The sequence below is a fragment of the Pontibacter russatus genome, from assembly GCF_009931655.1.
GTDB lineage: Bacteria > Bacteroidota > Bacteroidia > Cytophagales > Hymenobacteraceae > Pontibacter > Pontibacter russatus.
Window position 1 is genome coordinate 979,836 of the sequence record NZ_CP047984.1, and the last position, 56,804, is coordinate 1,036,639.

The window sequence follows — 56,804 nt, forward strand, 5'->3', positions numbered from 1 at the left end:
AAGAAAATCAAGCAGTCCATCACGGGCAACGGAAACGCCTCCAAAGAGCAGGTGGCCAGCATGCTCATGCAAATCCTGAAGATACAGGACGCGCCCAAGCTCCTCGACGCCACCGATGCCCTGGGCGTGGCGCTTTGCCACCACTACCAGAAAGGCAACAACGCCAAGCAGGGCGGCAAGTCCTGGAAAAGCTTCCTGCTGGACAACCCCGAGCGGCTGGCAGGCAAATAAGCTTTCCGTTCTGCTCCATATTCTAATCCATTTCGCCCGTTCCATATATAAATAAGCTTCCCCGGAGAGAGCAGTTATATATTCCTTATATATGTATACTGAACACGGAAGCTGCTCTGCCTGAGCTTTGAACCGACGCCAACCCATCCGGAATTTGCTGGCTCCGAAACTGGCACCGCGTTTCGGAGCCATATATCCGGTACCGCATCTTCAGGAGGCTAATGTGTCTTTCTCAGGGCCCAGCCTTGCAATCTGTTTCCGTTTCGGGCACTTCTTGCTTATATTTGCCGCCGCAGGACAGCAGTAGGGGCACTTCGGGCATTGCCATGCCCCTTCATCAGGAGTGGAAAGAGGCTGCGGCAGATGGTTTATATATAAAACAAGGTTTATATAGGGCTGTAGGCTGCCTGTCAGGGCTGATTTGCAAAGGATGGCCGGGATGCCTGCATATGCTCGAAGTTAATTTATACCTTTACATGTTTCGCTGGAATCTTTCTTAACCCTGTGCTTGGCTGAAGCCGTATGTGTGGGGGTAAGTCTTCTGACCGGCCGCCACGCGAGCCGGTGCATACAGGCTGGCTTACCCGTTTTCAACTGACAACGAATGGATCAAAGCAATAACCAGATACCTCCAACCAAGACGCGCAAATTCGTTTTCTCCAGAAGGATAGACCGCTTCTTCCTGGAGTTGTCCCGCATAAACTCATTTATCGCCCGCTTTTTCAGGGAAGTCTTCTTCCCTCCTTACGAATTCAAGGAGATCATCAAGCAATGCCATGAGGTGGGCGTCCGCTCGCTGCCCCTGATCTCCATCACCGGCTTTATCATCGGGATAGTGTTCACGAACCAGTCGCGGCCCTCGCTGCAGGACTTCGGCGCCACGTCGCTGCTGCCTGCCCTCATCTCGGTGGCCATCATCCGGGCCATCGGCCCGCTGGTAACGGCCATCATCGCTGCGGGCAGGGTGGGGTCGGGCATCGGCGCGGAGCTCGGCTCCATGCGCGTAACAGAGCAGATAGACGCCATGGAGGTGTCGGCCACCAACCCCTTCAAGTTTCTGGTGGTGAGCCGGGTGCTGGCCACCACGCTTATGATCCCGGCCCTCACCATATATACCACGCTGGTGTCGTTGCTGGGCGGCTACCTGAACGTACACCAGAACGAGCTGACAACCATCACCACCTTCTTCAACCAGGTGTTTGAAACCATCACGTTCCTGGACATCATCGCCTCTACCATCAAATCGGTGCTGTTCGGCTTCACGATAGGCATGGTGGGGTGCTACAAGGGATTTTACTCCTCCAAAGGCACGGAGGGTGTGGGCAAGGCAGCCAACTCGTCGGTGGTGACGGCCATGTTCCTGCTCTTTATAGAGGAGCTTTTGGTGATGCAGATAATCAACGCTATCCGCGCAGTGTAGGTTATGGAGGAGAAAAAACTAAACCCGAATATAGACAGGAGCAGGAAGGTTATCTTTATACGGGGGCTTCAGAAGGCTTTTGATGACAACGTGATACTGCGGGGAGTGGACCTGGACCTGTACCAGGGGGAGAACCTGGTGGTGCTGGGCCGCTCCGGTACAGGCAAGTCGGTGCTGATCAAGATCATCTCGGGGCTGTTGCGCGCCGATGCCGGGGTAGTGAACGTGCTGGGCCAGGACGTCAGCCGCATCACTCGCAAGGAATTGGACGCCCTGCGCCTCAAAATTGGCTTCTCGTTTCAGAACAGCGCCCTCTACGACAGCATGACGGTGAAAGAGAACCTGGAGTTCCCGCTGGTGCGGCACGCCAAGCACATGACGCAGCGCGACCGCGACCGGGTAATTGACGTGGTGCTGGAGGCGGTGGGCCTTGCAAAGGCCATCCACCAGATGCCATCGGAGCTGTCGGGTGGTCAGCGGAAGCGGATAGGCATTGCCCGGACGCTCATCCTGCGGCCCGAGATCATGCTCTACGACGAGCCCACTGCAGGGCTGGACCCCATCACCAGCATAGAGATAAACAAACTGATAAACGAGGTGCAGCGAAGGTTCAACACCTCCTCCATCATCATCACGCACGACCTGACCTGCGCCAGGGCCACCGGCGACCGGGTGGTGATGCTGCTGGACGGCCAGTTTCAGCGTCAAGGAACCTTCGAGGAAGTATTCGCGACCGATGACGAGCGCGTTAAAGCATTCTACAATTACAACTTTACAGATTAAATGAGCACTGCAGATAACAAACGTTTGGTGATTGTCGGGATCTTCGTTTTCCTGGCCATTATTATCCTGATTGCCGGTATTTTCACGCTGGGCGGCAAGCAGAAGCGCTTTACCAGCACCATTTCCATAAGTGCCGTTTTCGACGATGTGGCTGGGCTGAAGCCCGGCAACAATGTCTGGTTCTCGGGCGTGAAAATCGGCACTGTCCGGAATATCGGTTTTTTCGGCAAATCGCAGGTGGAGGTGACCATGTCGGTGGAGGAGAGCGCGCAGAAGTACATACGCGAGGATGCCGTGGCCCGCATCAGCTCCGAAAGCTTCATCGGCAACAAGAACATCGTAATAGAGGACGGCAGTCTGGAGGCATCGCCGGTAGAGGACGGTGACCGCATCCGGGGCATTAACCCGATAGACACCGACAAACTGATGGAGACGCTGCAGGTGAACAACAGCAACATCGCCGCCATCACCTCCGACATCAAGCAGATTACCTCAAGGCTTACAAAAGGCGAGGGCGTCATCGGCAAGCTCCTCACCGACTCCTCCATGGCGGGCGACCTGGAAGGGCTGATGGCCAACCTGCAGCAGACTTCTCAAAACGCCGTGCAGGCCTCCAGAGAGCTAAACCGCTTTACCGACAAGCTAGACTCGCCCGGCGGGCTGGCCAACCAGGTGCTGACTGACACGGTGGTATATAGCCAGCTTCGCTCCTCAATGGCGCAGCTGCAGGAGGCGACGGCCTCCGCGGCGGCCCTGACCGAAAACCTGCAGGAGACAAGCAGCAGGCTCAACAACGAGGGCAATGCCGTGGGGGTGCTGCTGAACGACGAGGAGTTTGCCCGCAACCTGAAGAGCACCATGCAAAACCTGGAAACCAGTTCCCAGAAGTTTGACCAGAACATGGAGGCGCTGCAGAGCAACATCCTGTTCAGGGGCTTTTTCAGGAAGCAAGCCAAAGAGGAGGAAGAACGGCTGGAGGAACTGCAGAAACAGCAATTACAGCAGCAGGGACAGCAATAACTTTGTGCCTATGAAGCTGTTTAGAGTTTTCAAAAAAATCGATGCATGATGCCCTTGCTGCGTGTTTTCACCAGCAAGAACTTGTTAGTGAAAGTATAGTTGTCGGTGAAAACACCAACAACGGCAGGTTTGGACACTAAAATCGGAAACGCTAAACAGCTTCTATATATAAAAGAAAAGGGGTTAGAAGAAAGCGAAAAGGCGCTGCTTCTAACCCCTTTTATATAGGTGGTTTGTTGCTTATATATAGCTGAAGGCTACCCGTTATAGGCGGCTTTTATTTTGGATGCCGTGTCTTCAAACTCCTCTTTGCTGAACTGCTTCTTATTGGCGAAGTTCATGTCCTGCATGCTGTTGAGCGGGATGAGGTGTACGTGGGTGTGCGGCACTTCGAGTCCCACCACGGCCAGGCCGATGCGCTTGCAGGGCACCGCCTTCTCCACGGCGGCGGCCACTTTCCTGGCGAACGCCATCAGGCCTATATATACTTCCTCGTCCAGGTCGAATATATAATCTACCTGCTGCTTGGGGATGACCAGGGTGTGGCCCTTAGTGGTCGGGAACGCATCCAAGAAGGCGAGGAAACGGTCATCCTCCGCCACTTTGTAGGCCGGAATCTCCCCGTTCACGATTTTTGTGAAGAGTGTCGTTTCCATGGTTTATCGGCTTATCTCCAGAATCTCGAACTGCAGTTTGCCGGCGGGCACCGTAATGTCGGCCACATCGCCCACCGACTTGCCCAGCAGCCCCTTCCCTATCGGCGATTTCACCGATATCTTGCCTGCCGCCAGGTTTGCCTCTTCTTCGGCCACCAGCGTGTAGTCCACCACCATGTTGTTCTTCAGGTTTTTGAGTTTCACCTTCGACAGGATCAGGGCTTTGCTGGCGTCCAGCCCCGACTCATCTATGAGGCGGGCGTTGCCTACAATCTCCTCCATCTTGGCAATCTTCAGCTCCAGGTGGCCTTGGGCATCCTTGGCCGCATCGTATTCCGCGTTCTCGCTCAGGTCGCCTTTGTCGCGGGCCTCTGCCAGCTGGCGCGCCACCTCGGCCCGGCCCTTCGTCTTGAGCTCAGCCAGTTCTTCCTTTAGCTTTTGTAAACCCTCCGCTGTGTAATAAGAAATCTTGCTCATATTCAGTTCTCTCGTTTAAGACACAAAAGCAAAGAGAACGGTTATGCAGTGCATAACCGTTCTCTTTGCCAAGTATGTATGATTTATATATTAATTCCGGTGCGGCGCCAGGCACATAAATTACATGCTGTCGCCAACGTATGGCATACGTTCTAAATTAATTATACTACAAAGCCATTGCCTTGTTGTTTAGCAAATATACAAAATTTGCCACACAAGTAGCAAGACTGTGGCTGATTGTTGGTTGCTGGTTGTTTGTTGTTGATTGTTATATGGCTAAATGGCTGAGATGCCTGTCCGATTCATATACAGATTCATATATAACAGTACCCTTCCATATCGCAAGTTACCGCTGCGCTCAAACTTGCGGCATAAAAAGGCAGTTTTTGATTGCTAATTGCTGTTTGTCAGGCTTGATTGTTTTATGGTTGAATGGATGTACGAATCATATATGGCTATGCCTCAAACCAACCATCTAACCGTTTAACAATTTAACAACCAGCAACCAACGATCAAAGCAACTGCCTAATCTTCCCGACCAGCACCTCGTTTATCTTCACGTAAGACTCATGCGTCCAGCCGGCGATGTGCGGCGTGAGGATGACATTGTCGGCGGCTGTGAGGTAGCCGAAGTTCTCCTGCTGGGCGGTGGTGAAGGTCTGCAGTTTCTCGTTTTCGAGCACATCCAGCGCAGCACCCTTTATTTTGCCCGACTTCAGGTGCCGCACCAGCGCCGCCTGGTCCACCACATCGCCGCGCGAGGTATTCAGAAACCATATGGGCTTCCGGAAGGCCTCAAAAAATGCATCGTTCGCCAGCCCCAGGTTCTCGGGGATATAGGGGATGTGGAGGCTTACCACCTCGGCTTGCGCCTGCAGTTCCTCCAGCGACACACGCTCGGCGGGTGGCTGTACCTTTTCCGGCGCAAAGCAGTCGTAAGCGAGTATACGGCAGTTAAAGCCGCCCAGCACCCTGGCGAAGTTCTGGCCCATATTGCCATACCCGATGATGCCGATCATTTTGCCGCTTATCTCCTCCCCCCGGTTGGGCTCCCGCACCCACAGCTTGTCCCGTACCTGCCTGTCGCCGCGGACAATATGACGCACCAGCGCCAGCAGCAGCCCGAGGGTAAACTCCCCCACCGCCTGCCGGTTGCCTTCGTTCGCGCCGAGCAGCGCAATGCTCCGGTCCTGCAGTGCCTGCACGTCAATGTTGTCCAAGCCCGCGCCTGCCCGCGCCACAAACTTCAGCCGCTCGGCCAGTTCCAGGGTAGAAGCCGTCACGCGCACCTTGCTCCGGAGAATCAACCCATCGAACCCGGCCAGCGCCTGCCGCACCTCAGCCGGTGGTATGTCGGGCCGGTAATCGGCCTCGGCTCCGATTTCATCCAGCATCGGGAAAAGGCTTGGGTGCATCTCGTCGATGATGAGAATGCGAATCGTTGATGTCGGCATTACTGGTGCTTTTAAAATATGTTTGAGGGCTTACCTTTATAATAGGTTTCTACTTTTATGCCTCTTACTATCAGTGCATCGAGTGTCATTCGAAGATTGTCCTGATGTTGTTTTGATTCAATGTGAAATGCGAATTTATAGTGTTTATTTTGGTACTTGAAATCTATGTAGTTGTTTATACCTCTTTTAATAGAAGAAGCATAAGCTGATATATATTCCTCTCCATCGTAATCTCCTACATCTATTCTTAATTTATCAATTTCTCTTTAAGGATAAAATTTACCTTCAATCAGAACACCCTCTTTTTGGAAAGTCAGATACCTGCCCAGATAGCCATGTAGCTTTTGTTTGCCGCTGTCAAGATAAAACCTTTGAAAGTATGTCATTGCTGCGGAAATCATCATAAATGGAACAGCATACCATTTGTCAGGTGCTATGACATATAAAATCAGGCCGACAAGTAGTGCAATTATAGAATAACCTGTTAGATCAGGTTTTTCCTCTCGATTAACATATACACACGTCTGAAACAGAACTGACATATATGCCTACAAATTATACAGCATATGCGCGATGCCAAAATAAATTGCCAGCCCCAGCAGGTCGTTGGCGGTGGTGATGAAGGGGCCTGCCGCCACAGCCGGGTTGATGCCGAACCAATCCAGGATCATGGGTGTGATGGTGCCCATCAGCGAGGCGAGTATCACCACGGAGAACAGCGCCACCGACACCACGATGGACAATTTCAGCTCGTGCCGGAAAAGGTATGAAAAGCCGAAAACCAGGATGGAGATGATCAGGGCGTTGAGCATGGCCACCAGCACCAGCTTCAGGATACGCTGGGCGAAATTCTCAAACACCACCGCGTTGGAAGAAAGCGTCTGGATGATGATGGACGAGGACTGGATGCCCACGTTGCCGCCAGTTGCCGTGATGAGCGGCACAAACAGCGCCACCGCCGGCAACACCGCGATATCGGCCTCAAACAAGCCCATAAACTGCGCCGCCAGCAAACCGCCTACCATGCCGATAATGAGCCAGGGCAATCGGGAGCGCGAAATTCGGAACACGCTGTCATCCTCCTCCACGTTCTCGGTGATACCCGTCATGAGCTGGCGGCTGAGTTCGGCCTGCTCCTGCATCACATCCACCACGTCGTCGATGGTGATACGCCCCAGCAGCCTGCCCTGTATATTCACCACCGGAATAGCCTCCAGATCGTAGCGCTGCATCACGCTCACCACCTCGTTCTCATCCCGGAACGACTCGATGGAGATCACGTCCGGGTTATATATCTCCTTCACGGGCGTGTCGTCCTTTGCCAGCAGCAGCCGCTTCACGCTCACGCGCCCCACCAGTATATCCTTGTTGTCAGTCACGTAGACGGTATAGATGCGCTCCACATCCTCGGCCTGACGGCGAATCTCCTCGATGCAATGGCGCACGCGCCAGTTCAGGTTTACCTTGATGAGCTCTTTCCCCATCAGACCGCCCGCGCAGTCTTCTTCGTAGTGCAACAGGTCGAGGATGTGCGCAGCCTTCTCCTCGTTGTCGAGCAGGGCAATCACCTCCTCGCGCGTCTGCACCGACAGCTCGTTCAGGATGTCCACGGCGTCGTCAGAGTCCATCAGGTTCACGTAGCGGGCAATCTCGGCGCTGGTGAAGTAGCCCAGGAAATCGGTGCGGATGTCGTAGTCGAGGTCGCTGAGAATCTGGGCGCCGGTGTCCGGCGGCAGCAGGTCCATCACGTACTTCGACTCGTTCGTGTCCAGTTCGTAGAGCACCGTCGTCACATCGGCGGGATGCATGTCGGCCATCGTGCTCAGGATGAAATCGCTGTCCTTCCGCCCGATGGCTTCCTCTACCTGCTCAATGTACTCGCGCGTTATCTCTACCTGCTGCATATAAACCTTATATATTCTGCTTCACTACGTTTGTCAAAGCCACAAAATCCTGCACCGACAGTTGCTCGGCCCGCTTGTCGAAAACGGGCTGCGCCGTTACCTCGGGCGGCAGGTTATAACTCCGGAGGCAGTTACGGAGCGTTTTGCGCCGGGTTCCGAAACTCAGCTTCACCACCTGCTTAAACAGTGTTTCGTCACAATCTAGTTGCCCCACCCCGTTGCGCGCCAGCCGGATGACGGCCGACTTCACCTTGGGCGGCGGATGGAACACGTGCTCGTCCACCGTGAACTTGTACTCTATTATATAATAGGCCTGCAGCAGCACGCTCAGGATGCCATATGCCTTCGAGCCCGGCAGGGAGGCCAGCCGCTCGGCCACCTCCTTCTGAATCATGCACACCACCTCCGGCACCACATCGCGGTGCTCCAGCACTTTAAAGAAAATCTGGCTCGATATGTTATATGGGAAGTTGCCGATGATGGCGAATTTGCCGGGGAACAGCGTGCCAAGGTCCGTTTTCAGGAAATCGGCGGAGATGATACGGTCGCCGAGCTGCGGGAAGTGCTGCTGCAGGTAGGCGATGGACTCGCGGTCGATGTCCAGCACGGTGGTGCGGTACTCCTTGTGCTGCAGCAGGTACTGCGTGAGCACGCCCATGCCTGGGCCAATCTCCAGCACGTCGGCTACCCCCCCGGGCAGCGTCAGTTGCTCCACAATCTTGCTGGCAATGTTCTGATCCACCAGAAAATGCTGGCCCAGGTTCTTCTTTGGTTTTACGTTGCTCACGTGGTGCTTTTTATGGTTTTGTGCCTTCCAGGTATACTTTTCGGCGCAAACCCGTTAAACGTTAAGGCGCAGGAACTGCAAAGCTGCGACAGCCGGCGGATTTTCGCATTCCGTTATATACTTACTATATTGCACACCAAAGATACAAACAAGAGATGCCAACACAACTCAAATACGACACAAGCTTAGGTAATAATAAGGACCTGGCTTTGATCGTCGCGCCCGACCAGGTGAACCAACTGACAGAACTGCAACCGGAGGAGCAGCAATACGTGCAGCAACAGGTGCAGCAGGAAGCCAAACTCATCTCCCTCAACCGCTACTCACATCGCCTATATATACTATTGTCCCCGGATGCCAAAACGGAAGCCCTGAAGAACGAGGCGCTGCGGCAGGCCGGGCATTCCCTGCTGAAGCAGCTGAAGACGGACAAAGTGGAAAGCATCACATTGCTCGATAAAACAGGCACGGACGCCAGTTTATATATAGCCGAGGGCCTCTGCCTGAGCAACTACCAGTTTCAGAAGCACAAGACAAAAGATGCCAAGCCGAGCCCGCTGCAAACCATCACCATCGCAGATGAAAACCTAAGTGGGCAGGAAGTGCAGGAGCTGGCGAATGTGCTGGAGGCCGTATATACAGTGCGCGACCTGGTGAACGAGCCGCACAGCCACCAGACGGCCACGCAACTGAGCGAGCAATTTGAGGAACTGGGCCGCCAGGCGGGATTCAAGACGGAAGTGCTGGACTTGATCAGGATACAGTCGCTGAAGATGGGCGGGCTGGCAGCCGTAAACCAGGGCAGCGAAGAACCGGCCACGTTCAGCATTATGGAATGGAAGCCTGAGAACGCTAAGAATACGAAACCCTATATACTGGTGGGCAAAGGCGTGGTATATGACACCGGCGGCCTCAGCCTGAAACCCACGCCACAGTCCATGGACTATATGAAATCGGATATGGCAGGCTCGGCCATCGTGGCGGGCGTGCTGTATGCGGCCGCCAAAAACAAGCTGCCGCTCCATGTCATCGGACTGGTGCCCGCCACCGACAACCGCCCCGGCCCCGGCGCCGTGGCCCCCGGCGACATCATCACCATGCACAACGGCCTGACGGTGGAGGTGCTGAACACCGACGCGGAAGGGCGCCTGATACTGGCCGATGCCTTGAGCTTCGCCAAAAAATATGATCCGGAGCTGGTGCTTGACTTCGCCACCCTCACTGGTTCGGCCATGCGCGCTGTGGGCAAAGAGGGTTTGGTGGTGATGGGCACAGCCGGTGAGGAAGTGATGGCCACCCTGAAGCAAGCCGGTGATAACGTGCATGAGCGCACCGTGGAGTTTCCGTTGTGGGATGAATATAAAAAGCAGCTGGAGTCAGATATTGCTGACCTGAAGAACATCGGCGGCACGGATGCGGGCCATATCACGGCGGGCAAGTTTCTGGAGGCCTTCACCAGCTACCCGTGGGTACACTTCGATATAGCGGGCACCGCCTACCTGCACAGCGAAGACAGCTACCGGGGCAAACTGGCCACAGGTTCCGGCGTCCGGCTTATATATAACTACCTCAGCACACTGGCCCGATAACCACATGGACAACAAGAGCAAACCCAAAATAGGCATCAGCATCGGCGACACCAACGGCATCGGGCCGGAGGTGGTGGTCAAAACCCTCGCTGACCAGCGCATCCTCAATTTCTGCACCCCCGTTATATATGCCTCAGCCAGTCTGCTGAAGCACGTTCGGAAAGCCCTGAAGGCGGAGCATTTCCAGTTCCAGGAGGTGGAGTCGGCACAGGGGCTGGCACCGCGCAAAGTCAACCTGGTGCCCTGCTGGGAGAATGAGCTGGAAATCACCCCCGGCCACCCCACCCCGGAGTCGGGCAAAGCCTCACTGGACTCGTTGCTGGCGGCCTGCCGCGACCTGAAAGCCGGGCTGCTGGACGGCCTCGTGACCGCCCCCATCAACAAAGACAACATACAGGCCGATGATTTCCGATTCCCGGGCCACACCGAGTTCCTGACATCCTATTTCGACGCGCCGGAGAGCCTGATGCTGCTGGTGAGCGGCGGGCTGCGCGTGGCCACCGTGACGGGGCATATGCCTGTAAAGGAGGTGTCCGCCAAAATTACGGAGGAACTCCTGATCCGGAAGATGACCATCCTGCTGGACTCGCTGCGCAGGGACTTTGGTATCCTAAAGCCGCGCATTGCCGTGATGGGCCTGAACCCGCACGCCGGAGAGCAGGGGCTGCTGGGGCGCGAGGAGGTGGAGATCATCCGTCCGGCCGTGGTGCATATGAAAGAGCGCGGGCACCTGGTGTTCGGCCCCTACCCGGCCGACGGCTTCTTCGGAATGCGCCAGTTCCAGCAGGTGGACGCGGTGCTGGCCATGTACCACGACCAGGGGCTGATTCCGTTTAAGACGCTGGCTTTCGAGAGCGGCGTGAATTATACCGCCGGGCTGCCCATCGTGCGCACCTCCCCCGACCACGGCACCGCCTACGACATCGCGTCCAAATACATCGCCAGCGAAACCTCTTTCCGGGAAGCGCTGTTTGTTGCCTGTGACGTGGTTAGGAAGCGATTTGAGGCCGAAATGCCTGCTGTTTAAATAAGACAGATAGTTTTATTTATCGGAATTATGTTCTAATTTTGCATCTTGCAAGAAAAAGTCGGTTGTGAAGAAGCTCAGAGACTATGAAATCGGCATTGCCAAACTCAGCAACAAGACGCACTTGTATGAGTTTGACATGAATGACTCCTTCTTCGACCTGTTCGGGAAAGAGATCATCCAGGGCGGAAGCCTCACAGCGCAGGTGGAACTGGACAAGACAGAGTCGCTGCTGACCTTCCGTATTAATATAAAGGGCCGCGTGCGCCTCATTTGCGACCGCAGCCTGGACGAGTTTGACTACCCGATTGACGTGCAGGGCAGTTTCCGCATCAAGTACGGTGAGGAGAACGCAGAACTGGACGACGACTTGTGGCAGATAACGCCGAACACGCAGTCCATCAACGTGGCGCAGCACCTGTACGACTATATAGGGTTGGCCGTGCCGATGAAGAAGCTGCACCCGCGCTTTGTGGAGGAAGACGATGAGGACGATGATCGGGATATCCTGATATACTCTTCGCGCATCAAAAACTCCGAGGACGAAGCGGAAGACGATGAGGACGACGATGAGGTGGACCCGCGCTGGGACGCCCTCCGGAACCTGAATTAGAGACAATCAGAAGTATAAAGCATAAACCAAAGTAAATTATTCTAAAAAATGGCACATCCTAAACGCAAGATTTCCAAGACCAGAAGAGATAAGAGAAGAACTCACCAGAAGCTCTCTGAGAAAGCCATTGCCATTTGCCCTACTACCGACACGCCGCACCTGTTCCACCACGCCTATGTGGTAGAAGGCGACCTGTTCCACAAGGGCAAACTGGCAATCAAGAATTATACAGCTAACGCGCAGTAGCACACCGCCTGCTTTAGCTTTAGTTCTGTATAATCCCAAATACCCCCTTAAATGAGAATTGCTTTAGACGCCATGGGCGGTGATTTTGCACCTGAGGCTGTTGTGAAGGGTGCAATGCTGGCTGCCCAGGAGCTTAAGAATGGTGAAGTCATCCTCCTCCTCGGGAAGGAGGAGGCCCTTCATGCACTGCTCAGCGAGTACGGTTACACAGGCAGCAACATCTCGGTGGTACATGCCCCGCAGGTAATTGAGATGGGCGAGCACCCCACCAAAGCACTCACGCAGAAACCCGACTCCAGCATTGCCCTTGGGTATGGCCTGTTAAAGGCGCAGAAAGCCGATGCCTTCTGCAGTGCCGGCAACACCGGCGCCATGCTGGTGGGCGCCATGTTCAGTGTGAAGGCGGTGGAAGGGGTACTGCGGCCGTCCATAGCCAGCTTTGTTCCGAAGTTGAGCGGCGGGCTGGGCGTTATTCTGGACGTAGGGGCTAATGCAGACTGCAAGCCGGAGGTGCTGGAGCAGTTCGGCGAGTTGGGTTCTATCTACGCCAAGTACGTGCTAGGCATCCAGAACCCGAAGGTGGGCCTCATGAACCTGGGCGAGGAAGAAGGCAAAGGCACCGTGAACACGCAGGCCGCGCACCAGCGCCTGAAGCAGAACAAGGACATTAACTTTATCGGCAACATCGAGGGGCGCGATATTTTCAATGATAAAGCCGATGTCATCGTTTGTGACGGCTATACCGGCAACATCATCGTGAAAATGGCCGAGTCGCTATATGATATCCTGCACGAAAAAGGCATTCACGACCCCTTCTTCGACAAGTTCAACTACGAGGCGGAAGGCGGCAGCCCCATCCTGGGCATCAACGGCAACGCCGTAATCGGCCATGGCGTGTCGAGCCCCCAGGCCATATGCAACATGGTGCTGCTGGCCCAGAAGATGGCGGCCTCCAGGATATCGGAACGTTTCAGGAAAAATTACAGCGCATAGCAGCCCACCCCGGCACGTGATGCGCCTTTCAGTTTTTGGCATAGTCTGCATCGGTTATTCTTTTATGGAACCGGACAGGTTATGCCAATTATTTTTTACTAAATTGCCCCCCTTGAAACCTAAACAACCTAAGAAGTATATAAAATGAGTAAAATTACTGCTGCCATAACGGGCGTGAGTGGCTATGTCCCGGAATATGTGCTCACCAACAAAGAGTTGGAGACAATGGTCGAGACAAACGATGAATGGATCACCTCCCGCACCGGCATCAAGGAAAGGCGTATTCTGAAAGGGGAGAACATGGGCACCTCCCACATAGCCGTTCCAGCAGTGAAAGAACTCCTGAAGAAAACGAATACCAGGCCCGAAGAGGTAGACCTGCTGATTTGCGCCACCACCACCCCGGATATGGTCTTCCCGGCGACGGCCAACCTCATCACGGCCGAGGTAGGCGCCGTGAACGCCTTCGGCTACGACCTGCAGGCCGCCTGCTCCGGCTTCCTGTTCGCTCTGGCCACGGGCGCGAAGTTCGTGGAGTCCGGGCAGTACAAGAAAGTTATCATTGTGGGGGCAGATAAAATGTCTTCCATCGTGGATTATACCGACCGCACTACCTGCATCATCTTCGGCGACGGCGGCGGCGCCGTGATGCTGGAGCCAAACACAGAAGGTTTGGGCATACAGGACGCTATCCTGAAGTCTGACGGCACCGGAGCACCGTTCCTGCACATGAAGGCCGGTGGCAGCCGCAAACCGGCCACCATCGAAACGGTGCAGGCGCGCGAGCATTACGCGTACCAGGAGGGCCAGCAGGTGTTTAAATTCGCTGTAAAGGGCATGGCCGACGTGTCGGCGGAGATTATTGAGCGCAACCACCTGACCGGCGACGATGTGGCCTGGCTGGTGCCGCACCAGGCAAACAAGCGCATCATTGAGGCTACTGCCAACCGCATGGGCCTCAGCAACGACAAGGTGATGCTCAACATCCACAAATACGGCAACACCACCAGCGGCACCATTCCGCTCTGCCTGTGGGAGTACGAGCGCCAGATGAAGAAAGGTGACAACATCATCCTGGCAGCCTTCGGCGGCGGCTTTACCTGGGGGGCCATCTACCTGAAGTGGGCCTACGACACAAAATAAGAACCCAAATCATATATAAGGCGGCTCCTGAAGAGCTACCTTATATATAGCTGCCGCAGAGAAGCGCTATGCCATATATAACCAAAAAGCCCACCGCTTATATATAGGCGGCGGGCTTTTTAGTTTATATATTACAGATTTGGCTATAACAGGGAGTACATCAGAACAGCTATTATGGTTAGAGCTATCGCTCTGCATATATGCCTCCCTCTTCTACTCTCGCTTCCAAAGTTGGAGACAATCTTTTTGTAACGTTCGTTACTTACGAAGGTAAAATAGTTTACCGCTTCAAGTATTATATAGGCAACAACGAATAAAACTACCGTTTGAGGCAACGTTAGGACATTTACCCCAAGAAGAGATATACATATCTTAAAAATCAGAAGGGCCTGAAATAAGCTTAAGAGATGACTCGCCCCAAAAGGCAAATCATAGTTACCTGTTGTGCATACCAGGTCATAGCATCTATAGTAGATATAGTGATATGGACTATTGGTTCTCAATTCAAAGACCTTCTATTTCACCCAACTACGGCATATAGGAAACATCCACCCTGAATTTTGGATCCACAGCGCCCAGCTTCTGGTAAGCTTTTTTAGAGATGCGCACAAGCACGTTCTCATTCTCCCCGGTTTGCGGCAGCTTGCCGATGACGCGCACGTACACCACCTGGCCGTTCATGGCGTTTTTCACCTGCATAATAGTGCCCACCGGCGCTGATTTATGCAGCGCGAGGTACTTATTCGTGTCTGCCTTCGGGTCAATCATCTCGGCCATGCCGCTCTCCATGATTTTTTTCACGCCAGACACCGTTTCCTCAACGGCTTCCTCCGCCTCGGCGACTGGCTCAGAAGCCGGACCGGCAGATGCCGGGCTCGTTGTTGCCGCAGTATTCGTGCCTGTGGCGGCTGTCGCTACGCTCTCCGTTGCCCGCGGTTTGGTCATCTCATCATCGGCCTCCGGCACATATACTGGCTTTTTGGTGGGCGCTGCGCCCCCTTTGCCCACCACCAGGCTCGTGCCGGTGCTGATGCTGTTGTCCGTCAGGTTGTTCCAGCGGCGGATGTCTTCCACGGACACGCCATACATCTTCGAGATGGAGTAGAGCGTTTGGCGCGCCTCCACGGTGTGCAGCTTGTTGCCGCTCGTGCTGACGGTGTAGGTACGGCTGCTGACCGCTGGCGCGGCAGGCACGGCCTTTGCCGTAGAGGCCACGGCATTGGCGGTAGCGGATTTGCGGGGAATCAACACAATCTCCCCTATTTTGATAGTAGTCTGTACACTGGGGTTTGCCTCCACAATCTGCGACACAGGCACATTGTACATCCGGGACAGGGCATACAGGGTTTCTTTCGGATCCACTTTGTGCTGCACATACAGCTTCCCGTTCTTACGCTCCACCCCCACCGAATCGCGGAAAGCCGTGACACCGGCGGCGCTGGCCGAAAAAGAAAGGACGGGTGCAACGACAAGCGTAATTAAAAATGATCGTACCATGGCTAAAAAATTACTATGCTAAAAGCCGGTATACCTCCAGGATGACCCTATCCCTCACGAAGTATAATCCGTCCATAAAGATAAAAAAAGTATCTGAACCGATTCCACTTAATCCGCCAGCGAGCTGCTCTTTTAAGCATAGCCTGCCTTCCGAGTTGAATACAGCCAGCATGTTTTGCAGGGTGTTGTCTGCGGCGCGCACGTAGTAGCTCACCACCAGCGCCGTGGCAGTCTCGGCGTACTCGATGGCCTGCGTGGCCCCGGCCATATGCTGCGCTTCCAGGAACTGCCGCACCTGGGCAAAGTACTCCTCCCCCTCCCTGTATAAGCTTGGGTAGACGGCCTGACTGTAACGCACGGGGTAATACTGCGCCACCGCCTCCGCTGCCTGCTGTTGCGGAATGCCGGTCTGCAGTTGCTTTCCCGTGCCGGGCTGAAGCAGACAGAAAGCAGCCTCCGGCGTAGCGGCCGTGTAGGCCAGCAGCCCATGCAACGCTAAGCCATAGTAAGCAAGTTCCTTTTCTTCCCAGGCTATTTCTGCGGTGGCCGCCTCCACGGCTGTGATGCCTTTGTGCTGCCCCATTTTGCAGTCGCCGTAGCCGTGAAGGTATATATAACCGGCGTGTGCGTCCTCCAGCCCCTGCCACCACGCCTGCCCCTGCTGCAAGGGCAGCTGCCTGATACCGAACTCTGCGATGTCGAAAGTGTAAAAATTCGCCAGCAGCAAATCGGGGTCGCGCACCTCCACGGCCAGGCGGCGTGCGGTAGTGTCGAGGCGGATGCGCCACACCGGCGCGCCAAAATCGTATATAAACTGTAGCGGAAGAATATGCGGTGGATTTTTAGTATCTTATTGCCAGCTAAAGCCTTCAACCAGCTCCCAAATTTATGAAAACCTATCCAAAGCAACAGTATGCGCCAGCGCTGTACCTGCTCCTCGTTTTCCTGCTGGCTCCTTTTATTTCATCAGCACAAAACAGGCCAAAGGTTTTTGTGATGGAGATAGAGTCTGAGATAGACCCGCGCACCAACCGCTACTCTGAGATAGCCTTCGACGCAGCCACGGCGGCCGGCGCAGACCATGTGCTGCTGGTGCTGGACACGTTTGGCGGCGCCCTGAACGATGCCGACGAGATACGGAAGCGCATCCTGAATTACCCGAAACCGGTTTACGTGTTCATCGACAACAACGCGGCCTCCGCGGGCGCGCTCATCTCCCTTGCCTGCGACAGCATCTATATGTCGCCGGGCTCCAACATTGGCGCTGCCACCGTGGTGGGAGCCGACGGGGCCGCCGCTCCGGGAAAATACCAGAGCTATATGCGCTCCATCATGCGCTCCACGGCAGAAGCGAACGGGCGTGACCCACATATGGCCGAGGCGATGGTGGAAGCCAGCGTGGACAGCACGCTCTCTGCCGGGCAGGTGCTGACGCTGACGACCTCAGAAGCCCTGAAATATGATTTTTGTGACGGCGTGGCCGAAGACGTGGAGGGAGTGCTGGCGGAACTGAACCTGCAGAATGCCGAGATCATTCGCTTCGAGCCCAGCGCCACCGACACCATCATCTCCTTTTTCCTGAACCCCTTCATCAGCGGCATCCTGCTGCTGATCATCATCGGCGGGCTCTATTTCGAGCTGCAGACGCCGGGCATCGGCTTCCCGTTGTTTGCCGCTGTGCTGGCGGGCATCCTCTACCTCGTGCCTTACTACCTGAGCGGGCTGGCGGAAAACTGGGAAATCCTTATGTTCGTGGCAGGTTTCATCCTGATCATGCTAGAGGTGTTCGTCATCCCCGGATTTGGCATTACGGGCATCAGCGGCATTCTGCTGGTGCTCTGCTCGCTGGTACTGATGATGGTGAACAACTACAACTTTGACTTCACGTTCGTGCCCTCCGACCAGCTCCTGAAAAGCCTTATCTCCGTCGTGGCGGGCGTGGCGGGTGCGGGCATGGCGATTGCCTTCGCCTGGAACCGCCTGGCGAACAGCAAAGCGATGGATGGTGTGGTGCTCCGGAACAGCTTCCACAGCAAGGAGGGGTATCGTTCGGCTAACTCTGCGGATCACCTGGTGGGCAAAACGGGGCTGGCGCACACCCGCATGACTCCCTCCGGCCGCGTGATGATAGATGACACAATTTACGACGCCCAGGCCCGCGACGGCTACATAGAGAAAGGCGAAGCCGTGCAGGTAATAGACCAGAGCACTTTTTCGCTGCGCGTAAAGAAGGTAAGCTAAAGGGCCATATATAAGTTACGCCCGGAAAGCATTAGGGAAGCCGGTACACAAGAGCAACGCCGCCCGCTCCCTCGAAATAGAAAGGCGTTATGCCCAACTGCTGCCTTTCCTTCAGGGCGCCAGCAATCTTGCGCTGCAAAAAGGGATATACCAGGTAAGCCACCTCAGCCGAGAGTATGCCTATGCCTGCCCCGGCCAGCACGTCGGAGAGCCAGTGCCGGTCGTTGAGAATGCGAAGGGCACCGGTAGCGGTAGCAAAAGAATAGCCTGCCACACTGTACCAGACACTCCTGCCCCCATACTCGTGGTGGAAAAAAGTGGCATAGGCAAACGCGGTGCTGGTATGGGCCGACGGAAAAGCATCGTCATTGTGGCCGTCAGGGCGGTTTACCCGAGTCAGGGTTTTGAGGTTGTTGGTCAGTGTCCTGTTCAGGAAGTAGGTCATCCCGAGCAGCACGGCCTGTTCCGTGAAATGGTGCCTGCCCTCTACTCCCGAAATATTAAGCCCTACTGCCAGCAGCACCGGCGCAAATGCAGTATGGTCATCCAGGGTAGTATTGAAATCGGGGAAATTGCGCTGCACCGCACTCCGGAGCCCCCGGCTTCCCTCAAAAAGGCCTTCATCGTCCATGTGGGTGACGCCCCACCCGATGAGAAGGCTTGGCACGATGGCTTTGCGCACAAGCGGCGGCACACTCCTGTACGCTCTGGTCACGAACGAACTGGAGTCGGCCTGTGGCAGCGGCACCGCCAGTGCAACACTATCGGCGGCCAGCGTTTTTTGTTGTTGCGCCCAGCCCTGAAACGCACATAACAAGAAGATAAGAGGGAGTATGGTTGCCTGCATATAAGTTGTCATTAGCTTATAATCATTTGCTTCTAAAGCAATCTTACCTCCTGATTTTGAAGAAAAGCTGTAGTAACCTATATGCCTGAAAGGCGCGGACTATTTCATTTTAATATAACCTGAAAACACTTTATATGTACAACCGCCTTCTGCTTGCCCCGCTGCTGTTTTTTGCTGCTTGCCAGTCCGCAGCCACACACGAAACCGGCCATGAAACGGCCACCGCCACCCTGCTCTGGACGGGCGAGGTAGCGGCAGACGGCTGCGGCTTTGAGGTGCTGATAGACGGGAAGAAATACCTGCCGGAAAACGAAGACGCCATCGATGCGGCCTACAAGCAACAGGACAGCACGCAGGTGCAACTGGAGTATGTACTGCTGCCGGAGCCCATCGACCGGCGGTGCGGCATGCTGCCACAGCCCAGGGTGATGGAGGCCATACGGATAGTGTCCATCGCGCAGCCATAAAGTAAGTGTCGCAGAGCAGGCGCATGCAACCTATTAGTCAGAACCAGCCTCTTCCATATATAACCTATACCAGATGCCAAGCCTGTCTCTCCTGCGCCTTTCAATGCTGTTGTCCCTGCTGCTGCTTGCCTCCTGCGGCAAGGACGGGGAAGAAACCTTCACCACAGAAATAGTAGAGGCCACCCTTGTGTGGACGGGCGACTATGCTGTGGACGGCTGCGGCTATATCCTGTATATAGGCGGCGTACAACACAAGCCCACCAATGAGCAGCACATCCCGGACAGTTACAAATCCGCCTCTTCCACGGAGGTAGAGGCACGCATCCTCATGTATGGCAAAAAAGTGAATGCGTGCATGTCGGGCGCCAGTATGAACAGCATCAAGGTAGTATCCCTGCGCGCGCTGTGAGGAATACATAGAAGTTAAAGGCCGCCCGCGTGTCAGGTATGCAGGCACAGGATTTTTGTGTTGCTCCCAGCGCATTGTCAATAATTCAGGAATGGAGATACTTCCAGGGATGGCGGGGATTGATTTCGTCTGGATATATGGTATATATAGCATCACCCCACACCTGCTATATATGGCGGAAGCCAGAGGGGTACTTTCATCTACAGCGATCAGTGCATTTCATTGCTACACTCGGAATTCGCAATTAGTAACGTATATTTGAGACAGCAGCCTGGAGGCGCTGCAGCAAACAGAAAGAATAACTATGGACGCTATAGGCATCATTCCGGCACGCTACGCCAGCACCCGCTTTCCCGGCAAACCCCTGACCAACATCCAGGGCAAGAGCATGATCCAGCGGGTATATGAGCAGGCAAAGCAGGCCGACCTGGCAGACGTGCTGGTAGCCACCGACGATGAGCGCATACGGGAGCATGTGGAAAGCTTTGGAGGAAAGGCGGTGATGACGGCCACGCACCACCAGAGCGGCACCGACCGCTGCTTCGAGGCCTATAAACTGCACGACGTGCCGTACGAGTATATCATCAACATCCAGGGAGACGAGCCCTTCATACGGCCGGAGCAGATAAACCTGGTGGCCTCCTGTTTCTCAAAACCGCAGACACAACTGGCAACGCTCATCAAGAAGATACATACCCCGGAAGAGCTTTTTAACGTGAACGCACCCAAGGTCGTCATCAACCAGGCCAGCGAAGCCCTTTACTTTAGCCGCCAGCCCATTCCCTACTGCCGCAATGTGCCGAACGATATATGGCCCCGGCAGCACACCTATTACAAGCACATCGGCATATATGGCTACCGGGCAGACATCCTGGAGCAGATTACGCAGTTGCCGCCATCCGCGCTGGAACTGGCGGAGTCGCTGGAGCAGCTGCGCTGGCTTGAAAACGGCTTCCGCATCACCACCGCCCTTACCGAGTTCGAGACTATCGGCATCGACACCCCCGAAGACCTGCTCAAAGTGCTGCCCCACCTTATATAATTACGACTTCCGAATTACGAATGAAAACAAATCCTATAATTCGGAATTCGTAATTAAATCATCCTCCCGCTTTTTTGGCTTTGTAGCCAGCGGCCTGCAACACCTGCAGGGCTTTGTCGCGGAAGTCGCCCTGTATCAGGATTTCCCCATCCTTGGCGGAGCCGCCTACGCCGCACTTGCTTTTCAGCATTTTACCCAGCTCTTTCAGGTCCTCGTCGGTGCCCACGAAGCCCGCGATAAGCGTCACCTGCTTGCCACCCCGTGCTTTCTTGTCGAGCATCACCTTCAGGTTCTGCTGCTGTGGCGGCAGGGTTTCGGCGGCGGGCTCCTGCTCGTACTCATAGTTAAAGTCAGAGCTAGTGGAGTATACCACTCCCTGCCGGCCCTTCTTGTTCTTGTCTTTCATACCAGGTTGATTTGAGGTGTAACTATTTTCAGCGACAGCGGCTGTATCTGCACGTCGAAGGCCGACGCTTTGCCCATATACTCGCCATCGGCATGAAACATCATCGGCTCCTCCGTCTCCACCTGTACGTGCGTGGTTTTGAAATACTCGGCGCTGTCGGCGTGGGCCAGTTGGTTGGTGAGCATGCTGTAGCTCAGGTTCAGGGCCTTGATGATGTCCAGTTTGCGCACCAGGCACACGTCCAGCAGACCATCCTGTATATCGGCCTCCGGGGCTATATAGGCGTTGTTGCCGTACTGGGCGGCGTTGGCAAAGGCCATCACGAAGCAATGGGTGTCTATCACTGCGCCGTTGATGCTTGCCTTCACGGGCAGGTGCCTGTAGTTGCGGACCTCCTTCATCACCAGTTCCACGTAGCTCTGCAGCCCCCGCTTTGTGCTGCCCGCAAACACCGAGCTGATATAGGCGTCGAAGCCGATGCCGGCCGTGGTGACGAACAGGTGCCCGTTGATGCTGCCGCTGTCGATGGTGGTGATGTGGCCCTGGTTAAGCACCCGCAGCGCCCCGTCGACCGCCATCGGCACTTGCAGGTGGCGCGCCAGTCCGTTGCCGGAGCCTCTGGGCAGAATGGCCAGTGCCGTTTCGGTGTGCAGCAGACCGCGCGCCACCTCATTCACAGTGCCGTCGCCCCCCACCGCCACTACCATGGCGCAGCCGCATCGGGCTGCCTCACCGGCCAGCTCAGGGGCGTGGCCGGCACGCTCGGTATAGACCACCTCATGGCTGAACTTCCCGTGGTCGAGGTGCGCCTGTATCTGCGCCGCCACGTCCTGTTTGTTTCTGGGGCCGGAGGTGGGGTTGATGATGAACCGGATATGGGGGCGTTTGCTCATAGTGCTCGGGTTGGGGCTATGCACAAAATTACCCATTCCGATGAAATAGTAAAGCACGAAGTGGCGTAGCACTTCGTGCTTTACTATTTCAAATTCCGAATTCCGAATTATATATGGGGATGAGCAAAAGCTATCAAAGATACCTGATAGCCAGAACCACTCCTCTTATATAGCTCCTGCCTCTGCGCTTACTTCAGTTGGAAAGTAAGCACGGGGATGGTGGTATGGTTCACCAGGTCTTCGGCGATGCTGCCGCTGAGCAGGTGCGCAAGGCCGGTCCGGCCGTGTGTCGCCATCATAATGAGGTCGGCGCGTATGTCCTGCGCAAACTGCAGAATGCCGTCTTCCTCAACAGTGTCGTTGTAGATGTTGATGCTGTAGTTCTGCAGGCCGTAACGCTTGGCCGCATCCTCCAGTTTCCGGTACAGGTTTCCGCTCGACTCAAAGGCGCCCGGGGTGTTAATATAGACGAGGTGAAGCCGCGCCCCGAACAGCTCCTGGAAAGTCTTGAAGCGCTGCATCGCCTGGCCCGCCTCCCGCTTAAAGTCGGAGGCCAGCACTATTTCCCGCACGTCAAATTCAGGCTGCCTGTTCTTCACCGTCAGCACGGGGCAATCGGCGGTACGCACCACTTTCTCGGTGTTAGATCCGATCAGAAACTCATCCAGGCCGCTGCTGCCCTTCGAGCCCATCACCACCAGGTCCACCGCGTCTTTCTGTATGGTGCGCTTTATCTTGTTGATAGGTTTGTCCACGTCCACTTCCTGCACCACCTCCACCCCATCGTGTGGCACTGCGCCAATCAGCTTTATCATCTGTTTCTTGGTTGCCTCCAGCAACTGCAGCACGTATACCTGCTGCATACCGTCCGGGGTATTAATGTCGCCTGTCGCGCTGAAGTCGGGAACATAGGGTGCTTCCACCACATGCAGCAGTTTGATGGCGGCGCCTGTGCGGCGGGCGATAGCCACGGCCACCTCAAAGGCATTACGTGCCTCCTCCGAAAAATCAGTGGGTACTAAAATTCTCTTCATCATAGTCGGTGCTTTAAAAGTTTTAGAAGCGTAATGTATACCGTTTTTCTTATATATGCGATGACATTAGTCAGTTAACATACGGCCTTCTCCACTATTTATATATAAAGCGAAAGCCCATCCTGTGCAGGGCGGGCTTTCGCTTTATATACAGGCAGATATGTGCTAAAGCCTTAGCTGATAAGAGCGATCAGGTCTGCGGCGCGGTTTGAGTAGCCAGCCTCGTTGTCGTACCAGCCGACAACTTTCACCAGTGTCCCGTTAGCCGACGTCATCTCAGCGTCGAAGATGCAGGAGTGTGTGTTGCCTACTATATCCACAGACACGATCGGCTCCTCAGTATACTCAAGGATACCCTTCATGCTGCTTTCAGAAGCCTCTTTCATGGCAGCGTTGATTTCCTCTTTCGTAACAGCCCTCTTTAGAACGCAGGTGAGGTCAGTCAGCGAGCCGGTTGGAATCGGAACGCGCATGGCCACACCATCCAGTTTGCCCTTCAGGTGAGGCAGCACCAGCCCCACCGCCTTGGCCGCGCCGGTAGAGGTAGGCACGATAGAAAGCGCGGCAGCACGGGCTCTGCGCAGGTCCTTGTGCGGGCCGTCCTGCAGGTTCTGGTCGGCAGTATAGGCGTGTACAGTAGTGATATAGCCTTTTTCGATGCCAAACTTGTCATCCAAAACCTTTGCCATGGGCGCGAGGCAGTTGGTAGTGCAAGAGGCGTTGGAAACTATTTTCTCCTCGCCGTTCAGTATATCCTGGTTCACGCCAAGCACCACTGTTTTCACGTCTCCCTTGGCAGGGGCTGAGATAACCACTTTGCGGGCACCCGCCTCCAGGTGAGCGCCGGCGCTGACATCATCCACGAAACGTCCCGTTGACTCCAGCACAACGTCTACGCCCAGCTTGCCCCAGGGCAGGTTCTTTGGGTCGCGCTCTGCCGTAATCTTTATTTCCTGGCCATTCACCACGATGCCTGAATCAGTGGCCTCTACGGTGCCATTGAACCTGCCGTGTGCAGAGTCATATTTGAGCAGGTGCGCCAGAGTTCTCGTGTCAGTAAGGTCGTTAATAGCCACTACCTCTACATTTTCCTTTTGAAGCAGCGCCCTAAATGTAAGTCTGCCGATACGGCCAAAACCGTTGATTGCAACTTTAATTTTAGACATGGTATCTTTTTTTATGTGTTTTGTTAATGCTGCGAAGTTACAATATACCCTATTGTAAAACCAGTATTTTTTTCTATACTGGTAGATAAGTGTTTACGTTTAAACTGAAAAAAAATACAGCCCAAAGTTTTGCAGCTTCTCAAAGAGCCGTATATTTGCACCGTCAATCAGGAAAACGAGCGACACAAACAAGGCCCGTTCGTCTAGGGGTTAGGACGCCAGATTTTCATTCTGGTAACAGGGGTTCGATTCCCCTACGGGCTACCAAGAGGGAAAAGTCAGTTTCAACACTGCTTTTCCCTCTCTCTTTTTGCCCCATTTTCTGTGAAATCTCGCTGGCAAGGCCGAAAAAAGAGTTGACGCGGGTGGTTCGATAAGCCTCTTTTTCACGGTCATACTGCACTCCTTCCGGGAACACCAACGCTTGCAGCCTTCTCCGCTTGGAAGCATCTGAGTTTCGCCATGACAATGAGAGGGTTAGCATCATTTTCAGGCCTTTTTCAAGCAGCATTTGATGGTTCGATAAGGGTCCCGATAACTTTTCGATACTTGCCTCTACTTCGCGCTCCTCTACCTTCAGCTCTCCGCCGAACTTCTGAAATATTTCCCGCTCAATCTCCCCGTAAGCATAGCGTCGCTCCAGCGTCTCATATCGCTTTTTCAATTCTGACAGCTGCAGCTTCAGCCTTTTCTCCTCCTGCTCGTGGTCCTGGCTCAGGCGTTTGAACACCTGCGACATCATCTCCTGCACCTGCGGCAAGAGGATAGGGTCCACCTGGTACTCCTGCAGCAGGTCTTCATACAGCTCGTGCATCTTGCCCGCATTGCGGTTCAGGCAGCAGCCTTTGGTGTTGCACTTGTAGTAGTGGATGCCCTTCTTCTTCATCTCGTAGCCCGTGAGCGGCTTTTGGCAGCTGCCGCACCTGATGTGGTGGCGCAATGGCAGCTGTTCGTCCTCCTTCACCTGGGTGTAGCCGTGGGCGTTCTGCGCCTGCAGCCCGTTCACCCGCAGGAATGTATCCCTGGACACCAGCGGCTCGTGCCTGCCTTCTATTACCTCGCCCTCCTCCAGCAGGCCGTGGGTGATGAGGCCGCAGTAAAACGGGTTGCGGAAGATCTTGGTCAGCGTCTGGTTGTAGAGCGCGAGGCCCTGCGCCTTTAGCCGCTGGATGATGTCGGTGTTGGAGAGGCCCTGCTCCGCCTTCAGCTGAAAGGCCAGGCGTATCAGCTTGCCCTGTTTGTTGGCCTTTATCACCTGCTCGCCGTTCACCTTCAGCTGGTCATAGCCCATGGGGGCCTTGCCCACCAGGTAGCCTTTCCTCACTTTGGCCTCCATACCGGCCACGCACTTCTCCCGCCGCTGGTCGTTGTCGAACTGGGAGAAAAGGAACTGGATGTTCTGCTGCAGCTTGCCTGAGGCCGTCATCGTGTCCACCGGCTGGGTGACGGCCACCACCGCGATGCCCAGCTGCGAGAGCTGGTCTGTGATGTAGATGGCGTTGGAGCCCGAGCGGGAGAAGCGGTCGTGGGAGTAGACGATGATGTAGCCCACGCGCAGGCGGCTCTTCCTCACAAAGTCGAGCATGAGCTGGAAGTGCTTCCGCTCGTCGTTCTTGGCGCTCTCGTAGGTGCCCCCGAAGGTCTGCGCCACCTCGTAGCCGTGGCGCTCGGCGTAGAGGCGGCAGCGCTCCAGCTGCGTCTCCAGGCTCTGGTTGGTCTCGGCCTGCTCCTTGGTGGAGACGCGGGTGTAGATGACGGCCACCTTGCCCCGGGCAGCGGCCTTGCTTTTCTTTTTTCCGATCTGCTGCGGTCGTGCGAAGATGCTCAGCTCGTTGCCCGCTGTTGCTCCCGTGTTGCTGGCCGTTGCTCTCGTGTTGTCGCCTGTTGCTTTCTTGTTGCTGGCTGTTGCTCTCGTGTTGCTCATCGTTGCTTTTATGTTGCGCTGGCGTTGCGCTTTTGTTGCCGCGACGTTGCCCGGTGTTGCTCTCGTGTTGCTGGCTGTTGTGCTGCAATTGCCCTTTGCGCCTGCTTTGTCTTTTTTCATCGTCTTATGACCTGTTGCCACTGTTTATACTGCTTTTCACTCGTTCATCGCCTGGTTTACCCTCCCAGGACAGCATCTCGTACACCAGGCAGGAGAGGCGGAGCATCTGCTCCACCATGTCCCCCGCCTCCGTCTCAGTCAGGCCGGTGTAGCCCGGCGTGGCCAGGAGCTTTGCCACATGGTACAGCCGTAGTTGCTCATCCTGCTTTACTTTCTGGTAGAGCCCCTCTTCCTCCACTGGCGTTTGGGAGCCTTCTGCCTGTACTAACTGCTTTCGTGATGCTTGTTGCTTTTGATTTTGCTTTACATTTTGTCTTTGGGTTTTGTGATTTACATTCACGGAGATTATAAGAATATCCGCACTTGTCTGAGTTCTTCAGTTAGAATGCCAATTGAGTGAATGTCCTGAGTGCTTCAGTGACTTTTAATTGACCACTAAATGCAGAAGAGTGGGAATACAGCGTAGGGAGGATTAGAGCCTTGTTCGTTGGGCTTCCTCAAAGGTGAGCTGTGTTCCGTTCTGCGTTTTCATGGTGATGGTGCTGTAATCGCGGGTGCCTAGAATCTGGGCGATTTCTTTCTTCTGCTTGTCCGAGAGCTGCTTGTCTACTTTCGTGATCAAGTCAGCCCTGCGTTTGTTGCCCTTTTTGGAGAACTTAATGGTCAGTTCCTTTACATCGCCGTTGCGCATGGCCCTTAGCACCTCATTCTCTTCCCTTGTCAGGATAGGGATCTTTGCTATGAACTGCGCTTTTGTCTCATCGTTGAGGAACTGGAAGAAATAATGGCTGAGCGGGAGGGTGATGTGGGGCTCGCTCAGGTCAGGCTTGCTTTTGATCTCATACTCGCTCCAGACAACTACCCTGCTATCGGTAAAGATGTAGATATAGGTGTTGGAGCGATAAAGAAAATGTGCCAGCACGATCAGGGAGAAGCGATAGGGAATGAAAGTGTTTCCTCGCTTCATGTTCTCCAAGATTTCTGCAAACTCCCCATCCGTCAGGGGCCGTTGAGCTTCTTTTTCCACGTTTCTTCTCAGCTCCGCCTCATCACTATCGCTATATTCCACGCCCGCCATGAAGTCCTCCTCAAAGAGATAGTCCTTTACAGCGGCAATGGTCTCTAAGGGAAGGCCAAAGACCCGAAGGTCTTTCACGATCTGCAGCCAGAGGTACTGGATAAAATCAAAATACAGCTTCTTGCCGTCCTCTTCTGAATCGGGGACAATGCCCAGGCTGCGCCAGTTGTTGTGCACCCGTGAAGTAACGCCCGCGTCTTTGAGTGTGAACTGCCTGTAGCGCAGGTTCTCCAGCAGCTCCATGGCATAGTCGGAAGTACACTCTTCAACCGGGATGTCTAATGCAAGATATCTTTCTTCCATGTTAAATTAATTTTACTCAAATGTAAAGGAATTAAATATATTCTGTATACTTGCACCGTAATTAATTTTAACCTAACGTCAAATATGAACCCGGCAACCCTATGATATGAATAGGCCCGAGGTTCCCCCTTCAAAATGTATAAGTGACCATCCACAAAGATGCACAGGCCATGGGAATGGCCTTGCATGAACCCCGCTCCACCTCCAGGAGCGGAGGCAGTAAAACCAAAGGCTGCCCTGAATCATTTTTTCACCCTCAACCGGAGCTGCCAGGCGCAGACGATTTATTAACAGATTCTAACACCCTACAGGTGTTGCAGGAGTACTTCCCCCATTTCAGGAAGCTCCGCGCTGTTTTCCGGACCCAGCACTCCACGCGGGTAAACATCTACCCCTACAAAGGGATTTACCTGGTCAAGGACTTCACCGGAAAGGAATTCGGTGATGACACAGCCCGCAATGCGCTCCAGGTAATCCAGTTTTACCACAACTGCGATTTCAAGGAGGCGCTTGCTATTTTAGCCGCCAGGCTTGGCTATACCTCCACTGGGACACAGTCTCCACAACGAAGCCCAGTCCCGCGCCCGCCTGTCCCAGTTGGGACAGAGAAAGAGACAGAGGCGGCGCAGGTAAGCGCCGCGCTTTGGGACAGGGTAACACAGGATTTCAGATCAAACTTTCACCGCTTCGCCCTGTCCCAGGGCGTGACAGAAGCGCACCTGAAGAAATGGCACGTTGGCTCCTCCTCCGGAGGCAGCGCCATACTTACTGTCTTTGGCCACCGGGACACGGGCGGAGCCTATGTCAACCTGAAGCACTTTGCCTATACGCCCAGCGGCAGCAGAGACAAGGAAAGGAAGCCCTTCTACCTCAAGAACCCAGCCGGTAAAAAATACGGGCAGTGCCTCTACGGCATCCACCTCCTGCGGGAAGGCGTGCCGGTCGTGCTGGTGGAGTCAGAGAAGACGGCTGTACTGGCCAGCTTCTTTTACCCCCAGTTCGACTTTGTCTCCACTGGCGGGGCTTCTTCCTTAAGCAAAGAGAAGGCAGAGGCGCTGAAAGGCAAATCCGGCTACGTGTTGGTGGATGCAGACAGCACCGGCCGCTCGCTGGGCACCTACCGGATGCTGAAGAAGCACCAGCTTGACTTTACCCCGGTGGATCTGTTCCCTCTTCGCGCGGATGGCTACGACCTGGCGGATGCGTTGCGGGACGGGCTGCGGCCAGATATCACAGAGTGGCGCTTCCAACTGAGGCCAGAAGCCAAAGGGCCTGACTACACGCTGCATGTGAACCGCTACATCGGGGAGCAGGCTGCATCGCTTGTCAATTACATTCAGCAGCACGGCAAGGTCTTGCTCAAAGCCAGAACGGGAACAGGCAAGACCACATTCGCCCTGGAAGAACTGGCACGTCGCGTTCGTGGCCGCGTCATCATCCTGGAGCCGCTGACTGTCATCGTGGATGCCATTGCCAGGAGCAGGTACGGGGAGATAGCCGTCATCAAGCAGGGAGCCACGCACGAGGATGTGCAAACGGCCCTGCACAGCAAGATAACCGTCTGCACCTATGACAGCTTTGCCAAAATGCCCCCTGCTGCGGATGATGATTTGATTATCTGTGACGAGGTGCATGAGCTTCTCTCCGGGTATGGCATGCCTGACAAGCGCTCCAAGTACGAGTACCTCTTCAGGCAACTGCTGGCGGCAAGAAACGTGCTTTGCATCTCGGCTACGCCTCCGGAGTTTTTGCGGGAATACGGCTTCAAGTACGTGGAGGTAAAGGCGGGGCAGTCAAACAAGCTGCTGCTTACCCCCATCACCTACAAAGGCAAGATTCAGCACGAGCTTGCCAGGCTGCTTCCCACGCTGGACTTTGCTGGCTACCAGTATCTGATCCGGCTCAACAACCTAAAGCACATCGAGCAGATAGTTGGGAGTTTCAAAGGACTTGCAGCCGGGCAGATAGCGGTGCTGAGTTCTGGTTCGAAGGGCGTGGCCGGGAGCGTGTACCAGGCTATAACTGAAACGAAGCATATTCCGGAAAACGTCCGCCTCATCTTCACCACATCCCTCATCGACTGTGGCGTGGACATCTATAACCAGCACCTGCGGGTGATAGTGGCAGAGCATGAGAACGAGCACCTGAGCCTTTCCAACACCCTGCAGTTCATGGCCCGTGCCCGCAGGATTCCCCTGTTGCCGGTGACGGTGTACAAGCAGGAGCGAAAAGGAAGAGACTTTGACGGCGAGGCCGCCTATCGGGACATCCTGGAGTTTGCGCAACAGGAACGTCTCTTTCTGAACACTCTCAGCGACCGGTACCAGGAGCTGACCCCCTACCTTCCCACCGGCTCCTATGCCTACAGGGAGACGGCCAAGTACTGCAGATACGAGGCGGCAACGAAGCGCTATGAGGTAAACAGGCTGCTCATTCACTTTGAAGTGGAGCAGGCAGCCATCCGGAGCACGGCAACAGCCGGTTTCTTCAGCCAGCTGGCAGCGCAAGGGCATATCGTGATGCAGGATTCCCGGCAGGTGAAGGTGGAAAAGACACCGGAGTCAGAGGAGCTTGACAAGGCAGCCAACGCCGCCAGGCAACTAATCGAAGAAGAGGCCCTGGCGCTCCTGGAAAAAGGCTGTCCCACCACCACCTACACCGCGCTGCATCACGCCACCAGAGACCTGGAGCTGCGCAAGCAGATTGTGCGGCTAGGCTACGATGTGCGGGTAAACGAGGAGGCAAGCCAGCTGCAGGAAGCACACCAATACCTGTTTACCAGCAAACCAGCGCTGGTAGTCCTCAAAAACTACCTTAAGCTGCAGGAAAGGGGCACTGTCCCTGAAGAGATAGTGTCCCTGATGCGCGAGCACAAGGGAGCCCGCAAGTTCGGCGACCTGCTCAACAGGATGGACACCTATGGCAGGATAAAGCACTACGGGCGCCTTTCTCCTGCCGATAAACGGGACGTGGAGCGGATAATGCGACACAAGCAGGCAATAGCGGACAAGGTTACCGAATCAACTTCTATTAATAATAAAATAGGCAATCGGGTAACCGCCGGCACCATTACCGCCGTGGTGAACAGCGACCGCGCCCTTGCCATAAAGCTCTCCAAGGACAAGGCCATGCAGCTCTTTCACCTTCTCTTTGAAGCTGACACGGTCGTCGTCAAGGAAAACGGCAGGGCAGTGAAGTATTTCGGTGTTGTGGCCGATAAAACCAGGGCCATACTGGCTGACGGCATTGCTGCCGGGGCAGCTGTGGCCGCATGAACTTAAAACCAATTTCTAACCAACAATCAATTTTCAGCACCCATGAAACAAGAGAATTTATTTGCCCAAGTGCAGCAGCTGCACGAAAGAGGCTATTCCATCAGAAGTATTGCCGGGTTAACAGGCATCAGCAAGTCCAGCGTAGGCAGAATGGTAAAGGAAATACAGGGTTTAGGCCCTGGGACAGCAGCAGGGACGCGTCCCGCGCCTGTCCCGGATAGGGCTGGGGCTCCCGGTGGGACAGTTGCAGCGGCTGTCCCAAAGGCATCCAGGGACATCTACGGTACTTTAGAAAATGATGATTTCAACACTGTGGTACTTAAACGACTGCTGGAAAAGCAGGAAAACCCTTATATAAGGAATGTCTTGAGGAGTCAATATATGGTAAATCTATATGAAAGCTATCAAGATTTATTAAGCTGTATGCTCTATTTACTGACAGAGGGCTTCAAAAAGGAGGAGCTGGCGCACTCGCAAATAAAATGGATGCATCAGGAGGTAAAGCATTTTATGGATTGCAGCATACGTGTCTGCTCGTATTGCGGTGCAAGTTACAGGGAGCTTTTCATTGCCCATGTGTTGGAAAAAATCAGCAGTTTCCTGGAACAGCAGCCGGAATTTGAGTCTACTGTACGAGGGCTAAAGTTAAGTGCAACTGCTGATTTAGAGCTGTTTATAATGAAAGTTCAGTATCTTGACATCTGTACCCCCGGGATTATGAGATGCTATACATTAATGATTTGAATGAATTGCAACAATAATTTTGGCTGATTACTTTACAAACAGTAAAGTAGGCAACAGCAGGGGCTACCATATTGGTAGCCCCTGCTGTTTTAGCGTAATACAGCCCATAAACATTTCAAAATTTAAGCACAATGACCAGAAAGCAAGAAGAACTTTAGAATTTAGCTTAGATTTCTGAGGGATTCCGGCCTTGGGACAGCAGCTTGGACGCATCACGTGCCTGACCCAGATAATGTTGGGACACCGGGACAGCTTCAGCATGCGTCCCAGAGACAGGTCAGCATAATAGAAGCTTACTGCCGATTGAAAAGTTGAAAGCTGTGTCTGGCTCTGGTCCTGCAAACGTAGTGGCTACACATTCTTCATTAGGTGCGCCCGTGCTACTTACCACTTCTTTCTCAGCTTCGTGCACTACTTCTATTTGCTGCTTTGAAGCGCAATCAGTGAAAAGTAAGAAGAGAAGTAAGTACAAGTTCTTCATAATTCTAATTGCAGGTAAACGGCCGCGTGCTTAAGATGCCGAAGCGTTAGCGAGGTAACTTAAGCATTGTGTTGTACTTTGTAGTTCTTAATAAATACCTGTTGTTTTAGTACCCCAGCCTTTGTCAAGCTCTTTACAGAACTCAATAGAGTGAGGCTTTAACTTTCTTGTGAACCTTACTATTGGGAAGTTTCTTTCGCCATCACTATTGGTGATGTTTTCCAGAAATTCATACTTGACTGCCCAACGTACTTTATCATTTCCTTCTATCAGCATTTGTTCTGCAAAGTCAGCAAGCTTAGTTACATCTTCTTCTGTTCCGCTTTTTATTTTATCAAAGGCAAGTGAGGAGAATTGAGCCATTTCTAAACCAAATTCATACTCGTTGTCTCCCCAAAAACCCCTGTGTTTTTCAAGCTTGTCCTTGAACTCAGGAAAAAGCTTTAGCATAATCTTTATACTATCTTGTTCGCTTATCACTCCTGTTTTTCTATGATTTCTATAAAGTACAACGGTTTGGCTATGGCGCGTTTTATTGCGCTATAGCTTTTGTTGTGCGATCGTTTACTTTATTTCCACTGGCTTCATTTTATACGCTCTTTCGCTGTCCTCCAAATCCATTTGATAAACCCTAATACCCTTGGCTCTTGCGATTCTGATTAAAGATCGTTTGTTCTCATCAGATATTTTATGGCCCAAATAGATTTCTTTTGGTTTGATATTTGGGAAATGGGTATGGTCGGGTTTCTGTTCATCGAGATTATTGCCGGTTTGTCGGATTATTCTCCATTCCTTTTCATAAGCCCAATCATTTGATTTGAAAAGTAAAGATTTGTAATAAAACAGCTTATCGTAGAAAGGATATGGAAATTTTAAACCCAAATGACGAAAGAAGTCATCCATAAAATGAAATTCAACATAGTATGTAGCATCATACCTTTTGTCAGAATAGAGTACAGGAAATATCTTATTATCAACGAATAGGCTACCCATTGTTTTTCCTTGTCCTATGTCTATAATATACATTGATTTAAAATCATAATTCAAAGCGAATCCAGTATGATTTGCGCTGTAATGAGTCCACATTAGGGTTATGTCTACTTTTTCGCTGAAACAGGCAACTAAGGAGGCTTCTTTAATGCTCTTTTTTGCTAAGTCGGTTATTAAGTCAATCCGGTATTTATGATATCTGTTTTGAATTTCTATATGTTCAGGGGCTAAAAGGATGGGAGAGCCATTATGAGTTGCATTTTTGAGTATTCTATTAACGAAGTCTTGCCCAAACCACTCTTCCACTTGTTTTCTATATTTAGTGCTCTTCAACAGTTTTTCTATATGCTCAAAACTATATTCAGGACTTACACTTTTTAGTTTGTTTAAAATTTTTTTCTTATCAACAAACAGAAGCGAGTCATGAGGATCATTAAAGGTTAATGGTTTCGAAAGCCAAAGTTGATCATTTTCAAATGCAGAAATATGGTTTTCCGTACAACTCCTGTAGCGAAAGAGACTACTAGGGGTTATTTTTTTGCAATACCCAAAGAGATCAGAAACAATCTTGCATTCCGCTTTCTGTTCCATATCATCAGGAATTTCAATTCCCATGATATATTGTTCAAACTTGTTTCGGATATCTTTCATTTTATCAATGCTGCACAACGGTTGGGCTAAAGCACGCCTTGGTGAGCTTTAGCTTGGGTTAGGCTTTGTGGTTTTTGACTCTAAATATTTTTCGAAGTTGAACTGTCCAGAATTGACTGCCTCTACAAATTGCCTGAGGCTGTTGCTAAGTAGCTCAATTTCATAAGGGTCATGTATCAAGCCGAAGACTTTACCATCGCCGTCAATACAGAGATAGTTTCCATCTTCTAAATCCTTTATCTGGTAGTAGGCCTTTCCGTTCACTTCGATTTCGGAGAGGTCTTCGAGGTCAAGCTGCTCGGATTTTAGATTTCCTACAATTTTGGCCAGCTTATCATTTTGGATAAGTACTTCCTTCAGTTGTGACACATCAATCTGGTAGCCTTTTAACTTGGTGATGTCCTTCTCGAATGCAAACCCACAGAACAAACCATCAGACACTATAAAGCTAAAATCATAAGAGTTTCCACCTTCTGTAATCTTTATATTTTTTACCTCAAACCCAATCCCTTTTATCATTGAACGGTCTGCTTGTGCCGGGTCAAAGCCGATGGAATAATGGTTTGCTGGCATGGAGTAGTTGACAGAGTATCTTCTATATAATCCCTTAGTCAATCCCTCTAATAAGAAACCATATCGCTGTGGAAGTTGAGAAAACAGGTAATGGAAGAAAGCCAGTGATTTTCCTTCAATTTTCCAGCTTGTTTTCTTAAAGAGTCCAAACATTATAAATTTCTATAGAGCCTAACGGTTTGTACAGCCTAAGCCCGCAGCGTAGCAAGGGTTAAGGCTGTACAAACCGTTAGGCTTTGTTTTTTTACAATTCTATCAAATCATAAGATTCTGAAAAATAGAAGTCAATGTTTTTTTCTTCCCAAAAGAAACCATCCGTAAAATCTCTAAAACCAAACCAATTGTCAATGGCCGCAATTATTAGGTTCTTATCTTTAGTTTGAAGCCTAATTCCGACATCAACAACATTACCATATTCTTCCAAAAAGTGAATTCCATTTGAAAGGCTGGGTTTCACCATTATTTCCTCTTCAGTGGAAAATCCTGAAGAAATTAGATTCTCAATAGTTTTGTTAGTTGCTTCGCTACCAAAATTTACTGTTATATACTCCTTATCAATCTGGCCCCAATAAATAATAGTTTTTAGGATTTGAATTCTATCTATAGTAATGTAATCGGCAATAATTCTGTCGGAATCATTTAGTATTAACTTTTCACTGATTAGCTCTGGTCTGGTGAATTTAATTTCTTGGCTTCCTGACTTGCTAATTCCATTCTCCAATTCCATAGAAAACAAAATGTAGTAAGTCCCAAAGTCAAGGATATAATAAGTGAAATTATAAATTACTCTTTCTGCCGTTTTACCAATTAGTTGTTTTAAGATTTGCCTTTCAGCTTCGGAGTATTCTAATCTTTTCATTAATCATTTCTTAACTTTAAATTATGCCTAACGTACTGGGCTAAGGCACGCTTCAGTGTGCTTTAGGTGTGGTTGGTAGTAGGAATTATAATGTCAACCAGCAGTGGATATCTGATTACATTATAAATATTTTATCAATTGAGCCTTTACGGTTATTCCATCACCGGCTCCTTTGATGTCTTCTGTGGTTAAATCATAAAAGATTACAGCATCGGCTCCAACCGATTTAGCCTTTGTAATCATTTCTTTTTTTATAATTTCTGGATCATATTCTATAAACTTATCGTTTGTCATTCTCCCAATTACCTTGTATTCTTTCTTTACTTCTTTTACATCATAATAGAGATCAACTGAAGTTGAAGGCTGATAAGATTCGCCCAAATAATGGATGATAGGTCCGCTACATGAGGTATGTATCAAACAAATCAATATACCAATTGTAATTAAAAGCAAATTTCTATTCTTCATGGAAATTTTAATAATATTCTTATTACTACCAACGGCCTCGTGTAAAAAGCGTTGACATCCCAAAGGGTGGCAATGGTTTTTATACCTTGTTAGCAGTTGTTTTTATTCTGTTGTTTGTTTGTCTGTATTGCTTCATTTCGTTTCTTCATTTCCTCTTGCCATAGTTCACTTTGTATTTCTCCCCAAGTTTTTATATTTAAATGCCTTTTTACCGAAAACTCACATAAATTTCCAATCCAGTCGTTGTATATGTGAAAAGGTTTAGAGTCTTCTTTGTACTCTGAAAAATGATTCCAAAAATCATTTGGTAGCAGTTCTTTAGCAGTTAAAATAAGGACTGGATTTGTTGGCCGGTGCCCAATGCCAGTTCTAAAATGATTCACAACTTTTAGGATTTCTGCTTTTTCATACTCTGTTAACTCGTTATTTAGTGTTGCAAATGTCAAAATTGAATTAGGAAATTCAGTTCCTAATTCAATCATTCTGTCAGCATCGTTAGATGTGAAGTTTTTGTATGTTTTACATTCGCAAAAAATCAAATCAGGCGGAATACTGTCTCTGTGCTTTTCTTGAAGCATAACAGCAAGATCAACTTCTTTTATTTTTTTATTTTTTTCAAGTTCAAAACCAATAAGTGCAGACATATTTCCTGAAGTGTCGGCAAATTCATGGTTAAACAATTTAAGAGTTAAAAATACAGTTATAACACCACCAACTTTATTGTTCTTGCTGAAAGGCCCAATTCCACGGTAAGCCCATTTTATTTCGGTTGGTTGATGCATTGGCAGACTAAAGTTATTTCTGCAAATAGCACAAGTCATTGTTTCTGTTAACTCGGACGGAAGGTAAAAAGAGTGCTGATGGCAAACTTCACACTGTAGAATTGACCCAAATTCAATTATCTTATTTTCTATTATTCTTTTAATGTAAGAGTTGACTTGTTCATTATTATTAATCTTCAAACTTTTTTTTATTTCTCCAACTAATTGAGGATGATAAACGGTTTTACCGTCCTCAATCAACGCAAGTATATTAAGTGAAGCTTTGTTTTGTAAAAAATACGAACCTTGTATACCACCAATATTTTTTAATACTTCATTTGCTAAACGACCATTTGAGGTTTCGTTTAGTTTATTTCCGCTCTTGGAAAAATAGACTTTAAAAAAATCTTTAGCTTTTGGAATAAAGAAACGCACCTCATCATCCTCCCGTCTAGCATAGTGACTTAAACCTGTTTTAGATAATCGCCATTTATTTCGACCAAAAGAATGGGTCAATCTTATCCAGTCAATTGTTTCTATGCCATATATCAGCCCTGCATCGTTTAAATATTCATCAAAATAACTAAACGTGAGGTTTACTTTATGTGAAGCTATAAGATTATAATTGTATTTAAGTTTGAATGGTAAGTGGTCGGTTGCGAATTTCACATGATTTTCTTGGACTTCTACTTGCAAATAAGATGAATTAATTTGTGTTTTCCCGCAGAGAACTTTGTCAGCTTCTAATACAGACCTTTCCCCAGACCAAAATCTGGGAAACCAGCCTTGAAATGCAAAATTCAGATTACCCCCAATTTTTTTCTGTACTTCCTGAAGCTTTTGCTCAATCTTTTGTATTTGTTCAGGTGTTATTGTGGCGCTGAATTGATAATTTATCAGTGAGAAACTTTCGGAATTATTTAATTTAGACGCACTAAACCTTTCTATAAATCCACTAAAATATAGATTATCTAATTGGCTAAGCGGTATTGGAACAATACTCCAGCCTAGAGCTCTTAGATTCCAATAATTAATAAGGTCGTTTAACCTTGCTTCGTTTAGAAAATAAATACCTTCGCCCTTAAACCAATGTCTTTCAGGAAATGAGTTTATTTCTTCTATATTAATATCTAACGAGCTAATATTTTCATTTGGAAAATGGTCAGCAATGTTGTCAAAAGTTATTTCGGGCTGTTCGAAATATGAATAGGAGTTTAACTGATTACCTATTTCTTTTTGAAAGCTATCTACAAAACAACCAATAAAAGACTTTAAAAATAATCCCGAATTTTGTGTATCGGGAAGCAAAAGCTTTAAATTATCATTCCTTACAAACTTAAACTCTGTTTCAATGATGTGAGAAATTAGTTGAGGAACGATTATTCCATATTGAATTTCTCCTTTTTCTGTATTAGAAAGAAAGTCTTCAATTGTTAGTAAAGTTCTGTCACCAATTAATGTCTTAATGTATTCTACATCCAAAGAACTGTCATAAAGAATAAGATCGGGATCAAAATTTTCTATTGTGTTTTGGTAGTAATCTAAAGCATCATATTCTATTGCATATTCATTTTTAAATTCGTTCGGTAAAACTGAATGAAGTGGTAAAATTGGGCTGAAAATTCCTCCCCAATATGAAAATGCAATTTTGACTGCTCGTTCAAATTTGCTCTCAGAATTAGGCTCAATTAGAAAAAAAAATTTTATTGGTGATACTGTCTGATTTACGCCTATTGTCATTTCTTATTTTCGTATTGTTAATTGTGTTATTAGCTTGTGTTAAAATAGCTGCTAACGTGCTTGTACAGCCGAAGCCTGAAGCGTAGCGAGGGTTAGGGCTGTATCTTGTTACCTGCTTTTATTTTTCTTCCGAGTTTACTTTAATATGATTCAGCACTCTCTCATGGATTTGATGGATGATAAAATCACTCCAAGGTCGCCAATATAGTGCAGGCTTAATATTATGGTAGTACCAAGTTGTCCCTTCTAATTTTGTCTGTCCGTTGGGTAGTGCTGTCAGTTTGAACTGCCCCTGTTTAGATACAAAATAATCGTGCAAGTGAGGTGCGTTAATATCCCAGAAGCTAATCTCTTTCATTGGCTCAGGCTGTTCTACTACGTCAAATTTTAGTAGCCTTGGCTCATCCCATACCGTTACGGGTTCTACAAAGCTGCCTGTTGTAAAATTGCAATGGCGAACTGCGCCAACACCACTGCCTTCAATCCTTGCGTTGATAGGATAGGCTATACCTGTTTTAAAAATAAATTCAGTTGGCTCATCAAGTTCTGGAAACTCAATTACATTTTTCCAGACAGTCTCTGGAGAAGCATTGATTACAATTGAAGTAACGACAGAAGAAAGGTGAGGCTCTTGTTCCTTTTCTATGAAGGCCATAGTCGGAATTGAGGCCATGACTATTAGAATTATCGGTGCTGAGCTATTCGGAGCTTTAGAGATAATTTCATGCCCGAAAAAGCTACCCATCCATGTAAGTAGTACAGCTATTGGAGCCGCCATTGCAATGCAAATTAGACCTTCTATCGCGAAGGCCATTAGCCCTAAACTAAAGATTATAAGAGTCAGAAAGGCAATGTTTCGTGATTCCTTGTATGTTACAGTTCTGTTGTATCCGAATAATATTGTTGAAGCTAAACCTATGAGCAATGGAGTTAAAATGAAAAGAGCAATTCCATATTCCCCAATCCCATAGATTCCCCAAACAGTCAATGGTCCAGCCAACAGAATAGTTAAGGCTACAGAAAGCCACCTTCTCTTTTTTCTATCTGTTGACAATATCTTATTGAGAAAACTCATAATTGTAATTGCAGGTAACGGTTTACGGCTTTGCGATGTGGCGGCATTTTAGCACAAAAGTTCAATAGAATTACTGATGTTGAATCTTGCACAAATGTTTCATAGTAGCACTTCACCCGCCATATTGCAAAACCGATGTTATGCGGTCGGCTTTCGATTTCAGTCAGTTTTATCATTGTCTTTAACAGCAATTTGTCCCGGCTTGAATGGATGGACATTTCACTGTTCCATAGCTACAAAATACACAACAGTCGCCCTGTTTTGGCTTTAATACCTTTTTGCAGCTTTCGCACTCGTAAAAATATTGGCAAGCGTCTGTCGGCATAGTTTCTTCTTTCTTATGTCCACATTCAGGGCAAGTGATAGTTGATTGCAGGATTATGTTCATTTTATTTCTTTTTTGTCGGTTACGGAATAGCCTGTTTTAGTTATGGCTTTTTCTATCTCTTGAATGTCGGTTTGAGTTCTATCAAATTCTATGATTGCGTTGCCGTTGTCGTAAGAAACATTCGTCTTAATTATTCCTGTCAGTTTATTTACTTCGTGATTTACGTTTTCTTCACAACCTGCACAAGTCATTCCGTTAATTGTAAATTCTGCTGTTTTAATGTTTGATTGGTCGGTTATGATTGTTTGACTTTCTGTCTTTGGAAAGAATATGTGGACATAACTTGGAAACGCAAGCATCAGTCCTGCAAAAACTGTTACGAAACCCAAAAACTTTTTTGTCTGAATAAAGGGTGTTTTTTCAGTTGTGTCGCAGCAGTCAATTTGTTTTTGAGGTTTCAGTTTTTGATACCAAGCAAACGCAAGAACCAAAACTGTCAAGCCAATTAAATATGGTCTGAATGGGTCAAGCCAAGAGAAAGTAGAAGCAAGTCCACTTGTTCCAGCCAACAGAGCCAAAACAGGTGTAATGCAGCATAGTGATGCCGAAATTGCTGTCAAAAGTCCAAGTCCTGCAAGTTTATTATCTGATTTCATTTTCTTACTGTCAATGTCGTTGGTTGTTGTCTTTTAAGCTGCCGCATAACTATGGTATATACGGAAGTCTATTCGGCTTATCTGCACTATGTGTGGAGGTAGGTTTACCTGTTTGAGCAGGTTCCTTCCCACAATGCACACTTTAAAAAGGCCTCCCGTGTATACTGTATAGCTAATATAGTTCTTTCCTACAGATTGTCAAGCGGGCTCACGATTTTATCCAGCGCATGCATCGTCACGTGCGTGTAGACCTCGGTGGTCTTGCTGCTCCTGTGGCCGAGCAGCACCTGGATGTAACGCAGGTCCGTCCCCTGCTCGAGCAAATGGGTGGCAAACGAGTGGCGGAGCGTGTGAGGCGTTACTTTCGCCTTGATGCCGGCCCTTTCGACACAGGCCCTGAACACATTCCGCGTGCTGTCCACGGTGTACTGGCCCCCAAACTGCCCCTCAAAGAGCCACTCCTTCGGCTTGTAGGCTTTATAGTAGGACCTCAGGTTCTCCAAAAGCTTCTGCGAGAGCAGCGTCGTGCGGTCCTTTTTGCCCTTGCCTCCCCTGATAAACAGCAGGTTCCGTTCCGACTGCACGTCGCTGATCCGCAGGTTGACGACCTCTCCTATCCGCAATCCACCGGCGTAGAGCAGCTGCAGCAGGCAGCGGTGCTTGATATTGTCGGTGGCTGAGAGGATCCTGGCCACCTCCTGCTTGCTGAGCACAGTGGGCAGCCGCTCGGGTTTCTCGGGGCGCTCCACGTTGCGCAGCTGCACCTCGTGCCGCCCCAGCACGCGCTGGTAGTAGAACTTGACGGCGTTGATCGACTGGTTCACGAATGAGCAGGAATAGGCGCCTGCCTGCACCATCTGCCGGTGATAGCAGTTGATCTCCTCCTCGGAGAAGGCATTCACCTGCTCCAGGCCTCTGTCTCTGTGGCTGTTCAGGAAGCGCAGCAAAAGCGAGTGGTAAGAGCGGATAGTGTTCAGGGAGTAATTGAGCAGGAAGAGCTTCTCCAGGTAATCGATCGGGCAGGTGATGTAGCCCGGCCCCTTCTTGTAGGTCTGCTCCCAGAGCCTGCGCAGCAGCACCACGTCGCGCACCACCAGCTCCTGGCTCAGCCACAGCCAGCCGACGCCCTCCAGCTCCTCGGCCAGGGCCTGTATGTGCTGCCCGCCCTCCGGGATGGCGAAGCACTTCTGTACCCGCTGCCAGGCGGCCAGCCTGCTGTATTTGAGCGTCTCGTACACCTGCTGGCTGTATCGGAAGGTAACGCTTATAACCGTTTTGTTTTCCTCCACCAACATCGGCTGGAGCTTCACCACCGGCAGGTCGGGCAGCTTCTGGAGCGGCTCCCCCTGCTGCCCTCCTGCCAAAACCGGAACAAGCTTACTGGGTTTCAGCCTTTTGGGGCGGTACAGGTAGCGCGTGTTCACCTGTGCCAGCCCCTGGAAGTGGCCGAAAGTCATCTCGATGCTTTGCGGGCTGTGGCTCATCACAAAGCACTTGTAGGTCTTGCTGTATTTGATCCAGGATGCCTCCTTTAGCCGCTTAACAATAAAAGGGTTAGGCTTATGCCAAAGGCGAATGAACTGTTTTCCCTCATGCTCAAGCGCGTTCAGGTATAGAACGGGGGCCATGTGGTAGGTCTGCTGCATAGCTTCGGGGGTTATTTTTAAGCAAATTAAACCCCGCCTGTTACCCACCCGTTTTCTGAAACACATAAGTGCGTTTATAAACGCAACTATACGTTTCAAAAAACGGATGTTTCGATGAAAGAGGAAAAACAGTGCCCCCAGTGCGGCAACACGCTGAGCGGAAGGTCGGACAAGCGCTTCTGCTCCAATCAGTGCCGGGCGCAGGCCCACAACGCCGACAGGCGCCAGAACAGCGGCGAGCAGCTCATCCTGAGCATCAACGCTATCCTGCGACGCAACCGCACCCTCTTAAAGCAGGCCAGCCCGCAGGGCAAAACCACCACTTACCGGCAGGTGCTCGAAATGGCCGGTTTCGACTTCCGCCACTTCACCCACACCTATCGCACCAAAAACGGCAATACGTACCAGTTTTGTTACGACTACGGCTACCTGCTGCTCGAGGAGGAGAAGGTGCTTATTGTCAACTGGCAGCCTTACATGGAGAAGTGAGCTATACCTCTACGATCTCCCAAAAAGCCTCTAAAGCAGCAAAATCACTGTGGATAAGGTTCGATAATTCCATCCTTAGGTCTACAGCAGTAAAAAAGCCGCTCCACATTAAATGGAGCGGCTTTTTTGGTTCGATAAATTTCCCCTACGGTTGCTTTATGCATTCGACTATTCCACTTTTACCTGCTTCAGACCTGTCCTGCCATAGAAGGTCGGGAAGTACATGAGCTCTGCCTTGGCAGGATTTATAGTAAAAGTGCCATTGTAGCGCGGCAGCAGCTTGATGGTGTATTGATGCTTGCCTTTGGGTAGCTTGCCACAGAAGATGCTTACTTTGCTTCGGCGGTACTCGCGATGCTCTTCGTAAGCACCTCTTCCTGTTTTTTCCCCATAAGAACAGCTGGCTGGTATGGGCACCTCAACCATCACATACTCCGCATCGGCTCTTACCTCAACCTCCACCAGCATTTCCATCGGGGCTCCGGCTTTCAATGGCGCGCCTTCTTTTATACCTTTTAATGATGTCTTTACCACAAAATCCTTGTCTGCGGCCTTTGGTTCGCTGTTCCAAATGGTTTGGAAGGCAGTAAGGTAAACAGGCAGATTCCCTTGCTTTTTCACTGTCAGCGGCTGAGAGGCAACAAAGGTGGTATCTGCACGGTAGTTCTTTGCCTCAAACGCAATGGCCCCAGCGAAAGCCAGCTTGTTTGCTGCAAGGGTTGGCTTTTCTGCAGATTCCTGCAGCAGGTCCGGCAGCAGGGTTTCGAGCACACGTGCCGATTCATAGGTGTTGCGCCAATGGCCTGTGCCGCGCTCGCTCAACAAATACGCCCTGATTTGCGCCAGCTCGCGCTCGTAGTTGCCCAGGTTACGCAGAATCTTGTATGCCAGTAGCGTATTAGAGATGTTGTTATTGAAAAGGCTCCACTTTTTATCACCCCAATACAGGCCGCCCAGCATGGTTTGCTGCTTATACTTCTGCAGTGTGTCCAGCTGCACCGGCAAGTCGTGCTGCTGCTGTAGCAAGATCAGGCGCAGCCTTTCTTCCAGGTTCAGGTGCTTCTGTTTGCTTAGCTCCTTTAGATAGCGCGGGTAGTCCACTTCGGCTTTAAGCTGATGCAGGGTTTCCAAGGCCGTAATTTTCTCGAAAGTATGGTTTCCTTCCAGTACATACACCAGGTAGTCTTTCAGTTCTTCCTCTTTATAGTTTGGATTGTAACCTTCTTGCTTGGCCATCAACAGCGCCTGGCTGGCATGGCTCGTGATCCAGGCATAAGCAGGGCCTTGCTCCCACCAGGTCCAGGCACCGTTATGGAGCTGCGTCTTTTCCAGATGCCGCACCAGCTTCTTCACCATGCGCTCGTGCTCAAACTCCTGCCCCAGCTGCTTACGGATACGCTGCTCCAACAACAGGGCCATCAGCTTAGAGGCGGCCTGCTCGCTGCACCAGTACTCATACTTGTGCAGGTGGTCAATTTCGTCCAGCATCACCTGCAGCAAATCGCTTTGGGTGCGCAGAGTTACCGGCCCCAACGCAGGGTCAAAGTTCAGAGTAAAGCTGGTGTCTGCGTAAAGCGGCAGGAACTGGCCGACGGTTTCTTCCACGCCCTTAGGAAAGATGCTGAGATAACGCTTTTCACCGTCAGCCATACCGCCTTGCTTCTGCAGACTGTACAGCACCTCCACGGAGTCCGGCGCCAAAGCGGGGGCTGTTATCAAAACGGTGTCTGTTAAGCTTCTTGTCAGGGTTCTTGTCGCTTCTTTCGCTTTTTTGCCTCCTACTTCAAACGTAGTGGTCACGACGGCTGAGTCCGGGAGGTAGTTGAGCGCCTTGCCCACCACATAGGCCTTATCGCCCTCCACCAAAAAGCGCGGCAGGTGTAGCGTGGCCATCATCGCCTTAAAGGATTTGATGTTGGTGGAGTAGATGCCGCTGTTTCTGCGGTGGTCCATGGCCAGAACAAACGTGTTCCAGCTGGTGATGTCGTCTGGAAATTTTGCCGTAAAGGAAACCTCTCCCTGCTTGTTGGTCACCAGGCGGGACTGCCAGATGGCATAGTCAGAGAAGTTGTTTCGGATAGAGTTGGCTTGCGTCGGCTGGTCCAGGTTGGCACCTAGGGGGAAATCTGCCATTAACTTGCCTTTGTCGGTGGTGATGATGATGACACCGGCTCTGGCAACCGCTCCGTACAAGGCAGTTGCCTCCTCACCTTTCAATACTTTCGTGCTCGTAATGCCTGCAATATCCCCCTGCGAACCGCTGTATGGCACCCCGTCCACAATAATCAGCGGCTTGGCATCCTCCGCTTTCATACTTATACTTGAAACACTGCGAATTTGCACACCAGCTGCGGTTCCCTGTAAGGCAGTAGCCACTGTATTAGCCACCGTGTACTTGTGCTGCTGCACCCCATAGCCTGTCACGACCACCTCCTGCAACTGCTGAAAGTCGAGTTCTAACATAGCATTAATCCTGGACTGCCGCTGAATTTTTTCTTCCAGCGTTGTATAGCCGATAAACCGGAAAGAAAGGGTGCCCTGCGCAGGTGCATAAAGCTTGTAGTACCCTCGCTCGTCGGTGGTGGTGCCTACATTGGAGCCCTCCACGACGACAGTAACACCGGGCAGCGGCTCCCCCGATTCCTTATCAGTAACCACGCCTGAAACAGCGTGCGTGAACTGCTCTAAACCATTGGTATAGGTATAAGTGGTGGCGTTGGCGGTCTGCAGCTGTTGCTGAAGTTCCCTGGCTGTTTGTTTCGCCGTTTTCCTGAGTGAGTCTATCTTCGTTTCCACCAGTTGCCGTAGGTACTCACTTTCGGTGGATGCCTGCTTTACATCAGCAGCACCGAAGTACAGCTGCACTTGCCCGTTTGGTTTCACGTTTACGACTGTCGCAACGAAGTCTCCGTTTGTAAAGGCAAGGGTTAAGTTATATTTGTCGGGCTTCAGGTTATACAAAACACTATTTTCGGGTGCGTATACCTGCAGCGAGTCAGGCCTCCCGTTTGTATGCAGAAAAACAAGGTTTACCCGTTGCTTTATCTCATCACCTAGTTGCCAGCCTATCCTACCCATGCCTGCAGCTATTTCATGCCTTCTGTTCTTTTCATACACCTTGTTGAGGTAGTACTGGCGCTGTGCGGCTTCCCATGCTTCACTTATTTTGTGCTCGGTTAGCACTTGTTGGTGCAGCAGCACTGCGCTATGGTCAGACTTGTTCCAATAAGGCAAGGCTCCCAAATGCAGGGGAAAAGGCTGCTCCCGCATTTTCAGCAGGCTTGGCTCAAAATGGTAGCTATAGCCTGGCTCCATCATGAAATTGGTCCTGAAGCTGTTTAGCCTCACATACTGCATCCAGTCCGGGCTGAAGGGCCCGACCAATAATCTTTCTTCGCCTCTTTGAAAATAACTTTGCCGGGGAATACTTTCGAGCAACTGGATCTTATTGCCCTGCTTTAGGTAAGACGTAGGTTCATCGTAAGCTTTCTCCACGAAAAAGAGGTATCTGAAAAGCTTTCGCTGTTCTTCTGAGGTTAAGGCAAGTTTGTTAGCAGGATGTGCAAACTTGTTAGAGGCAGCCGTGATGTCGGCGCTGACCACCAGGCGCTTTTGGTGCTGCAGGTACAGACTGTCCAGCGTGATTAGTTTATCAGCAGTGCGCAGTTCAAGGGTATGGTAACCGCTATCGGCTGCAAAGGCATAGGCGTTTAACGCGTCAGTCTTGGAAAAGTATACCGGCACTTCGTCCAGGTAAATCACATGCACCGGCACCACCCTGCCCGAGTCCACCACAAACGGGGAAACCTGCGTGATGCTGTCGGCATTAAAAGCATGCTCTGTGAAAAAGCCAGCTTTAGGGTATAAAAAGTTATAGTATTCGATGCTGTCCAGCCCCATGCGTTGGCTCCAGTAGGTCCAATCGAGTGGTTTTTTACCGCTGAGGCTCTCTTCATCTGCCGTAACGCGGCGTACGGGTTTCTGGGGTTTATACTTGTCCCACGAAGGCAGGTCGGGCGTGTTTGGCTCCTTAAACTTAGAGGTGATGGCATAGGCCGTCAGGTCTACCTTTTCTACCGGATTTCCATTGGTATCCGTCACCGCAATTTTCAGGCTTGCCTCCTGCCCCGGGTATACTACCTGTGGCGTTTGCAGGTCTATGGTAAGCTGATGCCTGCGCAGGGGCAATGCTTCCTCTTTTTTATGCACCGCACCGGCCCAAACATAATGCACCGCTACAAAATATGGCTTGGCGCCATTTGCCTTTTGCCTGAACGTATAGCTTTCTTCCTTGCCTTCGCCGCGCGCCACTAGTTTATCACCACGGTACACAAAGTACCAATACGGAAGCTTTCGCGGGTTTTGCACGGCTATATAAAGCGAGTCGGTAGTCCGGAGAGTTTGAAGGTTGAACCGGGCCTCTTCCTGCTCCAGATCGGCATCATCAAAGAAATCTCCTGCCTCCACCCTGTAACCGCTGGCGTAGGGGTTCAGCGGCACGCGCGACGGCAACGTCAGCTTCTCAGTTGTAATGGCATCATAGTCTGCGTTGTTGGCCGTCAGTGTTGCTTCTTTATGCTTTGAGCTGCTGCCCTCCAGGTACTGCACCAGCAAGCTGTCCTGCAGCAATGTTATCTTCAGGCTCCCGCTCGTGTGATTGTACCTGGCGTGCTGAGATTTTTGCGTGCGCTCGTTGCTGCTGTTTAGAAAAGAGGCCTGCACCTGATAGTTTATACTTGCTTTCGGGAAGATGCTGTCTGGTAGTAAAATATTGGTTTCCCCTACTGCGTCCAGCGGCTGCCGGTGTCTCCAAAGCGTGTCCGGCACAAACACCTGAGGCTGTTTGCTTTGTAGCACCAGGGCCGTGGTCACAACCAGTTCTACCCTGGTGTCCAGGAGGTTCATGCCGTTGGCGTTGGTGCCGCGCACTTTTACCCTGTTTTCCTGCCCGGTCTGGTGTTCTTCCCGCTCCAGGGCCAGGGTATACTCATTTTCATTTAGCTCATAATCCTCGTACCTGAATGAACCGCTAAGATACTCCTCCTCATGCTTTCCGATTTTGTGTAGGCTGATGCTATACTGCCGGTCCAGGCTAAGCTTCAGGCTGTCGTGAAGTATAAAATATCCCTCGTAAGCACCCTCTTTATATGGTGCCACCTCGGTTATCTTTTTGGCGGGGACGTTGTAGCCATACAGTTTCAGCTGCGCCTTTCCGTGTACCGGCTTTCCGTTTTTATCTACCACAAAGGCCTTATACTTTACTGTGTCACCAGGCTGGTACATGGGTTTATTCGTGACCAGGTAGCCCCTGTAGTTCCCTGCGTTTCTCGACCTACTGTACTGGGCATCGAACACAGCGAACACCCGCCTGACCCAACCCTGCGGCTGCTGCCACCGAACCGACTTGTAAGCATCGTAGAAGGGCCGCCAGAAATAGTAGATAGGCGCAAAGTGCGTCATCTTGCTGATAAAGCTGCGCTTGTAGTAACCCTCCTCTTGCTCGAACGTTTGGTAGAGCAACACCCCTTTCCATTTTACCGTTACAAGCCCCTCCTTAGGGTTATGCCGGAGGCGGTAAGTTTTTGTCTTCTCGTCGAAGTCCGCTTTTTTGCAATTTACCTGCACTTCTGCATCGGTTATGGTATTTCCGAGGCTGTCGTGCACCAGGATGGCCAAAGCCGGTTTAACCTGTAGAAGCTTCACTGCCACCTGGGCAACCGTCTGCAGGCTGTAAACTAAATCTGCCTCGCTGCTGTGCACGTACAGGTAGTGGCCGTAAGGCAGCTGCTTACCGTAATAGGTGTTAGTCGTAAACGAGTCTACGGGAGTATGGAAGTATGACGGGCCTACCACCGCTGTACTTAAGTCGTACATGGCTTTCGCCTCTTTGTCAGAAATCCTGAAAATGTATGTATAGGGACTGCCGGTGCGGAAGCGTTCTACTTTGGTTTGGGCGGCACAGCAGAAGGAGCAAAGCAGCAGCACGAGAGCAAGTATAAGTAGTTTTGTCATAGCATGGCTGGGTGAAGCATAAATATACTAATATATATTAATGATTCTTTATATAGTACCTCAACCAACTACTGAACTTCTATATATTCCTCTAAGGAGGACAAATCACTGTGGATAAAGTTCGATAATTCACTCCTTCGGTCTACATGAAAGGCCCTCAGCAGCAGCTAAGGGCCTTTTTTATGACCTTCAGACACTATTCGGACACTAATTTCTTTCTCCCCCCATTCTCTCCCTTACCGATACTGCTTTTTTTGGAGGCGAGTAGGATTTCTCCGCTTCACATACTGCCAGAGCTTTTATGAAATTAGGTAAAACCACCCTCGGCAGCTGTCCCCACCAGACAAGAGAGGACTTACTTCAAGCTATAGTCATTGACATTACCTGTTGCAGAAAGAGATTGTAAAGTTTCGCGGAAGAGCAGGCATCAATAACTGCTGAACCCAGCTGGCTGCCCAATTCATCTTGCCTGCCAGCAGATTAAATTCAGAGAAGATAATCTGCTCAAGTTCACTCTTGTCTGCAATCCAGCCTTTCTGGCTAATCCTGTATTTTAGCTGCTTCCATATTGTCTCAATCGGGCTCAAATCAGGGGCATAGGGCAGGCTGTTGACCAGGTAAATCTGCAGCCTTCCTGCCAGGCGCTCGACAGCCCCCGTTTTATGGGCAGGCAAGTTATCCCACAGCAGAACGACTGCCTGGTAATCGGCATTAGCCTGCCTGATGAGTGGCAGGACCCGCAGCATTTCTTGCTCAGAGGAAGTGGCAATCTCCAGGGATATTGACTGCCCCTGCAGGGCGTAAAACCCAAAGGTGTTCTGTTTGACCTTCTCTGTGTTCACTCTTCTTTTGGCCTTCTTGTGAAAGGACCACAACCTGGCCGTGTTTGCCTGCAAATAAGTGCCTGTTTCATCTGCCAGTCCTATGGCTACCGCCTCCAAAGGAATCTGCTGCAGCAGCAAAGCGTCAAAGGTAGCCTGCAGGCGTTGCTGTAACCGCTCTTCAGCTGTTTCACTGCGGCGGTAGTCCACCGGTTGCGGTTTATAGTGGCACATGCCCATCCCGTGCAGTACCCTCCGCAGATGCCGCGGGCAATAACGAACACCAAGCCGCTCCGCCAGCAGGGAGGTGACCTGCCCCAGCGTCCAGAACCGTTGCTCGCTGGCAAGAACTGCCCTGAGTTCCTGCTGTGCAGCGGCATCAAGCCTGCGTCCTGCTCCTCCCCCTTCTCCCTGCCTGTTTACAAGCCCGTCTTCTTTTTTTATTCCAGTCACCTATCCAATCATAGATGGTGCGCTCACTAACCCCTGTAAGAGTGGCTACCTGCTGGACATTGCCTATTTGGGAAACTAACCGAAGCACGATGGCCTTGCTGTCTGAATGATGGCTGCTGTAGCTGTTGATAAACTTCTCCAGACGTTCGGGTTCTTCCACCTTGTGCGCATCTCAAGTAAAGTTTTGTACTGCTACTTTAACGTTCTGCAGCAGGTGTTGTCACTCACTATAATGATATTTACAAAATCAACCCGCATTATACGCCTTTAAGCAGGCTGCCGCTTTACTTAAAACAGCAATCGCCTCATTGAGAGGCGATTGCTGTTTTAAGTAAAACTCTTTTGTACTGCTGGTTGCGGCTCTTTAGGAGCCTGCTTTACAACAGAAGCTATCTTGCTACTTGAGCTCGAATATCTGACTGATCAAAATGAGCACGCTTTTCTATAATCTTTCCATCCTTTATGGTCAGCAACATAAATAAGGAAAAGCGAACATGATTGCCTTTAGGCTCTACACCAAAAACAGGAGCGCTGTTATGCGGGCCTTCAAAAATCATATAAGCTGCCACTTTATCGTTTTCAGCGAGTAGCTCATGTATTCGCATCGTAAAGCCTTTGAAAGCATCAAAGTTCTTTTTCTCAGATTCCACGAAACCTTCAGCTCCTTTGATGGGGCTGTCAACCTGAAAGTAGAAAACAAAATCTTCGTGACAATAACTGGCTACCGTGTCGTAATCCTCTTTCTCCAACGCGTCATAAAACTGACGAACGAGCTCCTTGTTATCTTCCGTATTCATTTGGTGATGCAAAGCTTAAAGTGAGATTAATTGTCCGTCTTCAGGAATGATCACCTTGTCTTCAATGCCATTTTCCTTTACAAAGTCTTTGAGTTCCTTTCTGCTTAGAACACTGTGGTTCACTGCCTCCATATGAACAGCTATAATGGTAGCGTTAGGTAGCATCTTATTAATTTTAAGGATGTCATCTTTCCCCATGATAACGGCCCCTAAACCGTCATTCTCAAAGCTTGCAAGTCCAGCATTAACCACCACAACATCCGGCTGCCAAGTTTCTAGGTTATTCTCTACCTCGTCAATCCAGATCGTATCTCCCAGGAAGTAGATAGACTTTTCATTTTCTGCATTGAAATAGAACCCTGATGCCTTACCAAGGACTTCAGCTACCTCAGGAATGGAATAGGCGGTATCTGTGCCATGTTGGCAATGCGTTTTCTTGAAATTCAACCCTTCAAAGTTTGCGTCCTCCCCCAACGCTTCTACATTGGTAAACCCCTGCGATTTAATAACCTTCGCATCGTCTTCATTCTGCGCCAAAACCTTTATATCTTTGGGCAGGACCTGCACTGCCACTTCGTCCCAATGGTCAGGGTGTAGGTGCGATACCAGAACGGCATCTACATCAAGCAGACTCTCTGGCTTGACAGGCATTTCAGCCAAAGGGTTTCTCAACTCTGAATTGGCTGTACCTGGAAACCCAGGGTATCTTCCTTTCTCAGCAAACATAGGGTCCATTAATATTTTCTTGTCTGCATAGTTTAAAACAGCGGTCGCATTTCTGATAAACTGAATGTTTGATGCCATAACTTATCTTCTAATTGTTTGATACAAAGGTACCTGGTCAACTAAAAAGGTTTTCTACCCGTTATAGCTTAATTGCTACCTTTTTGATAAGCGGCTATGAATTCGGAAGTGGTCATGCCGGTTTGGTTCTTGAAAAACCGCATGAGGTGGTTGGGCTCTGAGTAACCCAGTCCATAGGAGATTTCGCCGATACTTTTGTCAGAGTAGAGCAGCTCGTTCTTTATTTCTGTCAGTAGCCGCTGCTTGAGGAGTTCCACAGCGGTCAGATTGAACTGCTTTTTGACAGCTGCATTCAGTGTGATACGGCTTACGCCCAGCAGTTCTGCATAATCATTTATACGCTGTGTCTTTTTGATATGTGATTCCATCAGTTTCTTAAAGGCATAAGCGTGATTGGAAGCATCAACCTGAAAAGGCAAATTGTTTTGAAGCGCATACTCCCGATTCAGGCGCTGCAATAAATAATAAATCAACGAGCGAATAATATGGGCGCTATCCATATTAGGCTGAACCAGTTCTGACTTAATCTCTGTCAGTATGTTACAAATGCTCTGGACTTGCTGGCTGGAAGCGATAAGAACAAGAGAATGGTCGTGCTGGTAGAAATATAGCAGGCGGTAAGTAAACAACTTGTCGGTGAAGAACTCATTTAAAAAGTCCTCCTGAAAAATCAGGATGGTAAAATCTAAAAGGGGCAGGTTAACATCCCACTTCTTTTTCTGAAAAGGGGAAACAAACAGTATCGTATTGTCCTCAATATCAATCCGCTTATCATCTAAAAGAAGTTGGCCATTCCCCCTTTTAAAGACCAAGACTTCAAAATAGTCTGCGTTGTGAACAGACGAAAGTAAATATTCGCTTGCCACGTCTGCACCGTTTATGGCATTGATTAGAAAATCAACCCCGCATTCTGTTTTATTGAACTTGATAGTTTTCAAACTTTCAAATTTCCCTCTTCTAAGAGGCTGTTTTGATTTCATTTGTTGAGTTTCTTAAGTATGATGTGTATCATGGCTACTTGTATCATGGTCTCGGCTGATTTGGTTGAGTACTCGTAGTCTTTGGAGAGCCTTCGGTAGAGTTTGAGCCAGCCGAAGGTCCGCTCCACAATCCACCGCTTCGGCAATGCGGCAAAAGCCTTCTTGTGTATGCGGCTGACGATCTCAAGCCTCCAGCCCAGGTGGCGGAAGGTGCTCCTCACCCAGTCCCGCATGGCTACCCCGCTGTAGCCCTGGTCAGCGAAAAAGAGCTTCAGCCAGCTGAAATCCGCTTTCCTGGAGGCTGCCCTGCCCAGCAGCCACCTGCCCCCCCTGCCGCTCCTGGACATCGGCCCGGTGCACGACAAGGGCAATCAGCAGCCCCAGGGTGTCGACCATCAGGTGCCGCTTGCGCCCTTTTATCCTCTTGGCCGCGTCATAGCCCCTCTGCCGCCCTGCTGCACGGTCTTCACACTCTGTGAGTTCACGATACCCACGCTGGGTGAATCCTGCTAGCCGTTCTTGCACCTCACTCCCTTGTGGAGGTAGTCATGGAGCAAATCCCAAAGACCGCTGCGCCGCCATCTGCGGTAATAGTGGTACACTGTCTGCCAGGGCGGAAAGCCCAGCGGCATCAGGCGCCACTGAATGCCCCCTTTGCTCACGTAGAAGATGGCCTCAAGGATGCTGCGCAGCGGCCAGAAACGCTTGCGGTGCAGCATTTCATCCTCTAAAATCTTTTCGATATATTGCCATCGGGTGTCGGTTAAGTCACTTGGGTAAGCCATAAATCTGTAAACTTTTCTTACCCAACAACCGGCACCTGCTTTTTATCCGACTAAATCAAAACAGCCTCTAAGTAATACAGGTCTTTTTAGAGCTAATAGCTCAAATCAACTACATTCCGGATTTTCGGGGGGAGTTCAGCAGATTACATTTCAAATTACTTTGTCGCAAACCACCCCTCTTTTGTCAGGTTGGCACCTCATTGGATTAGGATTATCCTGCTAAATTTGTAATATTAATTCTTCTATCACTTAGCTCTTTGACTATGGAAAGCACAGCAGAAAAAACCATTATCACAGTAGAAACCACCATTCATGCGCCAGTAGAGAAAACATGGCAGTTCTGGACCGAACCTCAACACATCACCCAATGGAATAATGCGTCTGACGACTGGCATACCCCCAAGGCAGAAAATGATCTGCGCGAGGGCGGCAGTTTCACTTCCCGCATGGAAACCAAAGACGGCAGTATGGGGTTTGATTTTGCCGGTACCTACACCACCGTGAAAGAGCACGAGCGCATAGAGTATACCATGGAGGACGGAAGAAAAGTGCGGATAATGTTCGCTTCCAACGGCAACGTAACCCATGTGACGGAAACCTTTGATGCTGATAACAGCCACCCGGCAGAGATGCAGCGGGCGGGTTGGCAGGCCATCCTCGATAATTTCAAAAAATACGTGGAAGCCTCAGGCAAATCGAAAACCCTGCACTACGAAATAACCATCCAGGCTCCTGCCGAAAAAGTTTACCGCACCATGCTGGATAAAAAGCATTATCGCGAATGGGCCGCAGAATTCAACCCCACATCGCATTACGAAGGCTCCTGGGACAAAGGCGCTAAAATCCTGTTCCTGGGATCAGACAAAGACGGGAATACCGGAGGGATGGTGAGCAGGATAAAGGAGAATATCCCCAGCAAATTTGTGAGCATCGAACACCTGGGAATCGTGCAGCACGGTGCCGAAATCACCAGCGGACCAGAAGTAGAAGGCTGGGCAGGCGCTTTGGAGAACTATACCTTTTCTGAGACAGAGAGCGGAACCCTGCTTTCCGTTAACACCGACACGAACCAGGAGTTTGAGGCCTATTTTTCAGAAACCTGGCCCAAAGCCCTGCAGAAACTCAAGGCTATCTGTGAAGCAGAAGCATAAATCCCTCAAAATAAAGTTTTAACCTTCAAAGCAAAACGATGGCATCAGTAAGCACCTACCTCAATTTCACAAACCAGACCGAAGCAGCCTTTAACTTCTACAAATCCGTGTTCGGCACCGACTTTATCGGAAACATTGCCCGCTTCGGCGACATCCCTCCCTCTGTCGGTATGCCGTCTATACCGGAAGCCGACAAAAACCTGGTAATGAACGTCGCCCTTCCGATCCTGGGCGGGCACATCCTGATGGGCACGGACGCGCCTGAGTCGATGGGTTTCCGGTTAAGGAATGGCAACAATGTGTACATAACCCTGCACCCAGACTCCCGCCAGGAAACCGACCGCTTGTTCGAAGCCCTTTCGGAAGGCGGCAAAGTGGAACAGGAACTGCAGGACATGTTCTGGGGCGACTATTATGGCAGTTGCCAGGACAAATTTGGTGTGCAATGGATGTTTAACTGCGATCAAAAATAACCGGTTATGACACACGAACTATATCCCTGCCTTTGGTTTGACGGCACCGCAAAAGAAGCGGCCGAGCTATATCTGGCAGCTTTCAAAAATTCTAAAATTACATCCGATACCCCTTTGGTAGTGACCCTTGAGCTGGGCGGGCAAAAATTCATGGGGCTGAACGGAGGCCCTATGTTTACTCCCAATCCTTCCATTTCTTTTTATGTAGTCTGCGAAACGGCAAGCGAGATGGAACAGGCCTGGGCCAGCTTATCCGAAGGTGGAAAGGTGCTGATGCCTTTAGATAAATACCCCTGGAGCGAGCAGTACGGCTGGGTGCAGGACAAATTCGGGGTGAGTTGGCAACTGGCCCTGGATAAGCTGGAAAATGTGGGGCAGAAATTCACGCCATCCCTAATGTTTACTGGCCAGCAGGCAGGCAAAGCCGAAGAGGCCATCCAATTTTATACCTCCCTGTTTGACAATTCTTCTATCGTGGGCATCCTGAGATATAATACCCAGGACCAGGACGTGGAAGGCACCGTGAAGCATGCGCAGTTCAAGCTGGGGCAACAGGTGTTCATGGCCATGGACAGTTCCTATCCGCATGACTTTGGCTTCAATGAGGGCATTTCCCTGGTCATTCTCTGCGACACACAGGCAGAGATTGACTACTATTGGGATAAACTAACCGAAGGGGGCCTGGAAGTGCAATGCGGCTGGCTCAAAGACAGGTATGGCGTGTCGTGGCAGGTGGTTCCTGCCGTGCTGGAACAACTGATGCGCGAGCCGGAAAAAGCCTCCCGCACCACGCAGGCCTTTATGAAAATGAAAAAGCTTGATATCCAGCAACTGGTGGATGCCTGAGGCAGCGGCCAAAGCCTGCCCCTCCTTCGGCCCTTGTTTTACTTTCAAAGCTGGCTATTGACCAGGTATAGCAAAGAGCCGCCCAGGTTTGTGCGGCTCTTTGCTTTTAACGCTTAGGGAGCCCCGGTAGCCCTTTGTGGCTCATAAAAACAATGTCGTAGCGACGGTCACAAAAGAGACCCCCAAGCTTCTGGATAGGAGCAGGTGTTTTCACCCAGCTCGATGTTTCCGTATTAAAACTCCCCAATTGCTGCAGTTCCAAGTCTTGTTCATCCGTTAACAGTTCAATTCCAATTGCCGTAGCCATACCAACCGCGCAATTTTCCGGTTCTTGTTGTTTCCTTGATTCCAGGGCCTGCCGGTGATGGCAAGCACTTCAGCGGCCTCTGGGACTTTCCGCCGAGCGATCATAAAAGATGCATTTGCCGGTCGCTTTATTGTGGCGTTCAACACCCGATTCGCCACCGGTTCTTTCCATTTATCCAGCGACCACAGCCTCTCCGGATCAGCTTCAGGTTTTGCCAGTACACTGGCCCATTGCAGTCCCTGATGGCGATTCACGCTTTTCTTAAAATTGGTTTTATATGCTGGGTAGTTCTTCGCACTGTTCGGTAGACAAAGCTTTTCTGGTTTCCATAGTCTTAAATGTGTGATATTGGCTTGTTCAAAACCCTTCGCCTATATTGCCAAAATTGACATAATATGCTATTTAATTAACAATTTTAGGCGCATGCGATGGAGAGACAGCGTCGGAAGAATATCATACAATAGACTGTTAGCCATATGCTAAACATTTCGTTTGGAAACATCGGGTTTTATAATTAAACTGGCAGTATATATCACTCAGGTAATCAAAGAAAGCCTTCTCCTATATAAACCTCAAAAAACGGACCCCATGACACTTACCCCCTCCCGCCGCGACGTCCTGAAAAGCCTTGCCTTAGGCAGTGCCGCCGCTCTGTTTTCACCACATGCGCTACTGGCGGCCACACGCCAGCAAAAAGACCGCCTCGGCGTGGCGCTGGTGGGCCTGGGCTATTACAGCACCGATTTGCTGGCACCCGCCCTGCAGCAGACGAAGAATTGCTACCTCGCCGGTATTGTGACGGGTACGCCCTCCAAGGCCGAGGAGTGGAAAAAGAAGTACAACATCCCCGACAAGAACATATATAACTA

Annotated in this window: 57 protein-coding genes, 1 tRNA gene and 1 pseudogene (2 of these 59 cut by a window edge); 24 read left to right on the forward strand and 35 right to left on the reverse strand. The window is 50.6% G+C overall.

What is annotated here, in order from left to right; genetic code table 11:
* The 4 genes from ruvC to GSQ62_RS04055 all read left to right on the forward strand — a co-directional run.
* Nucleotides 1–231, forward strand: the final stretch of a protein-coding gene (ruvC, locus tag GSQ62_RS04040) for a crossover junction endodeoxyribonuclease RuvC (RefSeq protein ID WP_161888318.1). 342 nt of this gene lie to the left of the window's left edge; only the last 231 of its 573 coding nucleotides appear in the window; its start codon lies beyond the left edge, outside the window; its stop codon occupies nt 229–231.
* A 604-nt stretch (nt 232–835) separates the two neighbouring features.
* Nucleotides 836–1,651: an MlaE family ABC transporter permease gene (locus GSQ62_RS04045; protein WP_161888319.1), complete on the forward strand. Its 816-nt coding sequence runs from the start codon at nt 836–838 to the stop codon at nt 1,649–1,651.
* A 3-nt stretch (nt 1,652–1,654) separates the two neighbouring features.
* A complete protein-coding gene (locus GSQ62_RS04050) occupies nt 1,655–2,434 on the forward strand; it encodes an ABC transporter ATP-binding protein (protein ID WP_161888320.1) in 780 nt (259 codons plus the stop codon).
* Nucleotides 2,435–3,454: an MlaD family protein gene (locus tag GSQ62_RS04055; protein ID WP_161888321.1), complete on the forward strand. Its 1,020-nt coding sequence runs from the start codon at nt 2,435–2,437 to the stop codon at nt 3,452–3,454.
* A gap of 257 nt (nt 3,455–3,711) precedes the next feature.
* On the opposite strand, the gene GSQ62_RS04060 is transcribed toward GSQ62_RS04055, so the two are convergent.
* From GSQ62_RS04060 to rsmA, 6 genes are all read right to left on the reverse strand, one after another.
* Nucleotides 3,712–4,110, reverse strand: a complete 399-nt coding sequence (locus GSQ62_RS04060; RefSeq protein ID WP_161888322.1) for an HIT family protein — start codon at nt 4,108–4,110, stop codon at nt 3,712–3,714.
* 3 nt (nt 4,111–4,113) lie between these two features.
* Complete coding sequence (greA, locus tag GSQ62_RS04065) at nt 4,114–4,587, reverse strand: transcription elongation factor GreA (RefSeq protein WP_161888323.1); 474 nt, start codon at nt 4,585–4,587, stop codon at nt 4,114–4,116.
* 512 nt (nt 4,588–5,099) lie between these two features.
* Entirely contained in the window at nt 5,100–6,041 is a 942-nt protein-coding gene (locus GSQ62_RS04070) for an NAD(P)-dependent oxidoreductase (protein WP_161888324.1), read from the reverse strand.
* A 266-nt stretch (nt 6,042–6,307) separates the two neighbouring features.
* The gene (locus GSQ62_RS04075; protein WP_161888325.1) at nt 6,308–6,583 is read right to left on the reverse strand and encodes a hypothetical protein; all 276 of its coding nucleotides are present in this window, start codon (nt 6,581–6,583) and stop codon (nt 6,308–6,310) included.
* Between the two features lie 6 nt (nt 6,584–6,589).
* A complete protein-coding gene (mgtE, locus tag GSQ62_RS04080; RefSeq protein ID WP_161888326.1) occupies nt 6,590–7,945 on the reverse strand; it encodes a magnesium transporter in 1,356 nt (451 codons plus the stop codon).
* A gap of 7 nt (nt 7,946–7,952) precedes the next feature.
* On the reverse strand, nt 7,953–8,732 hold the full coding sequence (rsmA, locus tag GSQ62_RS04085) for a 16S rRNA (adenine(1518)-N(6)/adenine(1519)-N(6))-dimethyltransferase RsmA (RefSeq protein WP_161888327.1): 780 nt from the start codon (nt 8,730–8,732) through the stop codon (nt 7,953–7,955).
* Nucleotides 8,733–8,887: 155 nt separating this feature from the next.
* Here rsmA and GSQ62_RS04090 point away from each other — a divergent pair, with 155 nt between their 5' ends.
* From GSQ62_RS04090 to GSQ62_RS04115, 6 genes are all read left to right on the forward strand, one after another.
* Complete coding sequence (locus GSQ62_RS04090; RefSeq protein WP_161888328.1) at nt 8,888–10,321, forward strand: leucyl aminopeptidase family protein; 1,434 nt, start codon at nt 8,888–8,890, stop codon at nt 10,319–10,321.
* Nucleotides 10,322–10,325: 4 nt separating this feature from the next.
* Nucleotides 10,326–11,348 (forward strand): 4-hydroxythreonine-4-phosphate dehydrogenase PdxA, encoded by a 1,023-nt coding sequence (pdxA, locus tag GSQ62_RS04095; protein WP_161888329.1) that lies wholly within the window; start codon nt 10,326–10,328, stop codon nt 11,346–11,348.
* Between the two features lie 67 nt (nt 11,349–11,415).
* Entirely contained in the window at nt 11,416–11,961 is a 546-nt protein-coding gene (locus GSQ62_RS04100; protein WP_161888330.1) for a YceD family protein, read from the forward strand.
* 48 nt (nt 11,962–12,009) lie between these two features.
* Nucleotides 12,010–12,207 carry a 50S ribosomal protein L32 gene (gene rpmF, locus GSQ62_RS04105; protein ID WP_161888331.1) on the forward strand — a complete coding sequence of 66 codons (198 nt, stop codon included), beginning with the start codon at nt 12,010–12,012 and terminating at the stop codon, nt 12,205–12,207.
* A 51-nt stretch (nt 12,208–12,258) separates the two neighbouring features.
* Complete coding sequence (plsX, locus tag GSQ62_RS04110) at nt 12,259–13,200, forward strand: phosphate acyltransferase PlsX (protein ID WP_161888332.1); 942 nt, start codon at nt 12,259–12,261, stop codon at nt 13,198–13,200.
* A gap of 144 nt (nt 13,201–13,344) precedes the next feature.
* Nucleotides 13,345–14,343, forward strand: coding sequence for a beta-ketoacyl-ACP synthase III (locus tag GSQ62_RS04115; RefSeq protein ID WP_161888333.1), 999 nt, complete (start codon nt 13,345–13,347; stop codon nt 14,341–14,343).
* Between the two features lie 528 nt (nt 14,344–14,871).
* Here the strand turns inward: GSQ62_RS04115 and GSQ62_RS04120 are convergent.
* Nucleotides 14,872–15,840, reverse strand: coding sequence for a LysM peptidoglycan-binding domain-containing protein (locus tag GSQ62_RS04120; RefSeq protein WP_161888334.1), 969 nt, complete (start codon nt 15,838–15,840; stop codon nt 14,872–14,874).
* Nucleotides 15,841–15,853: 13 nt separating this feature from the next.
* A complete protein-coding gene (locus tag GSQ62_RS04125) occupies nt 15,854–16,630 on the reverse strand; it encodes a DUF4905 domain-containing protein (RefSeq protein WP_161888335.1) in 777 nt (258 codons plus the stop codon).
* Between the two features lie 98 nt (nt 16,631–16,728).
* Here GSQ62_RS04125 and GSQ62_RS04130 point away from each other — a divergent pair, with 98 nt between their 5' ends.
* Nucleotides 16,729–18,081, forward strand: a complete 1,353-nt coding sequence (locus GSQ62_RS04130) for an NfeD family protein (protein ID WP_161888336.1) — start codon at nt 16,729–16,731, stop codon at nt 18,079–18,081.
* Between the two features lie 31 nt (nt 18,082–18,112).
* Here GSQ62_RS04130 and GSQ62_RS04135 read toward each other — a convergent pair whose 3' ends face one another.
* Nucleotides 18,113–18,928, reverse strand: a complete 816-nt coding sequence (locus tag GSQ62_RS04135) for a phosphatase PAP2 family protein (protein WP_161888337.1) — start codon at nt 18,926–18,928, stop codon at nt 18,113–18,115.
* Between the two features lie 134 nt (nt 18,929–19,062).
* Between GSQ62_RS04135 and GSQ62_RS04140 the strand changes: the two genes are divergently transcribed.
* The 3 genes from GSQ62_RS04140 to kdsB all read left to right on the forward strand — a co-directional run bounded on the left by GSQ62_RS04140 (nt 19,063) and on the right by kdsB (nt 20,846).
* On the forward strand, nt 19,063–19,395 hold the full coding sequence (locus tag GSQ62_RS04140) for a hypothetical protein (protein WP_161888338.1): 333 nt from the start codon (nt 19,063–19,065) through the stop codon (nt 19,393–19,395).
* Nucleotides 19,396–19,468: 73 nt separating this feature from the next.
* A complete protein-coding gene (locus GSQ62_RS04145) occupies nt 19,469–19,804 on the forward strand; it encodes a hypothetical protein (protein ID WP_161888339.1) in 336 nt (111 codons plus the stop codon).
* A 304-nt stretch (nt 19,805–20,108) separates the two neighbouring features.
* Nucleotides 20,109–20,846: a 3-deoxy-manno-octulosonate cytidylyltransferase gene (gene kdsB, locus GSQ62_RS04150; RefSeq protein WP_161888340.1), complete on the forward strand. Its 738-nt coding sequence runs from the start codon at nt 20,109–20,111 to the stop codon at nt 20,844–20,846.
* Nucleotides 20,847–20,904: 58 nt separating this feature from the next.
* Here the strand turns inward: kdsB and GSQ62_RS04155 are convergent, their stop codons facing one another.
* From GSQ62_RS04155 to gap, 4 genes are all read right to left on the reverse strand, one after another.
* The gene (locus tag GSQ62_RS04155) at nt 20,905–21,252 is read right to left on the reverse strand and encodes a translation initiation factor (protein ID WP_161888341.1); all 348 of its coding nucleotides are present in this window, start codon (nt 21,250–21,252) and stop codon (nt 20,905–20,907) included.
* Nucleotides 21,249–22,145 carry a diacylglycerol/lipid kinase family protein gene (locus GSQ62_RS04160; protein ID WP_161888342.1) on the reverse strand — a complete coding sequence of 299 codons (897 nt, stop codon included), beginning with the start codon at nt 22,143–22,145 and terminating at the stop codon, nt 21,249–21,251. The genes GSQ62_RS04155 and GSQ62_RS04160 overlap by 4 nt, the downstream gene beginning before the upstream one ends.
* Before the next feature lie 188 nt (nt 22,146–22,333).
* On the reverse strand, nt 22,334–23,182 hold the full coding sequence (locus tag GSQ62_RS04165; RefSeq protein WP_161888343.1) for a universal stress protein: 849 nt from the start codon (nt 23,180–23,182) through the stop codon (nt 22,334–22,336).
* Between the two features lie 170 nt (nt 23,183–23,352).
* On the reverse strand, nt 23,353–24,345 hold the full coding sequence (gene gap, locus GSQ62_RS04170) for a type I glyceraldehyde-3-phosphate dehydrogenase (RefSeq protein ID WP_161888344.1): 993 nt from the start codon (nt 24,343–24,345) through the stop codon (nt 23,353–23,355).
* A gap of 192 nt (nt 24,346–24,537) precedes the next feature.
* Here gap and GSQ62_RS04175 point away from each other — a divergent pair.
* A tRNA-Glu gene (locus tag GSQ62_RS04175) sits at nt 24,538–24,612 on the forward strand.
* On the opposite strand, the gene GSQ62_RS21125 is transcribed toward GSQ62_RS04175, so the two are convergent.
* Entirely contained in the window at nt 24,572–26,107 is a 1,536-nt protein-coding gene (locus tag GSQ62_RS21125) for a recombinase family protein (protein ID WP_394351352.1), read from the reverse strand. The two genes, GSQ62_RS04175 and GSQ62_RS21125, sit on opposite strands and share 41 nt — an antisense overlap.
* On the opposite strand from GSQ62_RS21125, the gene GSQ62_RS04185 reads away from it, so the two are divergent.
* A complete protein-coding gene (locus GSQ62_RS04185; RefSeq protein WP_161888345.1) occupies nt 26,097–26,399 on the forward strand; it encodes a hypothetical protein in 303 nt (100 codons plus the stop codon). The genes GSQ62_RS21125 and GSQ62_RS04185 overlap by 11 nt on opposite strands.
* Here GSQ62_RS04185 and GSQ62_RS04190 read toward each other — a convergent pair.
* A complete protein-coding gene (locus tag GSQ62_RS04190) occupies nt 26,394–26,729 on the reverse strand; it encodes a hypothetical protein (protein WP_161888346.1) in 336 nt (111 codons plus the stop codon). The genes GSQ62_RS04185 and GSQ62_RS04190 overlap by 6 nt on opposite strands.
* Before the next feature lie 132 nt (nt 26,730–26,861).
* Nucleotides 26,862–27,770, reverse strand: coding sequence for a hypothetical protein (locus tag GSQ62_RS04195; protein WP_161888347.1), 909 nt, complete (start codon nt 27,768–27,770; stop codon nt 26,862–26,864).
* Between the two features lie 143 nt (nt 27,771–27,913).
* Here GSQ62_RS04195 and GSQ62_RS04200 point away from each other — a divergent pair, with 143 nt between their 5' ends.
* Entirely contained in the window at nt 27,914–31,045 is a 3,132-nt protein-coding gene (locus GSQ62_RS04200; protein ID WP_161888348.1) for a DUF6371 domain-containing protein, read from the forward strand.
* A 42-nt stretch (nt 31,046–31,087) separates the two neighbouring features.
* Nucleotides 31,088–31,789: a hypothetical protein gene (locus tag GSQ62_RS04205; RefSeq protein ID WP_161888349.1), complete on the forward strand. Its 702-nt coding sequence runs from the start codon at nt 31,088–31,090 to the stop codon at nt 31,787–31,789.
* A 568-nt stretch (nt 31,790–32,357) separates the two neighbouring features.
* Here GSQ62_RS04205 and GSQ62_RS04210 read toward each other — a convergent pair.
* From GSQ62_RS04210 to GSQ62_RS20780, 7 genes are all read right to left on the reverse strand, one after another.
* A complete protein-coding gene (locus GSQ62_RS04210) occupies nt 32,358–32,720 on the reverse strand; it encodes a DUF7674 family protein (RefSeq protein ID WP_161888350.1) in 363 nt (120 codons plus the stop codon).
* Between the two features lie 114 nt (nt 32,721–32,834).
* On the reverse strand, nt 32,835–33,911 hold the full coding sequence (locus GSQ62_RS04215) for a DUF2971 domain-containing protein (protein WP_161888351.1): 1,077 nt from the start codon (nt 33,909–33,911) through the stop codon (nt 32,835–32,837).
* A 48-nt stretch (nt 33,912–33,959) separates the two neighbouring features.
* Nucleotides 33,960–34,637: a hypothetical protein gene (locus GSQ62_RS04220; protein WP_161888352.1), complete on the reverse strand. Its 678-nt coding sequence runs from the start codon at nt 34,635–34,637 to the stop codon at nt 33,960–33,962.
* A 91-nt stretch (nt 34,638–34,728) separates the two neighbouring features.
* A complete protein-coding gene (locus GSQ62_RS04225) occupies nt 34,729–35,343 on the reverse strand; it encodes a hypothetical protein (RefSeq protein WP_161888353.1) in 615 nt (204 codons plus the stop codon).
* 120 nt (nt 35,344–35,463) lie between these two features.
* Nucleotides 35,464–35,811 (reverse strand): hypothetical protein, encoded by a 348-nt coding sequence (locus GSQ62_RS04230; RefSeq protein ID WP_161888354.1) that lies wholly within the window; start codon nt 35,809–35,811, stop codon nt 35,464–35,466.
* A gap of 89 nt (nt 35,812–35,900) precedes the next feature.
* Nucleotides 35,901–38,312: a hypothetical protein gene (locus GSQ62_RS04235; protein ID WP_161888355.1), complete on the reverse strand. Its 2,412-nt coding sequence runs from the start codon at nt 38,310–38,312 to the stop codon at nt 35,901–35,903.
* Between the two features lie 118 nt (nt 38,313–38,430).
* A complete protein-coding gene (locus tag GSQ62_RS20780) occupies nt 38,431–38,967 on the reverse strand; it encodes an SRPBCC family protein (RefSeq protein WP_237586968.1) in 537 nt (178 codons plus the stop codon).
* On the opposite strand from GSQ62_RS20780, the gene GSQ62_RS20785 reads away from it, so the two are divergent.
* Nucleotides 38,957–39,283, forward strand: a complete 327-nt coding sequence (locus GSQ62_RS20785) for a hypothetical protein (RefSeq protein WP_237586973.1) — start codon at nt 38,957–38,959, stop codon at nt 39,281–39,283. The genes GSQ62_RS20780 and GSQ62_RS20785 overlap by 11 nt on opposite strands.
* A gap of 285 nt (nt 39,284–39,568) precedes the next feature.
* On the opposite strand, the gene GSQ62_RS20790 is transcribed toward GSQ62_RS20785, so the two are convergent.
* The 3 genes from GSQ62_RS20790 to GSQ62_RS04255 form a co-directional block, all read right to left on the reverse strand.
* The gene (locus GSQ62_RS20790) at nt 39,569–39,775 is read right to left on the reverse strand and encodes a GDCCVxC domain-containing (seleno)protein (RefSeq protein WP_013631656.1); all 207 of its coding nucleotides are present in this window, start codon (nt 39,773–39,775) and stop codon (nt 39,569–39,571) included.
* Nucleotides 39,772–40,371 carry a mercuric transport protein MerTP gene (gene merTP, locus GSQ62_RS04250; protein WP_013631655.1) on the reverse strand — a complete coding sequence of 200 codons (600 nt, stop codon included), beginning with the start codon at nt 40,369–40,371 and terminating at the stop codon, nt 39,772–39,774. Before merTP ends, GSQ62_RS20790 begins: the two co-directional genes overlap by 4 nt.
* 188 nt (nt 40,372–40,559) lie before the next feature.
* A complete protein-coding gene (locus GSQ62_RS04255; RefSeq protein WP_237586975.1) occupies nt 40,560–42,017 on the reverse strand; it encodes a tyrosine-type recombinase/integrase in 1,458 nt (485 codons plus the stop codon).
* A 114-nt stretch (nt 42,018–42,131) separates the two neighbouring features.
* Here GSQ62_RS04255 and GSQ62_RS04260 point away from each other — a divergent pair, with 114 nt between their 5' ends.
* Nucleotides 42,132–42,506, forward strand: a complete 375-nt coding sequence (locus GSQ62_RS04260; protein ID WP_161888357.1) for a hypothetical protein — start codon at nt 42,132–42,134, stop codon at nt 42,504–42,506.
* Between the two features lie 168 nt (nt 42,507–42,674).
* On the opposite strand, the gene GSQ62_RS04265 is transcribed toward GSQ62_RS04260, so the two are convergent.
* The 7 genes and pseudogenes from GSQ62_RS04265 to GSQ62_RS04295 form a co-directional block, all read right to left on the reverse strand.
* Nucleotides 42,675–48,518, reverse strand: a complete 5,844-nt coding sequence (locus tag GSQ62_RS04265) for a carboxypeptidase-like regulatory domain-containing protein (protein WP_161888358.1) — start codon at nt 48,516–48,518, stop codon at nt 42,675–42,677.
* Nucleotides 48,519–48,898: 380 nt separating this feature from the next.
* The gene (locus GSQ62_RS04270) at nt 48,899–49,792 is read right to left on the reverse strand and encodes an IS630 family transposase (protein ID WP_161888359.1); all 894 of its coding nucleotides are present in this window, start codon (nt 49,790–49,792) and stop codon (nt 48,899–48,901) included.
* Nucleotides 49,719–49,952 (reverse strand): helix-turn-helix domain-containing protein, encoded by a 234-nt coding sequence (locus tag GSQ62_RS21130; protein WP_161888360.1) that lies wholly within the window; start codon nt 49,950–49,952, stop codon nt 49,719–49,721. The genes GSQ62_RS04270 and GSQ62_RS21130 overlap by 74 nt, the downstream gene beginning before the upstream one ends.
* A gap of 229 nt (nt 49,953–50,181) precedes the next feature.
* Nucleotides 50,182–50,589: an ester cyclase gene (locus GSQ62_RS04280; RefSeq protein ID WP_161888361.1), complete on the reverse strand. Its 408-nt coding sequence runs from the start codon at nt 50,587–50,589 to the stop codon at nt 50,182–50,184.
* 15 nt (nt 50,590–50,604) lie between these two features.
* Nucleotides 50,605–51,393 carry an MBL fold metallo-hydrolase gene (locus tag GSQ62_RS04285; protein ID WP_161888362.1) on the reverse strand — a complete coding sequence of 263 codons (789 nt, stop codon included), beginning with the start codon at nt 51,391–51,393 and terminating at the stop codon, nt 50,605–50,607.
* Nucleotides 51,394–51,461: 68 nt separating this feature from the next.
* Nucleotides 51,462–52,373: an AraC family transcriptional regulator gene (locus tag GSQ62_RS04290; RefSeq protein ID WP_161888363.1), complete on the reverse strand. Its 912-nt coding sequence runs from the start codon at nt 52,371–52,373 to the stop codon at nt 51,462–51,464.
* Nucleotides 52,370–53,158, reverse strand: a pseudogene (locus GSQ62_RS04295) (IS5 family transposase). The gene GSQ62_RS04290 and the pseudogene GSQ62_RS04295 overlap by 4 nt, the downstream one beginning before the upstream one ends.
* A gap of 263 nt (nt 53,159–53,421) precedes the next feature.
* Here GSQ62_RS04295 and GSQ62_RS21030 point away from each other — a divergent pair.
* The 3 genes from GSQ62_RS21030 to GSQ62_RS04310 are packed head-to-tail and all read left to right on the forward strand — an operon-like array spanning nt 53,422 to nt 55,628.
* A complete protein-coding gene (locus GSQ62_RS21030) occupies nt 53,422–54,309 on the forward strand; it encodes an SRPBCC family protein (protein WP_161888364.1) in 888 nt (295 codons plus the stop codon).
* Between the two features lie 38 nt (nt 54,310–54,347).
* Nucleotides 54,348–54,782 (forward strand): VOC family protein, encoded by a 435-nt coding sequence (locus GSQ62_RS04305; RefSeq protein WP_161888365.1) that lies wholly within the window; start codon nt 54,348–54,350, stop codon nt 54,780–54,782.
* A gap of 6 nt (nt 54,783–54,788) precedes the next feature.
* Nucleotides 54,789–55,628, forward strand: a complete 840-nt coding sequence (locus GSQ62_RS04310; protein WP_161888366.1) for a VOC family protein — start codon at nt 54,789–54,791, stop codon at nt 55,626–55,628.
* A 106-nt stretch (nt 55,629–55,734) separates the two neighbouring features.
* On the opposite strand, the gene GSQ62_RS04315 is transcribed toward GSQ62_RS04310, so the two are convergent.
* Both GSQ62_RS04315 and GSQ62_RS21225 read right to left on the reverse strand, forming a co-directional pair.
* The gene (locus tag GSQ62_RS04315) at nt 55,735–55,980 is read right to left on the reverse strand and encodes a DUF4256 domain-containing protein (RefSeq protein WP_449422010.1); all 246 of its coding nucleotides are present in this window, start codon (nt 55,978–55,980) and stop codon (nt 55,735–55,737) included.
* A complete protein-coding gene (locus GSQ62_RS21225; RefSeq protein WP_449421683.1) occupies nt 55,905–56,189 on the reverse strand; it encodes a hypothetical protein in 285 nt (94 codons plus the stop codon). Before GSQ62_RS21225 ends, GSQ62_RS04315 begins: the two co-directional genes overlap by 76 nt.
* A 334-nt stretch (nt 56,190–56,523) precedes the next feature.
* On the opposite strand from GSQ62_RS21225, the gene GSQ62_RS04320 reads away from it, so the two are divergent.
* A protein-coding gene (locus GSQ62_RS04320; protein ID WP_161888367.1) for a Gfo/Idh/MocA family protein crosses the window boundary here: on the forward strand, nt 56,524–56,804 show its 5' end (the start). Its footprint extends 820 nt past the window's final position; only the first 281 of its 1,101 coding nucleotides appear in the window; the start codon lies at nt 56,524–56,526; its stop codon lies off the right edge, out of view.

Excerpts from the sequence above, each read along its gene's own strand:
- pdxA (WP_161888329.1), top strand. The coding sequence starts at position 10,326 with ATGGACAACAAGAGCAAACCCAAAATAGGCATCAGCATCGGCGACACC.
- GSQ62_RS04305 (WP_161888365.1), top strand. The coding sequence starts at position 54,348 with ATGGCATCAGTAAGCACCTACCTCAATTTCACAAACCAGACCGAAGCA.
- GSQ62_RS04215 (WP_161888351.1), bottom strand. The coding sequence starts at position 33,911 with ATGAAAGATATCCGAAACAAGTTTGAACAATATATCATGGGAATTGAA.
- GSQ62_RS04120 (WP_161888334.1), bottom strand. The coding sequence starts at position 15,840 with ATGGTACGATCATTTTTAATTACGCTTGTCGTTGCACCCGTCCTTTCT.
- GSQ62_RS04285 (WP_161888362.1), bottom strand. The coding sequence starts at position 51,393 with ATGGCATCAAACATTCAGTTTATCAGAAATGCGACCGCTGTTTTAAAC.
- GSQ62_RS04160 (WP_161888342.1), bottom strand. The coding sequence starts at position 22,145 with ATGAGCAAACGCCCCCATATCCGGTTCATCATCAACCCCACCTCCGGC.
- GSQ62_RS04070 (WP_161888324.1), bottom strand. The coding sequence starts at position 6,041 with ATGCCGACATCAACGATTCGCATTCTCATCATCGACGAGATGCACCCA.
- GSQ62_RS04230 (WP_161888354.1), bottom strand. The coding sequence starts at position 35,811 with ATGAAGAATAGAAATTTGCTTTTAATTACAATTGGTATATTGATTTGT.
- GSQ62_RS04265 (WP_161888358.1), bottom strand. The coding sequence starts at position 48,518 with ATGACAAAACTACTTATACTTGCTCTCGTGCTGCTGCTTTGCTCCTTC.
- GSQ62_RS04225 (WP_161888353.1), bottom strand. The coding sequence starts at position 35,343 with ATGAAAAGATTAGAATACTCCGAAGCTGAAAGGCAAATCTTAAAACAA.
- GSQ62_RS20790 (WP_013631656.1), bottom strand. The coding sequence starts at position 39,775 with ATGAACATAATCCTGCAATCAACTATCACTTGCCCTGAATGTGGACAT.
- GSQ62_RS04310 (WP_161888366.1), top strand. The coding sequence starts at position 54,789 with ATGACACACGAACTATATCCCTGCCTTTGGTTTGACGGCACCGCAAAA.
- gap (WP_161888344.1), bottom strand. The coding sequence starts at position 24,345 with ATGTCTAAAATTAAAGTTGCAATCAACGGTTTTGGCCGTATCGGCAGA.
- GSQ62_RS04060 (WP_161888322.1), bottom strand. The coding sequence starts at position 4,110 with ATGGAAACGACACTCTTCACAAAAATCGTGAACGGGGAGATTCCGGCC.
- GSQ62_RS04140 (WP_161888338.1), top strand. The coding sequence starts at position 19,063 with ATGTACAACCGCCTTCTGCTTGCCCCGCTGCTGTTTTTTGCTGCTTGC.
- GSQ62_RS04220 (WP_161888352.1), bottom strand. The coding sequence starts at position 34,637 with ATGTTTGGACTCTTTAAGAAAACAAGCTGGAAAATTGAAGGAAAATCA.
- rpmF (WP_161888331.1), top strand. The coding sequence starts at position 12,010 with ATGGCACATCCTAAACGCAAGATTTCCAAGACCAGAAGAGATAAGAGA.
- GSQ62_RS21030 (WP_161888364.1), top strand. The coding sequence starts at position 53,422 with ATGGAAAGCACAGCAGAAAAAACCATTATCACAGTAGAAACCACCATT.
- GSQ62_RS04195 (WP_161888347.1), bottom strand. The coding sequence starts at position 27,770 with ATGGAAGAAAGATATCTTGCATTAGACATCCCGGTTGAAGAGTGTACT.
- GSQ62_RS04075 (WP_161888325.1), bottom strand. The coding sequence starts at position 6,583 with ATGTCAGTTCTGTTTCAGACGTGTGTATATGTTAATCGAGAGGAAAAA.
- GSQ62_RS20780 (WP_237586968.1), bottom strand. The coding sequence starts at position 38,967 with ATGGCCTTCATAGAAAAGGAACAAGAGCCTCACCTTTCTTCTGTCGTT.
- GSQ62_RS04090 (WP_161888328.1), top strand. The coding sequence starts at position 8,888 with ATGCCAACACAACTCAAATACGACACAAGCTTAGGTAATAATAAGGAC.
- GSQ62_RS04145 (WP_161888339.1), top strand. The coding sequence starts at position 19,469 with ATGCCAAGCCTGTCTCTCCTGCGCCTTTCAATGCTGTTGTCCCTGCTG.
- GSQ62_RS04055 (WP_161888321.1), top strand. The coding sequence starts at position 2,435 with ATGAGCACTGCAGATAACAAACGTTTGGTGATTGTCGGGATCTTCGTT.
- GSQ62_RS04115 (WP_161888333.1), top strand. The coding sequence starts at position 13,345 with ATGAGTAAAATTACTGCTGCCATAACGGGCGTGAGTGGCTATGTCCCG.
- plsX (WP_161888332.1), top strand. The coding sequence starts at position 12,259 with ATGAGAATTGCTTTAGACGCCATGGGCGGTGATTTTGCACCTGAGGCT.
- GSQ62_RS04155 (WP_161888341.1), bottom strand. The coding sequence starts at position 21,252 with ATGAAAGACAAGAACAAGAAGGGCCGGCAGGGAGTGGTATACTCCACT.
- GSQ62_RS04290 (WP_161888363.1), bottom strand. The coding sequence starts at position 52,373 with ATGAAATCAAAACAGCCTCTTAGAAGAGGGAAATTTGAAAGTTTGAAA.
- greA (WP_161888323.1), bottom strand. The coding sequence starts at position 4,587 with ATGAGCAAGATTTCTTATTACACAGCGGAGGGTTTACAAAAGCTAAAG.
- GSQ62_RS04050 (WP_161888320.1), top strand. The coding sequence starts at position 1,655 with ATGGAGGAGAAAAAACTAAACCCGAATATAGACAGGAGCAGGAAGGTT.
- GSQ62_RS04165 (WP_161888343.1), bottom strand. The coding sequence starts at position 23,182 with ATGATGAAGAGAATTTTAGTACCCACTGATTTTTCGGAGGAGGCACGT.
- kdsB (WP_161888340.1), top strand. The coding sequence starts at position 20,109 with ATGGACGCTATAGGCATCATTCCGGCACGCTACGCCAGCACCCGCTTT.
- GSQ62_RS04255 (WP_237586975.1), bottom strand. The coding sequence starts at position 42,017 with ATGCAGCAGACCTACCACATGGCCCCCGTTCTATACCTGAACGCGCTT.
- GSQ62_RS04280 (WP_161888361.1), bottom strand. The coding sequence starts at position 50,589 with ATGAATACGGAAGATAACAAGGAGCTCGTTCGTCAGTTTTATGACGCG.
- GSQ62_RS04045 (WP_161888319.1), top strand. The coding sequence starts at position 836 with ATGGATCAAAGCAATAACCAGATACCTCCAACCAAGACGCGCAAATTC.
- merTP (WP_013631655.1), bottom strand. The coding sequence starts at position 40,371 with ATGAAATCAGATAATAAACTTGCAGGACTTGGACTTTTGACAGCAATT.
- GSQ62_RS04130 (WP_161888336.1), top strand. The coding sequence starts at position 16,729 with ATGAAAACCTATCCAAAGCAACAGTATGCGCCAGCGCTGTACCTGCTC.
- mgtE (WP_161888326.1), bottom strand. The coding sequence starts at position 7,945 with ATGCAGCAGGTAGAGATAACGCGCGAGTACATTGAGCAGGTAGAGGAA.
- GSQ62_RS04260 (WP_161888357.1), top strand. The coding sequence starts at position 42,132 with ATGAAAGAGGAAAAACAGTGCCCCCAGTGCGGCAACACGCTGAGCGGA.
- GSQ62_RS20785 (WP_237586973.1), top strand. The coding sequence starts at position 38,957 with ATGAAGGCCATAGTCGGAATTGAGGCCATGACTATTAGAATTATCGGT.
- GSQ62_RS04210 (WP_161888350.1), bottom strand. The coding sequence starts at position 32,720 with ATGCTAAAGCTTTTTCCTGAGTTCAAGGACAAGCTTGAAAAACACAGG.
- GSQ62_RS04135 (WP_161888337.1), bottom strand. The coding sequence starts at position 18,928 with ATGCAGGCAACCATACTCCCTCTTATCTTCTTGTTATGTGCGTTTCAG.
- GSQ62_RS04205 (WP_161888349.1), top strand. The coding sequence starts at position 31,088 with ATGAAACAAGAGAATTTATTTGCCCAAGTGCAGCAGCTGCACGAAAGA.
- GSQ62_RS04235 (WP_161888355.1), bottom strand. The coding sequence starts at position 38,312 with ATGACAATAGGCGTAAATCAGACAGTATCACCAATAAAATTTTTTTTT.
- GSQ62_RS04185 (WP_161888345.1), top strand. The coding sequence starts at position 26,097 with ATGACGGCCACCTTGCCCCGGGCAGCGGCCTTGCTTTTCTTTTTTCCG.